The 53368-nt window shown below is 67.6% G+C and carries 44 protein-coding genes and 8 pseudogenes; 30 read left to right on the top strand and 22 right to left on the bottom strand.

Annotated elements, in window-relative coordinates:
- The first annotated feature begins 138 nt into the window (after window positions 1-138).
- Window positions 139-2565 (top strand): GMC oxidoreductase, encoded by a 2427-nt coding sequence (locus tag ABT078_RS33140; protein ID WP_351234384.1) that lies wholly within the window; start codon window positions 139-141, stop codon window positions 2563-2565.
- 6 nt (window positions 2566-2571) lie between these two features.
- On the opposite strand, the gene ABT078_RS33145 is transcribed toward ABT078_RS33140, so the two are convergent.
- The 4 genes and pseudogenes from ABT078_RS33145 to ABT078_RS33160 form a co-directional block, all read right to left on the bottom strand.
- A complete protein-coding gene (locus ABT078_RS33145; protein ID WP_451082309.1) occupies window positions 2572-3057 on the bottom strand; it encodes a carboxymuconolactone decarboxylase family protein in 486 nt (161 codons plus the stop codon).
- A 3-nt stretch (window positions 3058-3060) separates the two neighbouring features.
- Complete coding sequence (locus ABT078_RS33150; RefSeq protein ID WP_351234386.1) at window positions 3061-4137, bottom strand: NAD(P)H-dependent amine dehydrogenase family protein; 1077 nt, start codon at window positions 4135-4137, stop codon at window positions 3061-3063.
- Between the two features lie 931 nt (window positions 4138-5068).
- Window positions 5069-6142: pseudogene (locus ABT078_RS33155) on the bottom strand (recombinase family protein); the annotation flags it as partial.
- A gap of 132 nt (window positions 6143-6274) precedes the next feature.
- Window positions 6275-6622: a hypothetical protein gene (locus tag ABT078_RS33160; protein ID WP_351234388.1), complete on the bottom strand. Its 348-nt coding sequence runs from the start codon at window positions 6620-6622 to the stop codon at window positions 6275-6277.
- A gap of 353 nt (window positions 6623-6975) precedes the next feature.
- Here ABT078_RS33160 and ABT078_RS42925 point away from each other — a divergent pair.
- Window positions 6976-7155: pseudogene (locus ABT078_RS42925) on the top strand (transposase); the annotation flags it as partial.
- Between the two features lie 107 nt (window positions 7156-7262).
- Window positions 7263-7424, top strand: coding sequence for a hypothetical protein (locus ABT078_RS33170; protein ID WP_351234390.1), 162 nt, complete (start codon window positions 7263-7265; stop codon window positions 7422-7424).
- Here ABT078_RS33170 and ABT078_RS33175 read toward each other — a convergent pair.
- Window positions 7421-7960: a GNAT family N-acetyltransferase gene (locus tag ABT078_RS33175; protein WP_351234392.1), complete on the bottom strand. Its 540-nt coding sequence runs from the start codon at window positions 7958-7960 to the stop codon at window positions 7421-7423. The genes ABT078_RS33170 and ABT078_RS33175 overlap by 4 nt on opposite strands.
- Window positions 7957-9189, bottom strand: coding sequence for an NsdA family TPR-like regulatory protein (locus ABT078_RS33180; protein WP_351234394.1), 1233 nt, complete (start codon window positions 9187-9189; stop codon window positions 7957-7959). The genes ABT078_RS33175 and ABT078_RS33180 overlap by 4 nt, the downstream gene beginning before the upstream one ends.
- A gap of 263 nt (window positions 9190-9452) precedes the next feature.
- Here ABT078_RS33180 and ABT078_RS33185 point away from each other — a divergent pair, with 263 nt between their 5' ends.
- The 8 genes and pseudogenes from ABT078_RS33185 to ABT078_RS33220 all read left to right on the top strand — a co-directional run bounded on the left by ABT078_RS33185 (window position 9453) and on the right by ABT078_RS33220 (window position 15771).
- Window positions 9453-9914: a hypothetical protein gene (locus tag ABT078_RS33185; protein ID WP_351234396.1), complete on the top strand. Its 462-nt coding sequence runs from the start codon at window positions 9453-9455 to the stop codon at window positions 9912-9914.
- Window positions 9915-10098: 184 nt separating this feature from the next.
- Window positions 10099-10686 carry a class I SAM-dependent methyltransferase gene (locus tag ABT078_RS33190; protein ID WP_351234398.1) on the top strand — a complete coding sequence of 196 codons (588 nt, stop codon included), beginning with the start codon at window positions 10099-10101 and terminating at the stop codon, window positions 10684-10686.
- Between the two features lie 290 nt (window positions 10687-10976).
- On the top strand, window positions 10977-11996 hold the full coding sequence (locus tag ABT078_RS33195; protein WP_351234400.1) for a thymidylate synthase: 1020 nt from the start codon (window positions 10977-10979) through the stop codon (window positions 11994-11996).
- 32 nt (window positions 11997-12028) lie between these two features.
- Window positions 12029-12580: a nucleoside-diphosphate kinase gene (locus tag ABT078_RS33200; RefSeq protein WP_351234402.1), complete on the top strand. Its 552-nt coding sequence runs from the start codon at window positions 12029-12031 to the stop codon at window positions 12578-12580.
- Window positions 12581-12608: 28 nt separating this feature from the next.
- A complete protein-coding gene (locus ABT078_RS33205) occupies window positions 12609-13796 on the top strand; it encodes a radical SAM protein (protein ID WP_351234404.1) in 1188 nt (395 codons plus the stop codon).
- Window positions 13793-14398 carry a 3'-5' exonuclease gene (locus ABT078_RS33210; protein WP_351234406.1) on the top strand — a complete coding sequence of 202 codons (606 nt, stop codon included), beginning with the start codon at window positions 13793-13795 and terminating at the stop codon, window positions 14396-14398. The genes ABT078_RS33205 and ABT078_RS33210 overlap by 4 nt, the downstream gene beginning before the upstream one ends.
- Complete coding sequence (locus tag ABT078_RS33215; RefSeq protein ID WP_351234408.1) at window positions 14395-14991, top strand: AAA family ATPase; 597 nt, start codon at window positions 14395-14397, stop codon at window positions 14989-14991. The genes ABT078_RS33210 and ABT078_RS33215 overlap by 4 nt, the downstream gene beginning before the upstream one ends.
- A 68-nt stretch (window positions 14992-15059) precedes the next feature.
- Window positions 15060-15771: pseudogene (locus ABT078_RS33220) on the top strand (aldo/keto reductase).
- Window positions 15772-16706: 935 nt separating this feature from the next.
- Here ABT078_RS33220 and ABT078_RS33225 read toward each other — a convergent pair.
- Window positions 16707-17066: pseudogene (locus ABT078_RS33225) on the bottom strand (transposase); the annotation flags it as partial.
- A 431-nt stretch (window positions 17067-17497) separates the two neighbouring features.
- On the opposite strand from ABT078_RS33225, the gene ABT078_RS33230 reads away from it, so the two are divergent.
- A complete protein-coding gene (locus ABT078_RS33230) occupies window positions 17498-17878 on the top strand; it encodes a Het-E N-terminal domain-containing protein (protein ID WP_351234410.1) in 381 nt (126 codons plus the stop codon).
- A gap of 15 nt (window positions 17879-17893) precedes the next feature.
- Complete coding sequence (locus ABT078_RS33235) at window positions 17894-21601, top strand: hypothetical protein (RefSeq protein WP_351234412.1); 3708 nt, start codon at window positions 17894-17896, stop codon at window positions 21599-21601.
- Between the two features lie 1619 nt (window positions 21602-23220).
- Here the strand turns inward: ABT078_RS33235 and ABT078_RS33245 are convergent.
- The 5 genes and pseudogenes from ABT078_RS33245 to ABT078_RS33270 form a co-directional block, all read right to left on the bottom strand.
- Window positions 23221-24146: pseudogene (locus tag ABT078_RS33245) on the bottom strand (RHS repeat-associated core domain-containing protein); the annotation flags it as partial.
- A gap of 84 nt (window positions 24147-24230) precedes the next feature.
- Window positions 24231-24758 (bottom strand): hypothetical protein, encoded by a 528-nt coding sequence (locus ABT078_RS33250; protein WP_351234414.1) that lies wholly within the window; start codon window positions 24756-24758, stop codon window positions 24231-24233.
- A 37-nt stretch (window positions 24759-24795) separates the two neighbouring features.
- Complete coding sequence (locus ABT078_RS33255; protein ID WP_502981428.1) at window positions 24796-25398, bottom strand: hypothetical protein; 603 nt, start codon at window positions 25396-25398, stop codon at window positions 24796-24798.
- Between the two features lie 125 nt (window positions 25399-25523).
- Entirely contained in the window at window positions 25524-25913 is a 390-nt protein-coding gene (locus ABT078_RS33265; protein ID WP_351234416.1) for a hypothetical protein, read from the bottom strand.
- Window positions 25914-26062: 149 nt separating this feature from the next.
- Window positions 26063-33691, bottom strand: a complete 7629-nt coding sequence (locus tag ABT078_RS33270; RefSeq protein ID WP_502981431.1) for a golvesin C-terminal-like domain-containing protein — start codon at window positions 33689-33691, stop codon at window positions 26063-26065.
- A 1349-nt stretch (window positions 33692-35040) separates the two neighbouring features.
- Here ABT078_RS33270 and ABT078_RS33275 point away from each other — a divergent pair.
- The 6 genes and pseudogenes from ABT078_RS33275 to ABT078_RS42945 all read left to right on the top strand — a co-directional run bounded on the left by ABT078_RS33275 (window position 35041) and on the right by ABT078_RS42945 (window position 39525).
- Window positions 35041-35565, top strand: a complete 525-nt coding sequence (locus ABT078_RS33275; RefSeq protein WP_351234418.1) for a hypothetical protein — start codon at window positions 35041-35043, stop codon at window positions 35563-35565.
- An 869-nt stretch (window positions 35566-36434) separates the two neighbouring features.
- Complete coding sequence (locus tag ABT078_RS33285; protein ID WP_351234419.1) at window positions 36435-36953, top strand: hypothetical protein; 519 nt, start codon at window positions 36435-36437, stop codon at window positions 36951-36953.
- Between the two features lie 37 nt (window positions 36954-36990).
- Window positions 36991-37488, top strand: a pseudogene (locus ABT078_RS42930) (DEAD/DEAH box helicase family protein); the annotation flags it as partial.
- Window positions 37489-37708: 220 nt separating this feature from the next.
- A complete protein-coding gene (locus tag ABT078_RS42935; RefSeq protein ID WP_502981429.1) occupies window positions 37709-38644 on the top strand; it encodes a helicase-related protein in 936 nt (311 codons plus the stop codon).
- Between the two features lie 36 nt (window positions 38645-38680).
- A pseudogene (locus ABT078_RS42940) lies at window positions 38681-38974 on the top strand (helicase associated domain-containing protein); the annotation flags it as partial.
- A gap of 239 nt (window positions 38975-39213) precedes the next feature.
- Entirely contained in the window at window positions 39214-39525 is a 312-nt protein-coding gene (locus tag ABT078_RS42945; protein ID WP_502981430.1) for a helicase associated domain-containing protein, read from the top strand.
- Window positions 39526-39645: 120 nt separating this feature from the next.
- On the opposite strand, the gene ABT078_RS33295 is transcribed toward ABT078_RS42945, so the two are convergent.
- Together ABT078_RS33295 and ABT078_RS33300 are read right to left on the bottom strand one after the other, a co-directional pair.
- On the bottom strand, window positions 39646-39930 hold the full coding sequence (locus ABT078_RS33295) for an MmyB family transcriptional regulator (protein WP_351234467.1): 285 nt from the start codon (window positions 39928-39930) through the stop codon (window positions 39646-39648).
- A gap of 227 nt (window positions 39931-40157) precedes the next feature.
- Window positions 40158-41522 (bottom strand): IS4 family transposase, encoded by a 1365-nt coding sequence (locus tag ABT078_RS33300; RefSeq protein WP_351234469.1) that lies wholly within the window; start codon window positions 41520-41522, stop codon window positions 40158-40160.
- A 29-nt stretch (window positions 41523-41551) separates the two neighbouring features.
- On the opposite strand from ABT078_RS33300, the gene ABT078_RS33305 reads away from it, so the two are divergent.
- A complete protein-coding gene (locus ABT078_RS33305; protein ID WP_351234421.1) occupies window positions 41552-42646 on the top strand; it encodes an ISL3 family transposase in 1095 nt (364 codons plus the stop codon).
- A gap of 68 nt (window positions 42647-42714) precedes the next feature.
- On the opposite strand, the gene ABT078_RS33310 is transcribed toward ABT078_RS33305, so the two are convergent.
- A complete protein-coding gene (locus tag ABT078_RS33310) occupies window positions 42715-43230 on the bottom strand; it encodes an SMI1/KNR4 family protein (protein WP_351234423.1) in 516 nt (171 codons plus the stop codon).
- Between ABT078_RS33310 and ABT078_RS33315 the strand changes: the two genes are divergently transcribed.
- The gene (locus tag ABT078_RS33315) at window positions 43221-43427 is read left to right on the top strand and encodes a DUF1877 family protein (protein ID WP_351234425.1); all 207 of its coding nucleotides are present in this window, start codon (window positions 43221-43223) and stop codon (window positions 43425-43427) included. The genes ABT078_RS33310 and ABT078_RS33315 overlap by 10 nt on opposite strands.
- Before the next feature lie 227 nt (window positions 43428-43654).
- Here the strand turns inward: ABT078_RS33315 and ABT078_RS33320 are convergent, their stop codons facing one another.
- The 4 genes from ABT078_RS33320 to ABT078_RS33335 form a co-directional block, all read right to left on the bottom strand.
- The gene (locus ABT078_RS33320) at window positions 43655-43999 is read right to left on the bottom strand and encodes a hypothetical protein (protein ID WP_351234427.1); all 345 of its coding nucleotides are present in this window, start codon (window positions 43997-43999) and stop codon (window positions 43655-43657) included.
- Between the two features lie 28 nt (window positions 44000-44027).
- A complete protein-coding gene (locus ABT078_RS33325; protein WP_351234429.1) occupies window positions 44028-44327 on the bottom strand; it encodes a hypothetical protein in 300 nt (99 codons plus the stop codon).
- Window positions 44328-44563: 236 nt separating this feature from the next.
- On the bottom strand, window positions 44564-45121 hold the full coding sequence (locus tag ABT078_RS33330; RefSeq protein WP_351234431.1) for a hypothetical protein: 558 nt from the start codon (window positions 45119-45121) through the stop codon (window positions 44564-44566).
- A gap of 302 nt (window positions 45122-45423) precedes the next feature.
- Window positions 45424-46005, bottom strand: coding sequence for a hypothetical protein (locus tag ABT078_RS33335; RefSeq protein ID WP_351234433.1), 582 nt, complete (start codon window positions 46003-46005; stop codon window positions 45424-45426).
- 258 nt (window positions 46006-46263) lie between these two features.
- Between ABT078_RS33335 and ABT078_RS33340 the strand changes: the two genes are divergently transcribed.
- The 3 genes from ABT078_RS33340 (at window position 46264) to ABT078_RS33350 (ending at window position 47377) form a co-directional block, all read left to right on the top strand.
- A complete protein-coding gene (locus tag ABT078_RS33340) occupies window positions 46264-46719 on the top strand; it encodes a DUF6292 family protein (protein ID WP_351234435.1) in 456 nt (151 codons plus the stop codon).
- A gap of 84 nt (window positions 46720-46803) precedes the next feature.
- Entirely contained in the window at window positions 46804-47004 is a 201-nt protein-coding gene (locus ABT078_RS33345; protein WP_351234437.1) for a hypothetical protein, read from the top strand.
- Between the two features lie 142 nt (window positions 47005-47146).
- Entirely contained in the window at window positions 47147-47377 is a 231-nt protein-coding gene (locus ABT078_RS33350; RefSeq protein ID WP_351234439.1) for a hypothetical protein, read from the top strand.
- Between the two features lie 81 nt (window positions 47378-47458).
- On the opposite strand, the gene ABT078_RS33355 is transcribed toward ABT078_RS33350, so the two are convergent.
- The 3 genes from ABT078_RS33355 to cynR all read right to left on the bottom strand — a co-directional run bounded on the left by ABT078_RS33355 (window position 47459) and on the right by cynR (window position 49797).
- Window positions 47459-48070, bottom strand: coding sequence for a hypothetical protein (locus tag ABT078_RS33355; RefSeq protein ID WP_351234441.1), 612 nt, complete (start codon window positions 48068-48070; stop codon window positions 47459-47461).
- Between the two features lie 482 nt (window positions 48071-48552).
- Window positions 48553-48885, bottom strand: a complete 333-nt coding sequence (locus tag ABT078_RS33360) for a DsbA family protein (RefSeq protein ID WP_351234443.1) — start codon at window positions 48883-48885, stop codon at window positions 48553-48555.
- Window positions 48886-48891: 6 nt separating this feature from the next.
- A complete protein-coding gene (gene cynR, locus ABT078_RS33365) occupies window positions 48892-49797 on the bottom strand; it encodes a transcriptional regulator CynR (RefSeq protein ID WP_351234445.1) in 906 nt (301 codons plus the stop codon).
- Between the two features lie 124 nt (window positions 49798-49921).
- On the opposite strand from cynR, the gene ABT078_RS33370 reads away from it, so the two are divergent.
- From ABT078_RS33370 to ABT078_RS33395, 6 genes and pseudogenes are all read left to right on the top strand, one after another.
- On the top strand, window positions 49922-50521 hold the full coding sequence (locus ABT078_RS33370) for a carbonic anhydrase (RefSeq protein WP_351234447.1): 600 nt from the start codon (window positions 49922-49924) through the stop codon (window positions 50519-50521).
- Window positions 50522-50760: 239 nt separating this feature from the next.
- Window positions 50761-51369 carry a TetR/AcrR family transcriptional regulator gene (locus ABT078_RS33375; RefSeq protein ID WP_351234449.1) on the top strand — a complete coding sequence of 203 codons (609 nt, stop codon included), beginning with the start codon at window positions 50761-50763 and terminating at the stop codon, window positions 51367-51369.
- A 152-nt stretch (window positions 51370-51521) separates the two neighbouring features.
- A complete protein-coding gene (locus tag ABT078_RS33380) occupies window positions 51522-52235 on the top strand; it encodes a cysteine hydrolase family protein (protein WP_351234451.1) in 714 nt (237 codons plus the stop codon).
- 32 nt (window positions 52236-52267) lie between these two features.
- Complete coding sequence (gene cynS / locus ABT078_RS33385) at window positions 52268-52711, top strand: cyanase (protein WP_351234453.1); 444 nt, start codon at window positions 52268-52270, stop codon at window positions 52709-52711.
- A 128-nt stretch (window positions 52712-52839) separates the two neighbouring features.
- Window positions 52840-52926, top strand: a pseudogene (locus ABT078_RS33390) (IS5/IS1182 family transposase); the annotation flags it as partial.
- A gap of 62 nt (window positions 52927-52988) precedes the next feature.
- Window positions 52989-53368: cation:proton antiporter domain-containing protein (locus ABT078_RS33395; protein WP_351234455.1), on the top strand; the 380-nt coding region annotated here is incomplete at its 3' end.

Here is a 53368-nt window from a genome sequence, read left to right on the forward strand (position 1 = left end):
CTTGCCCTTTTTGTCCAACGTCTCGTACTCCGCGAGGATCCTCGCCTTGTACTCCGCGGTATACCGGCGCGGACCGGTCGAACGGGCTTCCACCTACACTCCGAGCAGCAAGGCGCGCCGGGCGAGCTGGTGGCGAGCATGGACGACTCCCCCGACTCCCCCCTCGGCAGCAGGTGCTTCACCCTGACGCTCTCGACGGCCATCAACCGGGGCATCTGCGCCCCCTACCTGGTCGTGTGCGTGGACATCACCGACACGCAGTTCCAGGCCGCGCAGCTGCTCGGCGCGGATGCACGGTCGGATGCCGTGCGGGGAGCGCGGCTCGCCGCCCTGCAGACCGCCCTGATAAAGGCATCCTCGGAGGAAGGGTTCAGGCGCACCCTCGTCTTCCACCACGTCGTCAAGGAGGCCGAGGCGTTCGCGGCCGGCCTCACGGCCCTCGCTCAGCGGCTGCACGCGAGCGATCCCGAGCTGTACCCGGCCACGATCTGGGCCGACTGGCTGTGCGGCGAACACAGGCCACTCCACCGACGCCGCGTCCTCACCGAGTTCACCGACGGCATCGCCACCGACGGCACCGTCATGGAGAAGAACTACCTGGGCTCTGTGAAGGTCCTCGGAGAAGGCGTTGATACGTCCCGGTGTGACTCCGTGTACTTCGCTGACGTACGCGGCTCCATGCCCGACCTCGTCCAAGCCGTCGGCCGGGCGCTACGGATCCATCCGGGCGAAGGCAAGACCGCGTCGCTGGTCGTACCGGTGCTGCTCGGGCCCGGCGAGACCCCTTCCGTCAAGGCGCAAGGAAAGAAGGGGCGTCGGCCGGGAGGCGGTGCACGAAAAGTTACCAATAGGTATGTCGTGACTTCGTACGCCAACGGCAGTAGAACCCGTTTCGATTCACTCGAAATCGAGGAGTGTCGTATGAGCGCTGACCTCCAGAACAGACCCCCACTAAGCGGAATCTCCCGCCGCCGATTCATCGCTGGAACAGGTTTCATTTCTGGCGCCGTGATACTCGGCGGCCACAACTCGCCGGCTCTGGCGGATCCGCAGCCGAACGCCGCCGTGATCGAACCGGGTGTGCGCATCCCGGTCCTGGTGATCGGCACCGGCTACGGCGGCTCGGTCGCCGCCCTCCGGCTCGCACAGGCCGGTGTCGACGTGCACATGGTCGAAATGGGAATGGCCTGGGACACCCCGGGCCCCGACGGAAAGATCTTCGCCAACACCACAAGTCCCGATTACCGTTCGTTCTGGCTGCGCACCAGAACCAAACAACCCCTCAGCAACTTCCTAGGTTTCCCGCTCGACAAGAACGTCCCCCGCTACACCGGCATTCTCGACGCCGAGGAAATGGGCGGGATCACGGTCTATCAGGGCCGTGGTGTCGGCGGAGGATCACTGGTGAACGGCGGCATGGCCGTCACACCGAGGCGCGAGAACTTCGGCGGCGTCCTGCCGTCCGTCGACCCCGACAAGATGTACGACGTCTACTATCCGCGTGCCAACGCGGAACTGGGCGTCGGCACGATCGACCTGGCCTGGTTCGAGACCGCGGCCTGCTACCAGTACGCCCGGGTGGGCCGGAAGCACGCGCAGCGGTCGGGTTTCCCCTTCGTCTTCGTCCCCGACGTCTACGACTGGGAGTACATGAAGCAGGAGGCCGCCGGGACGGTCCCGAAGTCGGCGCTGGCCGGTGAGATCCTCTACGGCAACAACCACGGCAAGAAGAGCCTCCAGCAGACCTATCTGGCCCGGGCACGGGCCACCGGAAAGGTCACCATCTCCCCGCTCCACAGAGTCACGTCCGTCACCCCCGAGTCCTCGGGCGGATACACCGTCGCCATCGAGCAGCTCGACACCGCCGGTGCCGTCACGGCCACGAAGACGGTCACGGCGGCCCGGGTGTTCTTCGCCGCCGGCAGCGTCGGCACCAGCAAGCTGCTGGTCCGGCTCAAGGCCCAGGGTGCGCTGCCCGGCCTGAACGGCGAGATCGGCAAGGGCTGGGGCGAGAACGGCAACGTCATGTGCGGGCGGGCCAACCACATGTGGGACCCCACGGGTGCCCTGCAGTCGTCGATTCCCACCGCGGGAATCGACAACTGGGCCGAGGGCGGCGCCTTTGCCGAAGTCGCACCACTGCCCACCGGAATCGAGACGTACGCCTCCTTCTATCTGTCAATCACCAAGAATCCGCACCGCGCCGAGTTCACCTGGAACGCGGCGAGCGGACAGGTGGAACTCAACTGGCAGACGGCCTGGAAGCAGCCGTCGATCACCATGGCGAAGTCGATATTCGACCGGATCAACGCGAAGGAGGGAACGATCTACCGCACCGACCTGTTCGGTTTATACAAGATCTGGGGCGACCACCTCACCTACCATCCCCTAGGAGGTGCGGTGCTGGACAAGGCGACTGACAACTACGGCCGCCTGCACGGCTATTCCGGCCTCTACGTCGTCGACGGGTCGCTGATCCCTGGCAATGTCAGCGTGAACCCCTTCGTCACCATCACGGCACTCGCCGAACGGAACATCGAGGAGATCATCGCCACCGACCTCTGACCCGCCTCAACGCTGGGGCAGGACGCAGACGCGGTCCAGCCCCAGCACATGGTTGAGCCGGCCGAACGCCAGCCAGGACCCGATGCTCATGCTGAGCTCCACGATCTCCGGCTGACTGTAGTGGGCCGTCATCCGGCGCCAGAAGTCCTCGTCCAGGCCGTGGTGGTCCAGGGCGTAGCGCTCGGCGTACTCGGCGGCCAGACGGGTGCGCGCGTCGAAGTCGCCCGTGGTCCGCCAGGCGGTGACCGCCTCCGCGAAGCCCTCGTCCACCTTCTCCCCGTCGCGTTCGGTGCGCCAGTCCAGGCAGAAGACGCAGCCGTTGATCTGCGCGATGCGCAGCCGCGCCGCCTCGAACTCGCGCAGGCCCAGGCTGGTGTGGGCGTATACGGCCAGCGAGAAGTTCGACGCCGCCATGCCTATCTCCGGAACCATGTCGCCCCACACGTAGGGGATCGGGTCCGCTCCCTCGGGGATGTCGATGCGCAGGGTCATCGGTCAGGTCCTTCCCAGTCGGCCGGCCGCGGGACGCAGCGGGACCTCGAGCGCGTCGTAGAGGCCGGGCTTGGTCTCGGTGAGCCAGTCGATGGCGTTGACCAGCCGGCCGACCGCGGTGGCGTTGCCGCCCGCCGACCGGTTGCCGCCCTCGTCGCTCGCCTCGACGGTGACCTCGATGCGGGGGCGGCCCTCGACGACCACCCGGTGGGCTCCGGCGCCGCCGTCCGGGGGCTGCGGCCAGTCGGGGGCACAGGAGGCGTGGATGCGGGTGACGTGCTCGACGACGATGCGGGGCTCCCCGCCGACCAGGCCCAGCACCTCGAAGCGCACGGCCCCCTGGGTGCCCGCCGCGAACTCGCCCATGGTGGACGTGGTGACGGTGGCCTCCAGCGGGCGCCGCTGGAGTGTCTCGCGGATCTCGTCGAGTTCGACACCCAGGGCGCGGGCCATCATCCGCAACTGCCCGCCCCACACCATCGTCGGTACGCCCTCGAAGAGCATCGGCGGCTGGTAGCCCATCGCCTGCCCCATGCCGACCAGGTTCCGTACCGCGTCCTCCTGGTCGTACGTGGAGTAGTCGAAGATCTCCTGGCAGCGGACCGCGTCGATGCGCGAGCCGAGGCCGGTGACCAGCAGGGGCAGGATGTCGTTCGCCCAGCCCGGGTCCACACCGGAGACGAACAGGGACCCGCCGCCGGCGGCGACGGCCTCCACCAGCGGCTCCCGGATCTCGGGCGGCGCGCCGCGGTGGTCGTACAGGCCGTAGACGGACGGTGTGACGACGACCGCCCCGGCCCGCACGGCCCGTTCGAGGTCCCGAAGGGCCTCGTCGGGCCGGATGTCCCCGGAGGCCGCGTACACGACCGCGCGCGGACCGGCCGCGAGGACCGCGGAGACGTCGTCGGTGGCCACCACTCCCAACCGGCGGCCCAGGTCGCTCAGTTCGCCCGCGTCCCGGCCCACCTTGGCCGGATCGGCGACCAGGACGGCCACCAGATCCAGCGACGGATGCGCGTCGACGGCGCGGATGGCCGCGCGGCCGACATTGCCCGTACCCCACACAACCGTGGAAATCATGGGCGGAGGGTACCGAGGCACGGCAAAGCTTCCCAGAGCCGTGCAGGGAGATCTTTCCGACGCGAAAGGGATCTTTACGCCCCGCACGGCGCGGGACGTCCGGCCCGTGCGGCGCGGGTGTCAGGACCGCGGCGGCTTCATCGCCAGGTCCGGGTCTGTGTAGCGAACGGCCCTGTCTCACATTCGGTGGTGACGGAGAGTCGTGAGGGTCGTTGACTTGCATGTGAAGGATGTCAATGAGCTTGTGCGGACGGTGTTTTCGGGTCTGTCCCCGCTGGTCATGGAGGATGTGGCCGACGAGGGTGAGCGGATCGTGGTGCGGGCGCGGACTCCGCAGGAGGCCGCGCTCACGTCTCCAACGCAATGGGTAACTCGGGCATGAGTCACCCTCCGTAGCGTCTTGATCTTGATGCTGGTTGTCGGCGGTGCGCTCACGCACGGGTATGCGGTGCCGGATGGTGATCTTCTCAGGGCCGACGAGGACGTCCTTGACGAGGAGCCGCAGGACGCGCTGGCGCTCGGGGACCTCGGCTGTCCCAGCGTTCTCGCGGAGCTGGGCGAGGAAGCCTTCGAGGTCGTCAGCGAGTTTGAGGTAAGCGTCGCGGTCGGCGAGCTGGGCTTCCAGCGCGTCGAGTTGACCGCGCAGGTTGCTCTCCCGGGCCCGCAAGCCGGGCATCCGGGCCCGCAGTTCATCGATGGTGACCAGCTGTTCCTGGAACGCTTCGATCATGCGCGTGATCGCTGCGGTGGCCTTGGCCAGGGCCAGTTCGAGACGGCTGCGCCGGCGGGTGGCGGGGTCGGAGGTGCGGGCACGGTCCAGCCGCTTGTCGATCTCGGACCGGATCAGGTGTGGGTCGGCGATCATGCCGATGATGTGGTCCCAGACGACGGTGTCGAGGTAGTCGGCGCGGACGGGCTTGTTGGTGCAGACCCGGCCGCCCGCGTAGCGGTAGTCGTCGGAGCCCAGGCACCGGTAGTAGTAGATCTTCTTGCCGGAGGAGGTAGTGGTCGAGGTGCGGTAGTAGCCGTATCCGCAGCTGACGCAGGCCGACAGCCCCTGAAGCAGGGAGGGGACCTTGCTGTTGCGCGAAGCGAAGCGCTTGTTGTCGGCGCGCCGCTGGGCGGCGCGATCGAAGGTGGCCGGGGTGACGAGCGCGGGAACGGGGATGGTGATCCACTCCTCGCGGGGGCGGTCGGCGGTCTTGACGGCGCGCGGAGTGCTGCGGCCCTCCAGGCGGGCCCGGCGGTTGAGACCCGGGGACTCGTGGACGGTCTGGGTCTTGCCGAAGGCTGCCTGCCCTGCGTAGGCGGGGTTGCGGAGCATGCCCCAGACCACGCTGCGGTCCCAGCGGGTCTTGCCGGTGCGGGTGGGAGTGCCGCTGTCGGTGAGCCAGCGGGTCAGGTCTGCGATGGAGGCCCCGTCGTCGGTGTAGCGGCGGAACAGCTCGACCACCAGCGCTGCCTCGGACTCGACGATCTCGTAAGTGGCCCCGCACTCGGGGGTCTTGCGTAGATAGCGGTAGCCGAACGGGGCTCCGCCCAGCACGTTCACCGCCCCCGAGCGGGCCCGGTAGGTCTTCCCGCGCCGGTAGCGTTCCATCAGCTGGGCCTTCTCGTACTCGGCGAACATGCCCTGGAACTGGACCATCAGCTGGTCCTCGGGGCTGTCGCCGCGTGGGCCGCGGACGAACTCCACCCGGGTGCCGGCCCGGGCGAACTCCTCGACCAGCAGGGCCTGGTAAGCGAACTTGCGGGCGAGGCGGTCGGGCGCATAGCACAGCACCACATCCACGCCGACCTGGGCGACCAGGTCGCGCAGCCGCTCCAGCGCGGGCCGCACCAGGGTCGCCCCGGAGTGCCCCTCGTCCTCGAACACCCACTCCTCGGGCAGCTCAAGATGCGCGGTTGCGGCGTGCGCGCGCAGGGCCGCGGTCTGCGAGCCGATCGTCTGGTCCTTCTTCTGCCGGGCCGAGGACACCCGGGCGTAGATCGCCACGCTGGTCATCGCTCACTCCTGCCTGCTCCAGGCGATCCCGTATCCGGGCTCGCCGCTGCGGAACCAACGCCGCGTAGGCCGCGGACAAGTCCGCCGCCGCATGACGGTCGAAGACCGCCTCCACCACCACCGGCCGGCCGCTCACCTGCCCGGCCGCCCCTCCGGGGCACCCCGCTCAAGAAATTCGGCCAGAGCCTGGGCCACCACCGCGGAGATCGCCCGGTCGCTCTCGTGGGCACGGGCGCGGATCTGTCCAGCCAGCGATTCCGGAAGCTTGACAGTGAACACCACGCTCGACTCAGGGACTTCGCGCCGTCCAGCAGCCATGGCCTGCTCCAGATACCGGCGTGCCTGACGCACCGACACCCCGTACCTACTCGCCAACGTGCGGGCGGCTGCGGCCACGGGCACACCCGCCCCGACCAGATCCGCAGCGGCGTTGACCCGCCGGGCGTACTCGACGCTATCGACACGATCACCACGCACCATGTCACAAACCTACTACCCATTGTGACGCTCCTTACCCACCGTGCGAGGAAGGAGTTCCAAGCGCCGGTAGCCGAGCGTCACCTCGAAACAGAAGTTGCCCATTGCGTTGGGGGCGTGACGACGCCTCCCTGCGGAGTCCCGGTGTGGGTGTCCTGGAGCTCTCCGAGTTCCGTGAGGACCCCGGCTTTCAGGAATGCCTTCACCAGGGCCAGGACCCGTTTGTCCTTGATCCTCGCTCGGACGCGGTCCATCAGGGCGGCATGCTCGATCTCGTCGAAGCACGCCTGGATGTCCGCGTCCAGGACTCAGCGGTATCCGCGGGTCCCGAAGAGGTGGATCTCGGCGATAGCGCCCTGGGCCAGCTGGCGGCCGCCTGCACCGCCGCCGACGAGCTCGCCGAGGCGGTGGAGGAGGCTTTCCCTCAGCACCCGGACGCTGACGTGATCCTGAGCTTCCCCGGGCTCGGCACCCAGCTCGGCGCCCGACTCCTCGCCGAAATCGGGGACGACCCCACCCGCTTCGCCGACGCCCGCGGCCAGGGTGGAGTGCTCAACGAGCGAGTTCAGCATCTCGCCGACCTCGCGGGCATCCCCTACATGGCCGGGAAGCAGGTCACTGCGCGCGGGCCCCGAACACCGACATGATCGCCGCCGAGGTGCCACTGCGGGAGCGCAACCGGCGCGGCCGGTGGGCAGGGGACTCCCACACCGCGGACACCGTGTACGACCGGCCCCACGACGCCGGCCAGCACGACCCCTTGTCGAAGGTCCCGCTGTTCGGCGGGCAGGAGGAGCCTGCTTAGCCGCGCGCCGCCTCGCTTGCCGCTGGTGTGAGACTCCGGAGCATCACCGCATAGACCGGAGAGTCGGGGAACGGCTGCCGCTCGCCGACCTTCCGGTACTCCCACGACTCGTACAGGGCTTGCACGCCCGGGTGCGTGCTGTCCACCAGCAGCACCGCGAGGGCCTCGTCCCGGCTGGTGAGCAGCGCCTCGTGCAGCCGCTCAGCGGTTCCGGTCTTGCGCCACTTGGGCCGCACCATCAGCTCGGACAGCGAGAACGTTGACGGGTTCTCGGGTTCCTCGGCCACGTGCTCGCGCCACCATTCCCTGCCCGGCACAGCGGGCGCGCCGTAGGCGAAGCCAACGGGCTCGCTTCCGTCCCAGCCGATGATGCATGAGAAGTCGGCGCGGCCGCCCCAGTGGTCGACGAACCACGGGAAGCGCTGTACGAACGGGTCGTCCATCTGATCCGCGTAGGCATCGGCGTGGACGTCGATGAGCGTCTGGCGGATCTCGGGCAGGTCGTCGTGACGGTACTGGCTCAGCTGGATAGTCACGGTCGGCTCCACTGGTCGCGGTATCGGTCGCCCCACTCTCGCGCCACGGTGGTGTCCGGTGCGAGGGTGAGGAGGTCGCGGTAGAAGTCGCCGATCAGCGACCTCATGCGGCCCGGCAGAGGAGCGCCGGCCATCAACTCGAAGACCGAGGCGGCCGTGTCGCATGCCTGATCGGCTTCGCCTTGATGAAGCTGTGCCAGCGCGAGCCGTGCGGTGGCCAGGGCGCGGTTCCGGCGGAACTGCGTAGGGAGGACCGCCAACGCGCGGTACGAGGCAGCCTCCGCCTCCGCCGCGAAGCCGAGCCGGTCACGGACGACCGCACCCAAGGCGTACAGCTCGGCGGGGCCGTAGAACGCGATCCACGGCGGCCGAATCGCGTCCGGCTTGGCTTTGCTCAGCATGTCCTCGGCGAAGCCGAAGGACCGCAGGGCGGCCTGCCGGTCCCCTCGGTTCGCGTGCCCGATCGCTGTACGGGCGTGCGCGAGCGACGCGAACAGCGGATCGCGACGGGTGATGCCCGTGGCCTGAGCCGCATAGCCGGCATCGACGGCCTGGCCGTGCTCCTTCCGCTGGTGGGCGAGCATCGCCAACGAGTTCCACACCCGCATCTCGGTGGCGCTGTCGTTGGCCATCCGCGCCAAGTACAGAGCTTCCTTGAGCTGGCCGTCTGCACGATCGAGCTGGCGGGCGTCGACGTTCGACCAAGCGGCGGTGGCGGTGAAGTCGGAGGCAAGTCCGAGGAGTCGCTGACGGACTCGCTGGGAGCTGGCCTTGTCCTGCTTGCTCAGGCACTCGGCCGCACCGGCAAGGGCCGACCGTTCAAGGGCCGAATGCCCTCCGCGCGTGTCATCCAGGCCGGTCAAGCTCTCCAGGCTGGCGCGGAGAGCCGCTACGTCGGATGTGCCGACGCGCCCCGTGTTGGAGGGCGGGAGCGTGAGTGATGCCCCGGCGGCCGTGGTGGTGGCGAGGAAGGTGCGGCGGAGCAATGGGTCCTCCGGTGGGACAAAGCCGAGTTCGACGGCCGGACAACCGAATAGTGCCTCCAAGGCCTCCCGTTGTCGCCGCTGGGGCCAGCGAGATTTTCCGGTCAGCCAGTAGCGCACCGTCCTGTCACCGACCGTGCCGCGGTGGCCGGCGGCCGTCAGCAAACGGTTCACCGCTTCCACCAACTCGGCCTGTTTGTAGCCAGCTTCCTCCATCGCGGCCCTCAGGCGGGAATTCTCCTCCACACACTCACCGTAGCCGCAGTGTCATTCCCTGTTGAGGCTGATGGCGAAGGCGTCGGCCCAGTATTTCCGGTTGACTGCGGCCAACGCCCGCCCACTATTTCCTGCCCTGACCGTTACTTCGGCAGTTGTATGAGTGACGGCCGCTGTTCATGGCGGCCCTCCCCTGGGGCGGACCGCTGACGTGGCGGCGGTCCGCCCGCTCCCCCAGAGCGACGGAGACGACGATGCAAGGCACGCCAAGGGCGGCACGGGATACGTCGTGGATGGACCGTGACAACGAGTTCACGCGCCTGTTCGGTGGCCCCGCCGCACCCCGCGTCCAGATCGCGCTCGGCCCGCGGTTGAAGCGGCTACGGGACGAGCTCAACGCGCCGGTATTCGCCCACCGCCCCAGGACCCGCACCCAGCGGCGCGTCGTCGCCTACGTCCGCACCCTCAACGGAGTCGATCCCGCGCCAGTGTTCCAAGTCCTGGAGCAGGAGACGACCAAGCGCGGTTGGCAGGTGGGCCATCGACTCCACGACGAGAGGGGACCGCTCGCCCCGCAGCAGTCTCCCGGCTGGCTACTGGCCCGCAGGCTCATGCACGAGGGCTTCGCGGACGGCGTGCTGGTCCTTGACCGCAGCCACATCAGCGAGAACAACGCCGAGTACGAGGAAGAACTGCATTTCGTGGCCGATCGCCACTGCTTCACGGCGCTGGTCGTGCCCGAGGCCGCAACTTGAAGGAACCCGGTCCGGTGGATGGACGAACGTCGGTGGGGCTGGCGGCAGTGGTGCTTACAGATCCTCATCGTCCTCACCACGACCGGGCTGATGGTGGTGCTTGCCCTGTACGGACGATGAGGAGAACCCCCTGATGAACAGCCAGCTCCCCCACAGAGAGCCGGGCGCAGCACTGGACGCCGTCGTGGCCGGCGTGCCGCCGACCCGGCGCCCGGGGTACTGGGACAACGTCTTTGCCATCGGCACGCAGTTTCGGCCCGTTAGTGAGGATGAGCTGGGCCTGTTCCGTGCGCACGTGCGGCCCGAGACCGGCATGACCGCGATCGACGTCGGGTGCGGCCGCGGCGACTTTGCCCACACGATGGCGGAGTGGGGTCTGATCGCCACGGGCTACGACTTCTCGACCTTGGTCGTAAAGGAAGCCGCAGAGGCGTTCCCCCACCCGAACCTGCGGTATCGCGAGCACGACTTCAACTCCGAGCCGATCCCCAACGACCTCGCTCCGGGCAGCGTGGACATCGTCGTGTGCCGCCTGGTGATGGCCTTCCTGGACCGGGCGCGGTTCCTCACCGACGTGCGCCGATGGCTACGCCCCACCGGGGTCCTGCACGTGATGACGCCGGTGTACGAAAAGCAGCCCGAAACGGCGCACCGCGGCATCCGAGAGGAAGTGATCGCCAGGCTCGGCGACGGCTGGGCGGAGACCACCCGCTACAACCTCTGCGACGACGGATGCCTGACCGCCATCGTCCTCCGCGGCCCACAGGGCTGATGCGTGCCGACATGATGCGCGCCGCTTTCCTCTTTGGCGTCCTTCCCGGCTTCGCGCTGGTCGTAGCGATGCACGTGCCAGCCCGCGCGAGGCCTGCGGCAGCCCCAGTGGTGAGGAGGAAGCTGCCGCTCATCCGGCACTGGTTGAAGAGCTGTGCGGGCTTCCCACTCATTTGCCTGCTGCTCATCGGGCTGCACGTGGTCTTCCCCAGACACCTGTCATAGACCCCTCGCGCACCGATCCTCCATCGGCGCGCGAGACGGATCAATCCCCTCGACCAAGGAGAAGCCGTGCTCACCCCACCCGTCTTTGACGACTTCGAGAGTGCCTATCTGGAGGTGATCCGCCACATCACCGACACCTACGACTACCGCAACGCGCCCCGGGGGAACACCGCCCGCGAGTGCATCGGGCTGTCCTTCCAGATCGCCAACCCGCGCGAGCGCCTGCCATACCTCGCCGCCCGGAAGATCAACCCGGTGTTCCACTTCGCCGAAGCGCTCTGGTACATGGCCGGCCGGACTGACCTGGACATGATCGGTCACTACGCCTCACGCATGCGGCTCAGCTCCCGCGACGGGACGACGATCGTCGGCTCGGCGTACGGCTCGCGCATCTTCAACCCTGTCGGAACGGACACCATGTCGCCGTTCGACCGGGTCATATCCCTGCTGCGGAACGAGGCGGACAGCAAGCGCGGCCTCATGCCCATCTTCACCGCGGACGAGCTCGCCTTGGACAACAACCCGGACATGTCCTGTGTGGTCGCGCTGCATCTGCTCGCCCGCAGAGCGCAGCTGCACATGGTCTGCTACATGCGCGCCAACGACTGCGACCGCGGCCTCCTGTCTGACGTGTTCTCCTTCACGATGATCCAGGAGCTCGCGGCCGTGCAGCTCGGCCTCGACGTCGGCACGTACACCCACCACATCGGCTCGGCGCACATCGGCGACCGGGACTACGACCGCGTCCGGCGCATCCTGGCCGAAGCCTCCACCCGGCCCGAGCCCGTGCAGCACGCGTTCCCCGCCATGCCCGCCGACACGTCCCTCGCCACCATCGGCGATCTCCTCATGCACGAGGAGCGGCTGCGGAACAACAAGGCCCAGTACACCCCCGACGACATCGCCGGCCTGGGCTTCGCCCCGTACTGGCAGCAAGTCCTCCTGCTGTTCGAGGCGTACCGGCAGATCCGCTATTGCGAAGCCGACCCGGTCGACAAGCGCGTGCAGAACGCCCTCGCCCCGGGGCTGCGCTGGCTGATGGCCCGCCGCTGGCCCGCCCGCATCTCCGAGGGGAGCACGCAGTGATCGGGACCCAGAAGCCATTCAGGAGCGGAGACGTGGTCGACGGCGTCGACTGGTCGCGCTGGACCGTCATCCTGTGCAAGCCGGACTGTGTCGAGCGCGGCCTGGTCGACCAGGCTCTCGACCGGATCGCCGCCGCCGGCATCACCGTGTCCGGCCGCCTCGATCTGACCGCGCAGGCGTGGCAGGCGCACGTGCACTACTGGGATCTGCTCGTGGACGCGGACTGGTTCGCCGGCCGCGACATGCCTGCAGCCCTGGACGCCCTGTACGTCGGCAAGCCGGTGACCGTCGCCCTGGGCTACGCCGAGCCGACGCAGGAAGAGGACGGCATCCAGCACAGGGTCCGGCGCATCCTCGGGCACTTCGACCCCACACAGGCCCGGCCCGGAACGATCCGCGGAGACCTCGGCGACGACAGCCTTGACGCCGCTCTTGCCGGAAAGCGGCTGGTGAACAACCTCGTGCACACCTCCGACGATCCGCCCTCCGCCCGCCGCGACTTCGGTACCTGGTTCGGCGCGAACCGCCGCACTCTGCTCGCCCCGCAGTCCGCCCCGCGTCAGCGCGCATCCACCCAGAGCTGACGCCCGTCCCCTCGACCTGGAGGCAACCATGAGCGCTCCCACGTTCCAGCGCCGCGCCCTGCCGATCCTCACCCCGGACAAGCTCGGGGAGCTGAAGCCCGCCCTGGCGGACGTCATCGAGTACCGCAAGTCCGGGCTGTCCCTGAACTGGATCGTCGGCTGCCCGCTGGAGTGCGGCTACTGCGTGCGGCACCTGTTCGACAACTTCGCGATGAAGGTCCCGCGGCGCCTCACGAGCGACGAGGACGCCGTGACCGCACTCGTCACCCACCCGTACTTCCGGGCGCACAAGACCCCCATCCAGCTCCTGAACCGAGCCACCGACCCCATGCTGCCCGTCGTCAAGCCGCATCTGTTCAAGGTGCTCCGGCACCTGGACGACCAAGGCCTGACCAACCACGTGCTGGTCATCACCCGGTGGCGCGTCACCCCGGAGGACTGCGCCGTCCTCAACAGCTTCAGGAACCTGCGCCTGACCGTGCTGGTCACCCACTCGGGCATCGACAACGAGAAGATCGAGCCCGTTGACTCCACCATCGCCGCGGAGAGTCTGCGCACCCTGTTCCAGCACGCCGAGCAGTACCGCACCGTCCTGTACTGGCGGCCCATCGTGCCCGGCCTCAACGACAGCGACGAGCACCTGGCGCGCGCCCGCGAGCTGTCCCCCCACGCACACGCCACGGTGTTCACCGGCCTGTTCTTCCGCACGGAGATCGCCGCCTACTACGAGTCGCACGGCCTTCCCATGCCGTACGACGACACGGCCCGGCGCAAGATCATGCCCGAAGTGGCGGAGAAGCGAATCCTGGACTTCTTCCACACGCCCGCGAACACCACCGCCCCGTGGGGTGCTCTGTTCCGCAAGACAAGCTGCGGCGTCGCCTACGCCCACGGAGAGGCCGACTACAACGGCCACTACGGCGTCAGGGAACTGTGCACCATCTGCCCCGAGGAGCAGCTGCTGCTGTGCCAGCGTGCCTGGGTGAAGCCCGATCTCGCAGAAGTCACCGAAGAAGCCCGAGCCCTCGGCGCGACGGGGCCCGTTGAGATCGATGATCGCGCCATCATCGTGGAGGGACTGGACGAGCCGCCGCGCTACTTCCTTCAGCACGGCTACGGCTTCCAGTGCCACGACCGAGCGAAGCCTCACCACCACCGCCAGCACGGCCGCGCCCCCATCGGCTGGAAGGCGGAGAACGGAACACGCACGCCATGAACTTCAGCACCTGGCCCCGACTGCTCGTCGTCGACGTCGAAGGCAACGGCTGCAACCCGCCGGACCTCGTCGAGGTCGCCGCCCTGCCCGTACACGAGGGCCAGCCGGACACGAGCACGGCCGGCGCATGGTTGATCCGCCCGCCCCGTCCCGTCACTCCCTTCGCCGCCCGCATCCACGGCCTGACGAACCAGGTTCTGGAGAGCTCGCCCGCGTGGGAGGAAGTCGCCGACCAGGTGCAAGGCGTCCTCGGCGAGGCGTGGATCTGCGGCCACAACGTGAGCGTCGACTACCGCGTGCTGAAGACTCACCTGCCGAATTGGGAGCCGACCGGAGTCATCGACACCCTGCGCCTCGCCAGGAACGCGTACGAGGGCCTGCCGTCCTACGGGCTCGATGCCCTGATCGAGCACATCAAGCCCGATCTCACGCAGGCCCCCGTCGTGGGACGGCACCGTGCCACCTACGACGCCTACGCCACGGCGCAGCTCCTCATCGCCATGGCCAGCCGCTACGAGACCTGGGACCAGCTCATTGCCGTGGCCGTTCCGCCCGGCATGCCTGGCGCCCCTGAACCAGAGAAGGAAGCAACCCTGTGGTGACAGCACCAGCACCTGTACGTATCGGCGTCCTCGGTACTCACTCCACCGGCAAGACGACGCTGCTGAAGAGGATCGAGATGGAACTGCGGAGCCACGGTGTCACCGTGGCCCGCACCGGCCGCCTCGCCAAGCGCGCCGCCGGTATCGGCCTGCCGAAGATGCAGCATCACACCCAGATGTCCACCGAGTGGATCATCTGCCAGAGCGCCGCGGACGAGTTCGCCGCCGTAGCGCAGGGCGCCCAAGTCGTGCTCGCAGACCGTGCTGTGCACGACGCCTTCGCGTACTACACCGCCGCGCTGGAGTTCCGCGGTGAGCACCCTGACCCCATGGAGAAGGAGCGGCTCCTGCTGCTGGCCGCCACGCAGGCACCGAAGTATGACCTGCTGCTTGCCACCGTCCTCGACCCCGGCATCCCCGTCGACCAGGGCCACGACTACGACGCGCGCTATCGCTCACTGGTCGATCAGCACGTCCACGGCCTCCTTCGTGACGAGCAGTTGGAGCATCTACGGGTCACCAGCGACGCCGACAGCAAGACGAGCGCCATCCAGCTTGCTGTCGAGGCCGGGATGAAGGCGGTCGCGGCATGAGCACCACTCCGCCCGCAGGCTCCATCACCATCGCCGGCAAGGCCGTCTCCCGGCTCGGATTCGGCACCATGCGCCTCACCGGCCCGGGAACGTGGGACGACCCGGCAGAGCGCGAGCTGGCGATCGCTGTGCTTCGCCGAGCCGTCCACACCCACGGCATCAGCCACATCGATACGGCAGACGCGTACGGGCCCCACACCGTGGAAGAGCTCATCCACGAGGCACTGCACCCCTACCCGGACAACGTGCTGATCGCCACGAAGGTCGGCATGGTGCGCCCCGCACCCAACATCTGGGCGCCGCTGGGCCGCCCCGAGTACCTGCGGGCCTGCGTGGAGGGAAGCCTGCGCCGGCTCCGAGTCGAGCGGCTAGAGCTCTGCTACCTCCACCGCATCGACCCCGAAGTGCCGCTCGCGGACCAGATCGGGACGCTCCAAGCCCTCCAGGAGGGGGAAGATCGGCCACATCGGACTGTCCAAGGCCACTTCCGAGAACATCCGCGAAGCCGGGAAGCAGATCCGCGTCGCGGCCGTGCAGAACCTCCTCAACATGAGCGACCGGGACGACCCAGCCCTTGAGCTGTGCCAGGACCTGGGCATCCCGTACGTGCCGTACCGGCCCCTCAACGCCGGTCGCCTGGCACGGGAACTGTCCGTCTCCGCCGCCCTCGACTGGCTGTTCCGGCTCGGCAACCACGTAGCGCCGATCCCTGGGACCAGCAATCCCCGGCATCTGGACGACATCGTCTTCGCAGCCGCCGAGGTCCACGCAACCGTCTGAGCGTCAGTCATCGGTGCTGAGGCCCCCCATCTGTCGGCGGGGGGCTTCAGCGTGTCGGGACACTGACAGCGATCAAGGTGTAACGCTCAGGGTAATCACTCCGTCCAATGGGGTGCTGCGCTACCGGTGGAACGGGGTGGACTGCATCGCCGTACCACAGCAGCAGGTCGCGACTGTTCTCCACAGTCTGCTGTCCCAGGCGCGGCCCGACGTCGTGTTCACTTCGCAGGAAGGGGTGGCCGACCTCGCCGCCTGGGCCCGACCCACCTCTCTCGTCGCGGGCATCCTGCACTCCGTGTCCAAGACGGGACTCGGTGTCCTCGTCGGCCGTCCGCACCACGGGCTGGCCGTCTCCGAGTTCGTCCTTCGGCAAGCACCTCGGACCGACAGAACCCGGCTCTCTGTCCCCTACCCGCCATTCGCACCGCCCCAGCCAGGACACCGCGTACCGCGAACCGAGTCAGTACTCATGGTCAACCCGGTCCCCGCGAATGGCGCTGGCCTTCTGCACCAGCTCAGGCGGCTCGGGCGTATCGAGAGGTCGCCGTGTAGTGGGCTCGCACCACCATGACCAACGAGTGGTCGAGGCGAAGGGTGTTGACGCTCGAAGGCGCCGGGCGTCGCCGCTCTGCACGGAGGCATCGTGGCCAGGTAGAGCACAGGCATCCGCCCGGCGCCCACGAGCGCCAGCCCCTCGCTTGCTCGGTGGTGGCCACCCACGATGGCGCGCCACGCCGCCACTCTGTTGTTGAGACGTCGAGGTCCGGGCCTCCTGAGGCGTACGTTCGGCGCCCACGTGACCACCACCGAGTACGAGCCCGCGCGTCGCTCTCACATAGAGGCCTCGTGAGCCAGGTTCCAGATAGACGCCGCAAGCCCGCCTCGAACAGTCCGGCGATCCTCGAGAAGCGCCACCGGACCTGTTACCAACGAATTAGGTAGAGCAGGGGCAGCACCTCGGCGATCTTCAGGGATTTGCGGCACCACGGCGGCAGGATCGCCGAAGAGAACCGCCTGCGCTCACCCGTGGTCTCGTCCACGCGCTTGTCGTTGACCCGCGGGGCCCTCACCTCCACCGCGCCGGCCGACGTGGTGACCTTCCTCGGCTGGTGGTGGCCGTTGCGAACCACCAGGCGTCGCCCCTGCTCATCGCGCCGGTCGGCCAACCCGGCGATATAGGCGTCGACTTCGGCTTCCAGCGCGGCTGCCAGCATGCGCCGCGCGCCCTCACGGACGATCTCGTCCAGCAGGGAGTTATCTCGCGTCGAACTGTCCTCGGTGACTACGGTAAGCACGGGCGTACCTTCCCGACCGACGCGCTAACGTCAGCATGCTCGAGACCCATCGATCCCTCGGGAAGGTACGCCCCTCCTTCAGGCCGATCCACAGGTCTCGATCATTGCTCTGTCCCGACTTCGGCAGAGGTGAGTTCACCGTTGAGCGCCTTGTGCCACAACGGCCCTACCTCGGCGATGAGTTCACCCATCACATCCGGCGACAGCCCCGTGACCCGGCACTCCGCCACGATCAACTCACGCCCCAACCCCCACCATGATCAGTGCAACGAGCCACCTGGGCGCCGAGCCACGGCCAACCACGCACGAGATCGTTAGCTCGACATGAAGCGGCGGACACCTGCCGACTGGTGGCCAGTGATTCTGTGCGGTTCACGCTCCCGCACCGGGCACCCGGTGCGACAATCGAGTCCAGGGCGAAGGGGGCGGCGATGACCGGGGTGGAGTTGGTGCTTGCAGCACTGGCGGCCGGAGCGGCCGGCGGCATCACGGAGGCGACGAGCAGCAGCATCCGTGAGGGGTACGCAACGTTGCGGGACCTGCTCCGGCGCAAGCTCTCCAGCCAGGGCGGCGAAGCTGCCGAGGTGCTGGAGGCGCAGGAGACCGAACCCGGGGTGTTCGAAGCGCGGATGCGTGAGTACGTCGTGGGATCCGGCGCGGATCAGGACGAGGCGATCCTGGAAGCGGCCAGGCGTGTGCTGGCCCTGCTGGACCCGTCCGGCAACGAGCAGGGGAAGTACACGGTCGACGTCGGCGATGCCAAGGGTGTGCAGATCGGCGACCACAACACCCAGACCAACACGTTCTCCTGACGGACGCGGGTCCGGATGAGCGTGCACCAGTCCGGTGCCGGGCGAACGGATGACGGCCCCGCCGCCCATGACCGCATCGATCTGCGCGGCGCCCTCGGCATTCAGATCGGCGACCACAACGTCCAGAACAATGTCACCGTCGTCCAGGCTCCCGCGGTCCGCTCCGCCTACCTCCACCAGGTCCGCCTGATCGCGCCGGAGTCCCTGGAAGGTCGGGAGACCGAGCTGGCGGAGCTGGCCCGGTTCTGTACGCAGGACGGGCCCGGCCGCTACACGTGGTGGCGGGCTGCCGCATGGGCTGGCAAGTCGGCACTCATGTCGTGGTTCGTACTGCACCCGCCGCAAGGTGTGCGGGTGGTCGCGTTCTTCGTGACCGCGCGGTACGCGGGCCAGAGCGACCGGATCGCGTTCGTCGACGTCGTGATGGAGCAGCTCGCCGAACTGCTGGGCCGGCCGATGCCCGCCTACCTCACGGAGGCGACACGCGAGGCGCACTACCGCTCTCTGCTCGACGACGCCGCCGCGCTGTGCGAGAGCAGAGGCGAGAAGCTGGTCCTCCTCGTGGACGGACTCGACGAGGACCAGGGGGTGGTCGTGGGGCCTGATGCCCACAGCATCGCCGCGCTCCTGCCCGATCGGCCGCCCGCGGCGCTGAGGGTCGTCGTCGCGGGCCGTCCCCACCCGCCGGTACCGGCCGACGTATCGGACGATCACCCGCTGCGGGGCGAGGGCGTCGTACGGGAACTGGCCGCTGCCGAGCGGGCCCGAGCAGTCAGGCGGGACGCGGAACGCGAGCTCAAGCGGCTGCTCTACGGGACGTCCACCGAGCAGGATCTGCTCGGCCTGCTCACTGCCTCCGGCGGCGGCCTCAGCGGAGCGGACCTCGCGGCGCTCGCCGATGCGCCGCTCTGGCAGGTGACCGACCAACTGAAGGCCGTGTCTGGGCGTACGTTCGTCCGCCGCACCGCGCCGCGGGCGGGTGACGGCGACCTTGAGGTGTACTTGCTGGGCCACGAGGAGCTACAGCGGATGGCGACCGCCTCGCTGGAGGGCGCCCGGCTGGACGGCTACCGGCAGCGGCTGCGCATCTGGGCCGACGGCTACCGGCGCCGGGGGTGGCCGGCGGACACGCCCGAATACCTCTTCCGGGGCTACTTCCGGATGGTGCGCGCCGTGCATGACGTGCCGGAGACGACGGCCTGCGCGCTGGACCGAGCCCGCCACGACCGGATGCTCGACCACACCGGCGGCGATACCGCCGCGCTTGAGGAGATCACAGCGGCGCAGGACGCGCTGGTGGCAGCCGGCCCGGTCGAACTGCGGACCATGGCCCTCCTCGCGGCCCACCGCGACCATATCGTCGAACGCAACTCGGCCGTGCCCGAGGAACTGCCCGCGGTGTGGGCGGCCCTCGGACACTTCACAAGGGCGGAAGAGCTTGCGTACGCGATGACCGTCGGGTGGGAACGCGACAGGGCCCTGCTCGCGCTGGTGAAGGTGGCCGCGACCGTCCCCGATCCGGTACGGGCGCAGCGGCTGGCCCGCACCGTCGGAGGCGACAGCCGGGCCGAAGCACTCGGCTGCTCCGCCGAGGTGGCCGCCCGCACCGGTGACCGGACGGCGGCAGAAGCCCTGCTCTCCGAGATCGGGGAACTGGCCGCCGCGACGGAGGATCCGGGGCCGCGGGTCCGTACGCTGATCGAGCTGATGAACGCGGCAGCGGCCTGCGACGACCAGACACGAGCCGCGGCGGCCGCGGACGACATGGTCGCATGCGCCGACGGGATCGCCGATCCGCACGAGCGGGTCCGGGAGCTGACGGCCGTGTGCCACGCCCTGGCCCGGCGGGGAGACACCACCAGGGCGACGGCACTCGCCGAGCACGCGCTGTCCGTGGCGCGTGCCGTTCCCGGAGCCGAGGACCGCGACCGCGCCGTCGGATGGGTGGCGGAGAGCCTCGCACGCGTGGGTGAGCATGCGTGGGCGAGGAGCCTGCTCACCGATCTCGCTGCCCCCGACAAACGGGAATGGGTCACGGGGGATCTGGTCCGTCTGATCGCCGAAGCCGGCGACATCGAGCAGGCGGAGGAGCTGGCAGGTTCGCTCCCGCACTCCTCGGGGCGTCGAGGATCGGCATTCGGGGATGTGGCCGAAGCGCTCGCCGCAGCCGGCGACTTCGTACGGGCTGAGGCGCTGGCCGAGTCCTCCCGCAACATCTGGACTCAGTCCCAGGCGTACGCGGCCCTGACGGAGGCCATGACGGGGCGTGGCGACCTGGAGCGGGCCGCGGAGTTCGCGTCGCGTATCTCGGACAACGGCTTCTGGCTGATGTGCGCCTTGAAGACCCTCGTGGGCGCGGCGATCACCCAGGGCGAGCACGAATGGGCTGAACACCTCGTGCGCGCCGCTGTCGAGACCGCGGAGTTCATCGACGAGGACTCCACCCTTCCGGAGGAGCTGAGCGAGATCACGGCTGTCGCGGAGGTCGTGGCCGTCGCAGGGGACTACGTACTGGGCACCAAGCTCGCCGACGACATCGAGAAGGCCGCGCGCGCCCACGTCGACCGCTACCGACGAAGTCATGCGGTGGAGACCCTCACGAATGCGCTCGCCCACTGCACGGACGCGGCTGCCGCCGGGGTCGTCGCGGAGCGTGCGAAGACGTTGGCAGAGAAGATGGACCACTCGGACGACCGCGAACGTGTCCTGGTGTTGCTGGTCAGGTCGGTGGCCGCCATGGAGGGTCACCGCCGGGCGACACCGCTCGTTGACGCCGTTGGCACGCCGCGCGGGCTGGAGGACGCCACCTGCGCCCTGGCGGAGGGGCTCGCCCGGCACGGTGATCTCACTCGGGCCGAAGCAGCTGCCCGCTCGATCGACGAGACCTTTGTGCGACAACGCGCCCTGGTGGCTGTGGCACGGGCGGCGGCCGACGGCAGCGATCCCGCCACGGCCGAGGCTCTGCTGGCGGATCTGACCGATCCCGGCGATCAGGTGCAGGTCATGAGCGCCCTATTCGAGGCCGCGGTGGGCGCCGGTGATGAGGCCCGCGCCGCCGCATGGGCCGACCAGGCACAGGACGTGGCGACCACCCTCACCGAGCCGGGCGACATGGCATGGGCACTCGCTCGACTGGCCGACGCCCTCACCCGTCACGGGCTTCACGCCCGCGCCGGGTCCCTCGCCCAGTCCATCGGTCTCCTGGGGCTCCGTGTCGGTGTGCTGAGTCGGGCAGCACAGGGCGCGGCGGCATCGGGAGACCTCCGCCGGGCCGCAGACCTGACCGAGAGCGCCGCGGAGGCGCTGCAAGAGATGGAGGACGGTCTCTGGCAGGAGGAGGCGCTGGCCGCGCTGACAGCCGCCACGGCCGCGAGCGGCGACTATGACGGGGCGACCGCCCTCGTACGTGCTGCGGAGCAGTTGCCGAACGGGACGCGGTGGGCGCTGCCAGCCCTGGTGATCGCCTTGGCCCGGGCCGGGCGGCTGCATGCGGCGGAATCCTGTGCCCGCGCCGACGCCCGCCCGGACAACCAGGCGCGTGCGCTCGCCGCATTGGCGCGGGAGGTTGGCCCGGTCGATGGCCGCGGGTTCGTCGCCGAGGCGCTCCGGCTAGCCGAGTGGACGTTGTCGGCCGACGCACTGGCCGAGTGCGCCCCCGAGGCGCTGGCGGACATCGCCAGCTTCCTGGTTGAACTGTCGGAGGAGCGGCCCTCCTTCCTGTGAGCGCCGCTACGGCCGCTGCCCGCCCCGCAGCTCAGCGTGGTCGACCATCGTGGCCTGCGTCGCCCCGTCGTGGCACAGTCGCGGCGCGCTGTGAGCGTCCGCTGCCGGCGGCCGGGCCGCCGGCAGCGGGGTCGAACTCGTAGGCGCGTTCGCCGGGCCGGATGGACAGGGACCACCAGGGCGCGGCCGGGTCGGCTGTTCGTCCAATGCCGCATTCGTGCCGGCATGGTGGCGAGCCATGGAGCAGCTACACGGCGGCGACCACTGTGTATCCCGCCGCGAGTGTCCCCGGAGGGTACCCCCGACGGTTCGGCGTCGGGGGTACCCGGGGCGCAGACCGGCTTTACGTGCTTGGTCCAGGCCCTTGGGTACGCCTGTTACAGAGTGGCGTCATTCCAGGGATCCCGGCCTGACTGGCGGATGCGTCTCTCCTCCGCGTGCGTCAGGAAACGGAGAGTCGCATCGACCTCAGGCCCACTGAACGAGAGTGGGTATTCGTCGAACTCGGCTTGGAACAGCCTACGGAGGAATCCGGTCATACCGCATTGGTAGACGAACCAGGCGTCCCTGCTCCGGGAGTAGATCACCACCGGCCACGCATCCGGGTCGTCGCCCTCTGTCAGCCAGCACAGCAGGTCGGCCGCGGAATCCACCCCCCATGCGACCACGTGCTCCGCCCCAAGGGTGACACCCTCCGGCTTGTCCGCGAAGTCCTCTGCCCAGTCGTGGCGGGCGGTCTTCGTCTCTTCGTCCATGCTCCCATCGGGCTGACCATCGGGGGAGACCTCAGGCACCATCACACCGAGAAAGTCGCCGACCTTGGCGGCCCCGATCGAGCCCGCTCCATAGACGGAGACGAACTCCTTGTAGTCGGCTGGAAACCCGATTCCCCACGCCTGTTGGGCCCGAGACCAGTCGATGATCCCGCCGGCTCCCTCATGCGGCGGCATGAGGCGTACCAGCACTTCCACGTCCGGATGCATATCCTTCTTTCTGCCGTCGTCATGGTGTAGCCCCTGTGGGGACTTCCTGGAGGTTGGCATCCCACTGAATTCCCAGGTTGAACTTTCCCCCATACGCAATATCGAGGTCGTTGAGGACCCACTCGTTGTTGGAGAGGAGCATCTCCATGGGGGTCCCGTCTTTGTGCCATCCCTCGGCGTACACCTCATACCTCGCGGGAACGGTGCGTCCCCCCTCGTGCCATCGCCGCCGAGAGCGGAGGCGAACAGGTGGCAGGAGTTGATCTTGTCCTTGGGGACGTACCCGTTGGCCAGCGCAAAATCTCTGGCCCACTGGTAGCCCTTCGTGATGCTCGTGTCAGCGGGTTCACCCGGGGCGTTCTGCGAGAGGTACGCCTTGTCCACGCACATGCTGATACCGGTCGGGCGGCCCTCCGCATCCAGCGTGCCGTAGTTCTCGGTCTGTCCGCCGTTCTTCGCCTGGCAGGGAGTGTTCTGCCGGGTGGTCGTACCGCCACCGCCTCCACCGGATGCCTCCTCAAGGAGCTCCAATGCACCCTGAGCTATTCCGAGGATGCCGCCGCGCAGGCTACCGCCCGTTCGAGGCGCGACGTACAGGCTGCTGCTGCCACACACGTCTCGGACGCCCTCGGCGCAGGGGAGGTGTCCGTCGAGTTCGATGAAGCTGGTGGGGTTTCCGCCGGTGAAGGCATAGCGGTTGCCGGTCATGGGGTCGGTGCCGAACCCATGTCGGCGAGGGCGCCGTTGTACATGTCCCGGGTGGTGAAGCGGTTGAGGCCGGGGTTGTAGTCGCGAAAGCCCATGTCGTAGGTGCCGGCCTGGGCGTCCCACCGCTTGGCGTTGAAGCGATAGGAGTTGTAGACCTCCTTCGTGGGGTCGGCGGCGTCAGGCTTGTCGATACCGGTGAACTCGAACGTGTCGTCACTGCCGTAGGCGGTGTAGCCGTAGGTGGCCTTCGTGTCGCCATCCTTGGTGGTCAGGGTTTCGACGTCGGTGTGGCTGTTGTAGCCGTAGTAGGCGTCCTCGCTTGTGCCGTCGGTGTTGTGCTTGACCTGGGAGAGCCGCTCTCCCCATGGGCTGTACTGATAGGACTTGGTCAGCTGGTCGGCCACCTCTTCATTGAGAACCTCACCGAACAGGCCGAGGTAGGTGAAGTCGGTGGTCTTGCCTTCGGCGGTCTTGGAGGCGGTGCGGTCGAGCGGGTCGAAGGTGTACTTCGTGGTCTTCATGGCCCCGCCGTCGAGCTTTCCGCTCTCGACGACGTGGTCGAAGCCGTCGTACACGCTCCGCTCGACGATCTGCCCGCCGCTGGTCACGGACTCCAGTCGGCCGAAGGGGTCGTAGGTGTAGCTGGCCGAGACGCCCGAAGTGGTGGCGCTCAGCAGCTTGTTGCGGTCGTAGGTGTACGTGGTGGACGTGCCCTTCACCGTCTGGCTGATGACGTTGGCGTTGTCCTCATGGGTGTACGTCTCGGTGCCGGCGCCGTTGCCGGTCTTGACCGACTTGGCGAGCCGGTCGACCGGGTCGTAGGTGTAGTCGGTGGTGGAGCCGAGATACGCCGCGTCCGACGCTACGTAGCGTGGGCCCCACCGGTCGATCCAGTGGGGCCCACTATTGCTCGGTCCTGACTCTGTCGTCGAAACGACTTAGGAGGGAATGACGATGGAGCGGAGGTACACCGTGTAGGCGCTGCCCTCGGTCACATCTACCGACACCGTATACGTGGGAGCCGGTCCCGGTTCACTGGTTCCGTCCGAGGAGCCCTCAAGGTAGGTCCGCCCCGGTCTGCTCGACCAGCCGACCTCGTCGGCGTCCTCGACGTAGAAGCCCTTGCGCATGTCACTGCGCGGAACACCGATGCTGTCCAGGAATTTCTCCATGTCCGTCTTCGGCAACCGGAAAGTGAGGCAGAGGCTGTACGAGGACCATCCGTCGCTGACGAGGGAGGACACGTCCTGCGCACCTGCCGGAACGTTCAGCCGGTGCATGCCCAGGACCTTGGCCGACGGGGCGCCCGACGTCAGACGCCCCTGCTCGTCGGAGACCGTCTGCTTCGGGTCCGTACCGGAGTTCGTGACGGCCCGGCTTTCGCCGGTCCCCTGTCCGCACCCAGTCACCCCCGCGAGGAGGACCGCCAGGAGCAGCGCGCCGACAGCGGACTTCGTTCTCCCCACGGCTACCACCCTCCGATGGTGAAGGCCGTGGTGCCCTTCACGTCGTACTCCTGATATTGGGGCTGGTGCCCGTGTGCGGGACCTTGACCTCGGTCTGCTTGCCCCGCTCGTCATAGCTGATCAGGGTCTCATGGCTCTCGGCGTCCTTGGCGGCGACGACGAGCGAGTCCTTGTCGTAGGTGCGCGAGGTGGTCTTGCCGGCCGCGTCGGTGACTGTGGTGACCCGGTGATTCAGGTCGTAGGCGGTCTTGGTGGTGCAGTCGGTAGCCTCCGGAGTCACGTTCTTCTTCGGATCGACGACCGTGATCAGGTTACCGACGTTGTCGTACTCATAGGAGATCCTGTCACCAGCCGCGTTGACCACGGAGGTGAGCTGGTAGATCGCGTCGTACGTGTTGGTGGTCTTGAAGTCATCCGGGTCGGCTGCGGTCAGCGCACCCTTCGCCGAAGCAAGAGCAACCGCAGCAGGCGGTATACGGAGGAGTTCAAGCGCGACGCGGTCGCGCTGGTCCGGTCCTCCGGGAAGACCGTCACCGAGGTGGCCCGGTAGATCGGGGTCAGCGCCAAGGGACTGCGGAACTGTGTACCACCGTGCAAGCTGAACGTCCGGCAAAGCCGCAGCCAAGGGCGGTGCAGCCATTCTGGAGCGGTACGGGCCGTCGGAAATGGACCTCAACGAGAGGCACCTCGTCGGCGGCCTACTTCACTCGAAGCGGCGGGGACTGGAAACGGAGCGGTAGCCACCACGCCAGTCCCCGACCCTACTCAGTTCCCACAGGGAAACGGACCCCTGTAGTAGGGCCTTCTCTCCTGGACCTCACGCAAAAGCAGTTCACCAGAGTACTCACGGAAGTTCGCCCAGTTCTCGGGGTATCCTAGAAGATGATCCGTGATCCTTAGGCTCGCCAGTTCACGGATCGGGGGCCGTTGACTACCGAGCAGGCACTCGATAAACGTGGCACAGCGTGCTCCGATTTCCGCGTCCATGGGCACCGCGTCCAGGGCAGGTGCCAGAACCCGTCGCACAAAGATCTCGCTTGCCAGCGTGTATGCACCTACCTCCACCAGGCCATCCTCATCCAATTCGGCATACTCCGCCTCTTCCCGCTCCAGCGCGAGGATCTCGTCCCTCTGTTCCGGGAACCACTCCCACAAGAGTTCTCGAATAAAGGCAGAATCCGAGCATCGGAATTCCCCGTGTGCTGCCATGAGCGCCAAACCGCCATTCACTGAACTTACCGAGAAGCGCCTCTCTGGGGATCGGATCCCCAGAGAGGCGCATCAATCCATCAAGCCATTAGCCGCTACGCAACTTCTGGCACGGGGCAGTCGCCCATGACATCACACGGCTGATCACCGCGCAGGAGGGACTCGACTCCATGCCAAATGAAGAGGAGGTCGCCTGCCACACCCAGGCCATTCATTATCCTGGGAAGCTTCGGTTCGCCCTTGAGTCGCGGAACTCCGTGCGGGTTCGATTCGAAGGTCCCGCCCGTGATGGACGCCATGGAGGGTGCCCGCCACGTGATGTTGGCGGCCTTTTTCACCGCGCTGGCTGCCACATCGTTCTCCTTGAGGATTTTGGTGATCGCTCCGTTCTCGTCGACCGTGTTGAGGGCCTTCCACAGTTCGTCAGCCTCACCGAGAGCGATACTCCGGTCCGCTACGGACAGCTGCGTGGGCTTGTCCGGCTTCCGGTCAGCCTCCAGGAGTTTTACCAGGCGGTTAAGCTGGTCAGCTGCGTCGGCGACGTGCCATAGTTTTTTGGTCGGCTTGCCCGTCCTCAACTCATTGAGGAGGGCTGTTCCCACCTTCCCGTTTCCGACTTCTGGAGTCGATCCCGGCTTGATGTAGATGTCGTTTAGGATGCCCCTCAGCGTACCGTTGTCGACCTTCGGAGCCACCGCCCCGATCTGCTGGTTGTGCCACTCCGTGTTGGCCGTGGTGCCACAGCCTCCGGGGCAACCGCCCGTGCTGGGATTGTAGCCGTGGCACTGGGCTTCGCTGCCGCAGTAGTCGGGGATGTGCCCGTCGATCTCGACCAGCGAGACTGGGTTACCTCCGGTGAAGGCATATCGGTTGCCCGTCAGCGGATCGCTGCCGAGTCCCATGTCGGCGAGGGCGCCGTTGTACATGTCCCGGGTGGTGAAACGGTTCAGGCCCGGGTTGTAGTCGCGGAAGCCCATGTCGTAGGTGCCGGACTGGGCATCCCAGCGCTTGGCGTTGAAGCGGTAGGGGTTGTATGCCTCCTTGGTCGGGTCAGCGGCGTCAGGCTTGTCGATGCCGGTGAACTCGGACGTGTCGTCCTTGCCGTAGGCGGTGTAGCCGTAGGTGGCCTTGGTGTCGCCGGTGCTGTCGGTCAGGGTTTCGACGTCGGTGTGGCTGTTGTAGCCGTAGTAGCCGTCCTCCGTCGTGCCGCCGGTGTTGTACTTGACCTGGGAGAGGCGCTCGCCCCACGGGCTGTACTGGTAGGACTTGGTCAGCTGACCGGCAACTTCCTCGTTCAGAACCTCGCCGGACAGGCCGAGGTAGGTGAAGTCGGTGGTCTTGCCGTCCGCGGTCCTGGATGCGGTGCGATCGAGCGGATCGAAGGTGTACGTGGTGGACTTCATCGCGCCGGTGTCGTCCATCTTCTGGGACTCCACGACGTGGTCGAAGCCGTCGTACACGCTTCGTGAGATGACCTGTCCGCCGCTGGTGACCGACTCCTGGCGGCCGAACGGATCGTAGTTGTAAGAGGCCGACACACCCGACGTACTGGCGCTCAGCAGCCGGTTGCGGTCGTAGTTGTACGTCGTGGACGTGCCCTTGACCGTCTGGCTGATGACATTGGCATTGTCGTCGTGGATGTAGGTCTCGGTGCCCGCGCCGTTGCCGGTCTTGACCGATCTGGCGAGCCGGTTTGCCGGGTCGTAGGTGTAGTCGGTGGTGGACTCCAGATATGCCGTGTGGTTGTCGGCGTTCATTTTCTTCGCCTCGTCCTGCGCCTTGTTGCCGTTGGGGTCGTAGGCGTAGGTGTGTGAGGAGACGAGGGTGCCGTTGGGCTTCTTCTCGGCGGTGCTCTTCAGAGCGCCGTCGAGGTAGTAGGTGTAGTCGACGGTGTTGCTGTTGGCCTTGGTCTCCTTCAGCTTCTGGCCGCGGTCGGTGTACGTGTACGAGGTGACCTTCGGTGAGGCGTCCGTGGGTGTCTTGCCGACTGACACGGTCTTGACCAGTTCCCGCAGGTCGTAGGTGTACTTGGAGAACTGGTCGGGGTGGGTGACTGTCTCCGGCTGGCTGTTGGCGTCGTACGTGTACGACGTGGACTTCTTCTCTTGGCCGGCCAGCGCCTCGGTGACCTTCTGGGCCTGGTTCAGGCCGGTATAGGCGATGGTGTAAGCGTCGACCTTCGCGCCGGATGAGGTGTCGTCGATCGAGGTGAGGTTGCTGTTGACGTCGTAGGCGTAGGCGAAGGTGTGCTTCTCGCTGTCCGTGTCGGCCGAGTTGTCGCGCACCAGCTTGACGCCGTCGGCCAGAACGGGGCCTGATTCGTGCTGCTCCAGCGTCAGCTTGGCGTCATTGCCTTGCTTGAAGCTGTATGAGCCGAGTTCGACCCAGGTGCCGCCGTTGAGATTCTGGTTGACCGTCTTCTCTGATGTGCCTGTGGCGTGGGTGACCGTGTACTTGGCTGCGAGGGCGGCGGCGTCCACCCTCGGGTACTTCACGTAGGCGGTGTAGGTGCCGTCCTTGGGGATGTTCAGCGTCCAGGTGAACGTGTCCGTCCCCGCTCCGGCGGGATGGACCTGGAAGTCATACCCTTGCTCCCCGTTGGCGAGGCTGGCCTTGTTCCAGGTCCCGGTGGAGCTGGTGTTCTGGGTGTCGGAGTTGTCGACGAGCGGGACCGCGCTGCCGACCGGCACGCCGTCGTCGAACTTCGACTTCAGCTTGCCGTCCGGGTAGTACGTCCAGCCCATTGTGCGGTCGGACGAACCGCCCGCTGCAGTCTGGGTCCGGGCGGTCTGCTGACCGAGCTCGTTGTGGTCGTAGGTGGTGACGATGTCCCACGGGTCGGTCGACGACTTGGCCCAGCCGTTGTCGTAGTAGCTGTAGGTGGTGTCGTTGCGGACCGTCTGGCCTTCGGACGGCGGCAGGGAGGTCTTGGAGACCCGCCCGACCGAGTCGTAGAACGTCTGGGTGTAGACGTTCGGACTGTTGTAGCGGGCATCTGCTGGGTCGTAGGGCTGGAACTGCTTCACCGGCCGGTTGAGCTTGTCGTACTCGGTGCGCGCCGAGAAGTCATCGGCGTTGGCCGTGTCCACGCCACGCGGGGTGATCACCTTGGTGGTGTTGCCGGCTTGGTCGTACTCGTACTTCGTTGTCCGGTAGGTGATGTTGGGGCTGGTGCCCGTGTGCGGGACCTTGACCTCGGTCTGCTTGCCCCGCTCGTCATAGCTGATCAGGATCTCGTTGTTCTCGGCGTCCTTGGCGGCGACGACGAGGGAGTCCTTGTCGTAGGTGCGCGAGGTGTTCTTGCCGGCCGCGTCGGTGGCCGTGGTGACCCGGTGGTTCAGGTCGTAGGCGGTCTTGGTGGTGTAGTCGAGCGGGTCGGCGGTCGCGTTCTTCTTCGGGTCGATGACCGTGGTGACGTTGCCGACGTTGTCGTACTCGTACGAGAGCTTGTCACCGCTGGCGTTGACCACCGTGGTGAGCTGGTAGATCGCGTCGTAGTGGTTGGTGGTGACGTAGTCGTCCGGGTCCGCCGAAGTCAGGGTGCCCTTGGGCTCCGTCGTCGTCTTCAAGTTGCCGACCTTGTCGTACGTGTAGGTCGACTTCCGCTCGTCCGAGGTGGCCGTGTCCTTTGGCGCGGTGGCCGAAATGACCTGGTCCGCATCGTCGTACACTGCCGTGGAGACGGCACCGTTGGGCGCGGTCGACGTGGTGACGTTGTCGTTCGCGTCGTAGACCGGGGCCGGGGTGGTGATGTCGACACCGGCGGACTTGGGCTGCTTCTGCTCCAGCGGGCGGCCGAACGTGTCGTACGTCTGCGTGGTCGTCTTGCCCAGCGCGTCCGTGACCTCGCGGACCTGGCCTCGCTCGTCGTAGACGAACGAGGTGGACTTGTTCAGCGCGTCCGTGATCGTCTTCGGATAGCCGGTGGGGGCGAAGTCGCTGTTGGTGGTCGGGTTGCCGTTGGCGTCGGTCACCTTGGTCATCTGACCGTAGGCGTCGTAGTCGTACGACGTCGTGTAGTCCCCGGCCGTCGTGGTGGCGACGCCCTTGGGGTCGGTGACCGTCTTCAGGTTGCCGAAGGTGTCGTACCCGAACTGCCAGGTACGGCCTTCTGGCGACTTCTTCTGGAACAGATCGGCGATGTAGCCGTTCAGGCCGGTCGTGTAGGTGAAGGTCGCCGCAGCCGTACCGTTCTTGTTGGCCTCGGCGTTCTTCTGCGTGAGGGGGTAGCCGGTCTTGGGGTCGTACGTGTACGTCGTGACCGCGCCGTTGGCCTCCTCGAGGCTTGTGACGTTGTTGTCCGCGTCCCAGTTCAGCTTGGTGTTCTGGGACTTGGCGTTGGTGGTCGAGGTGGGACGGCCGTAGCCGTCCGTCACATACGTCGACACGTGGTCCTGGGCGTCGGTCACCTTCGTCTCGATTGTCGAGCCGCTGGTGCCGTCCGGGTCCGTGTAGGCGAACTCCGTGTGGCCGCCGAGCCGGTCGGTGATGGTCTTGGCCGACCAGTGGAACTTCGGGTCGTCTCCGGTCTGCGGGTAGTAGTAGGCCAGTGAGGTCTCGTGGTGGCGCGGGTCGGAGACCTTCTCCAGCTTGACGTTCTTGTTCCCCTGCGTGTCGTCGTAGGTGAACGTGAAGACCTTCGGCTGGCTGGATCCGTCACCGTCGGTCAGCTCGCCCAGCAGGCCCTTGTCGCTGTAGACGAACGACACCTTCCGGAGGCCCGAGATGTCGGTCATCGACTTGACGTGGTCGATGATCTTCGGGTTGGTGAGGTTGGTGCCGGTCTGCTTCACACCGGCGTCGTCGATGTACGGGTACGACTGGCCCTTCGTGTAGTACTCGATCGTGAGGGACTGGCGTCCGGCTGGGTCGGTGATGTACTTGAGCAGCTTGGTGCGCTTGTTGCCGGAGGTAAGCTTCTCGTAGGTGTAGGTCTGCGTGTTGCCGTTCTTGTCGACGATCGACGTGATGTAGCCGTTGCAGTCGTACCAGAACACGGTGCGGTCCGGGCGGGTCATCTTCCAGGCCCGCGGATCTTCGTCCTTGTCCGGGGTGCACTGCACACTGGCGATCTGCTCCAGCAGGTAGTGGACTCCGGCCGGGGCCTTCCAGGTTTGGTCTGGCTGCTTGCGGAAGGTGTGCGAGGTGCCGTCACCGTCCGGCATGGTCACTTCGGTCGGGTTCGGGTTCGGGTGGAAGTCGAGCGCCATGCCCAGCCGTAGCGGGGCGGCCGCCTGGCCCGACCAGCCATGGCCCAGCCCGGTGTCGGAGGTGTCGAGGGAGTTGTAGTTGAGCCGGGCGAAAGTTGAGAGGCCACGTCCCGGGTTGCTGAAGACGTTGTACGACCAGACGTTGTTCCCCGCGTGCAGGTTGTTCATCACCGTCGAACCTGCACCGGTGTTCTTGCCTGCGTAGGAGTAGAACTTCTCCAGGCCCAGCTGGTCAGAGGTCGGGTCCTCCACCGCCACCCTCTGCTGAAGGCCGTCGATGCCGGCTGATTGCGAGAGCCACTGGCCTGTCGTCTTGTTGTAGACGTCCCAGGTCAGGATGTACTCGGTCCGCTTACTGCCTGAGTCCGAATTGATCGGCGCCTTCACCTGCGCATCGACTGCGGCCGTCTCACCGACCGACAGGGACGTCTCCTCCGCACCGCCGGGGATCGCCGACTGCAGCTGGTTTCCGCCGTTGGTGACATCCGTGCCGTCCGGCAGCGACCACCGGTAGGACAGCACGTAGTCCGCTACGTTCCAGCGCGCGCCACTGGTGTTGGAGACGTTCACCCGCGTGGTGATGGTGTCACCGGGGACCATCCGGGCCGGTGTCTGAGGCGCGGAGTACGTCGCATTCGTATCAAGGTAGGTCAGCACCAGTTGCGGCCGAAGCTGCGTCTCGGCTGCCTCCGAGGACAGGAACATGGTCTGCTCCTGCGGCCCGGCGGTGGTCTCGTTGTCCAACTTGAGCAGTACGCCCTTGTTGGACGCCGAGTCGTTCAGCCAGCTCTGCGCGAGTGACGTGACGTACCACTCGCGCCAGCCGGACTCATTGGTGGTGAGAAATGCCTGCTCACCCTGCGAGGAGCCGAAGTCGCCGCCTGCGGCTGCCCAGTTGGTTGTGGCATTCGCCTTGGTCCAGGTGGCGGTCGCTTGGTCGAAGTCCTTGTTCAGACCGTGGATGTCAAAGGCCGCACCGGTCGTGCTGCTGGTGGTGGAGGCGCTCCAGAGCTTGACCTGCGCGTTGAGCAGCCTGGCGCTCGACGGCAGGGCCGGGACCGAGAACTTCACGAGGGCACGGGTGACGCCGAGGGTCGTCGAGTTGTTGCCGACGGCAAGCCACTTCTGTGCGGCGCCATTGCTGCTGACCGTGTCGTGGGCCGTGGTCGACTCGGTCGTGGACAGGGTGGTGTCCGTGACACCGGTCTGAATGATCTTGGTGGTCCGGTTGGGGTAGGGCGCGGTGATCCGCTGGGTCGGAGCGGTGATCAGCTGCCCGTCCTGGTTCTTCACCGCAACCATGTAGTAGTAGGTCTTGATCCCGTCCTCCGCGTTCGGGATGCTCGGCTCGGCGGAGGTATCGGTGTATGTCGTCGACGTCTTGGCGACCGGCGCGACGAGCGTCGCCGTCGAAGGGGTGAAGTCCGCCGTCGTTCCGCGGTGCACCTGGTATTCGACGATGTCGTCGCCGGTGCCGGTCGACGGATCGGCATAGGCGGACCAGGACAGCTCCGCACCGGTGTCGTGAATCGTGGTGGGCGCGGCGAGCGTGACGCCGGGGCGGCCGTAGGTGACGGTGAGCTTGGGGAAGACCGTGGGCTCGTCGGTCTGCCCGTTGGAGAGTCCATTGTTGAGCTCGGACGAGACATAGCTCGGCCCGCCCTTGCCCAGCACGGACTCGTCCGCCGCCTTCAGCACAAAGCCGTTGTTGGTGTAGGTGCCGTTGAGCCAGGACTGGACCGTGTCGGTGACCGAGAACGTGTGCCGGACACTGTTCGCGGCGTTCGCGCTCTTGGTTACGGTCGCGGCTTTGGTGAAGCGGACCGCGTCCGCCATGGTCCGCTTGGTGGAGTCCCCGGTGTCCCCGAGGACGACCTTGCCGGCCGTACCGGCGGCGAAGGAGTGCGAACCGAGCTTCGTCCACACGCCGCTGGCGCCGGTTGTCTGGTTGACGGTGTACGGCGCGGTTCCGCCGTTGTGTGTCACCGTGTACGGGGCCACGGTGGTCGCGTCGGCGACGCCGGCATGGTGCACATCCACCGTGTAGGTACCCGACTCAGGCAGCTTGGGCTGCCAGGTGTAGGACTCTCCCGTGGCGGTGTTCTTGTTGTACACGTAGTCGTTGCCGACGTTGATGCTCGTGGTGGGCACCCGAGGCCACTCGCCAACCGCCGCCGTAGTGCCGACGTCGCCGTCGTCCACCGTGACCGAGGTGCCGGAGAGCTCACCGGTGATGCCGTTGGCACTGCTCCATGTCGCGGAGGTCTCGCTCCAGGCGGCCGTGGCCCGGTGGGCCTCGATGGTCACGCTGTTCGCGTTGGTCGTGTGCGTCTTGTCGTAGTACAGACTGAGCTGCGCCGAGTCGATCTTGGTGCCAGCGGGGATCGAGGTCACCGGGAACTGGACCAGGGACCGGATGGTGCCGAACGCGTTGGTGCCGACGTTGAGCGGATAGCGGGTGCCCGCGCCGTCGTTGTCGTTGTAGTTGAACGTCGGAGCCTGCGAGGCGATCATGGTGTCCTGCGCACCGTCCGCTGGGCCCATGACGCGGACGGTCGGGTCGATCGCGACCGGGTACTGCCGCTCCGGAGCGGCCAGCCACTTGGCGTCGGGTACCACGGTCAGCCGCCAGCCCTTGCCCGCCTTGACCAGCTGCTGGCTGACCGCGCTGCTGTGTGCCTTCTTGGCGTCCGTCATGAAGGGCGCCGGGATGGCGAGTACGGGGCGCCTGGAGAACTCCCCGTACAGGTCGATCGCGCCGCTCTTGCGCAGCTTGGGCGTGAGCCCTTCGGTGGTGATCGTGAAGGTGAACTTCTGTGCGGCGGCAGGCCGCTCGGTGAGGACGATGTCCTCCTTCACCTCGCCCGGCCGTACGTTGTAGACGAGGTCGGCCTCACCCATGGCATCCGGGTAGCTGACCGTCTCCCCCTTGGCCTCGGGCTTCAGTTTCCCGGCGCCCTCGGGTCCGCCCACCAGGCCGAAGGTGACGGACTGCCCGGTCTCCGCCTCGAGCCGCATCAGGCGATTCGGGTCCGACCCAAAGTAACTGCGCCCCACATTCGTGGTGTTGGCGTAGTCGAACCCCTTATGGTCCGTCCGCCCGACCGTAGTGTCGATCAGCTTCCAGCCCTTGCCGGCCCGGTACGACGTCACGCGTGCCGAGATCTCGGCCTCGATGCGTCCGTCCGAGAGCTGCCAGTAGCGCGCGCTGGCGGTGCGCTTGCCCGCGAGCTCCTTGACCCGATGAGCCTTGGGCGCCTTCTGCCCCTTGGGGAGGCGCTGCTTCTGCGGGATGTCCGTCTCCGCGGAGTGGCGCTTCTCGTCGTCGCCCTCGTCGTCCGAAAACCAGCCCTTGACTGTGTCGACCAGGCCAGGCCCTCCGTCATCGCCCTCAGCCGCTCCCGCATTCGCGGCGAACGCCGGAGCCGACAGCAAAGGGCCACACAAGGCCCCCACTATGAGGAGCACGCCGGCGCGTCTCCATTTGTTGGCCATACCGAATCTCCGCTCGTCCATGCCTTGATAGGCGCGCGAATTCACGCGCGCCGAATACGCCCCCGACCGGCAGAGCGGTACGCCGGCGAGCCGCACCGGAAACCGCTCAGCACCACAAACGAAAAATGACCAGCCCGCGGTGTACATGCCAGCCCGGTAAGCGGGCGCATCATTAACCCTTGATCGACCGACAGTCAACCGACGGGAGAAGTAGGGGCATTCGACCTAATGAGCGGCACAGTTGATCAATCGACACAGACAACTACCGTCCGATTTAGCCCTCTTATTCCATGGCTGGCGAGAACACGCTCGACTCCTGTATAAACCAGCCGTTTTGCATAGAGCCGAGAGAGACGGAGGGCGCAACCGTGACCATCAGCCCCCAACCACCCGTCGAAGAGTCCGTGGAGACTCCGAGCCAGGACGAGCAAGATCCCGCTACCCCTGCCCGTACCTCCGCCAACCCGGCACGCTGGATCACAAGAGGTCTACTCATAGGCGGCATCGCAGTGCTGGCCGCCGCGGCGGTGGTCATCGGCCTGGATGCCCTCCCCAAGGAGGAGAGGAAGGGGCCCGCGAAGATCCCGACGTACGGCGTCGTCTACTCCGTCACCGGCAAGGACAGCGTCGGTGTCTCGTTCAACGAGGGCGGCGGGCGAAGCGGGAATCTCTCACCGGCCGAGCTGCCCTGGACGAAGAAGGTCGCCATGCCCGCGGACGGCTCACCGCCCACGATGGAGATCACACTCGGCGAGAAGGGCGGCCGCGCCGAGTGCGCACTCGCAGTTCACGGGCGCGTGGTTTCCCGTTCCGTGGCGCAGGGGGAGTTCGGCCGCGCGACCTGCGGCACACAGGCCCCCACGACAGCTCCTCCTGTAACCCCGGACTACTGAGGTTTTCTCCGCTCAGCCTCAGGCGGATGCGGGCTTGGTGGTGCACTTGCGGGCGGGGCGCGGCTTGGGCTGGTCGTCGGCCGGGATGCGGCGCGGTGCCTTGGCGGCGGGCTTGGCCTTCGGCTGGGGCTGGGCGGGACGTTGCTGTCCTGGTCCACGGCCCGCCACGCTTACTGCCGCTCGCCATTGACCTTGAGCCTTTCCCAACCCGGCTGCGAGGGCGGCAAGTTGGCAGTGGCGGACTGTACGAAGTAGTGAAGCTCCTGGTAGACGGGGTCACGGCCAAGATCGCCCGTGCCCTACCAGGAGCTTCGTCGTGCTTGTTCACCCATCCGCGATCGACCTGTTCAGTTCGAGCGTGCAGTTCCTCACGCGGCACCTTCAGGCACGGCGCCGGCAGCAGCGCACACACTGGCGCCCTCTGCTGCCCGGCCGTCGGGCCGTCAGGCCCTCCTGGTCGAGGCCCACCTGCGCTGCGGCGACACCTACGCCCAGCTCGCTGCTGCCTTCTACAAACGCCATCCCGAACGCTTCGCCCGACGGCCGAAACCACCCGAGATACCCAGCCAGGTCTGGATCAACGACCCCGCCAAACGAGCGCCACTGGCACAAGCGCAGCACGGCCCAATGGAACCTTCTGATGCCCGCGCAGCAGTGGCTGCTCGGCGAGGTGCTGGGCATCGAGCCCCGGCCGAGAGCTTGGGCCCCATCTGCCACGCTTCCAGCGAGTGGGCACCCTGTGGATTACTCCCGGAAGTCGATACGCTCGCCAAAGCGAGCAATGACCAGGTCACAGGCTCCAGCCCTGCTCACCTTCAACGGAGTCGCGCCACGTGCACCTCGTAGATCTGCGGAAATGGCATGAGCTCATGGAACTCCTTGCTGCCGAGTTCATGTCCGGCTTCGAGGCGGTCCATGGGTACCCGCCCGGGGAGCACACCGTGTGCCGCGGGACCGAAGAGGGTCCCGTGCTGGCGGAGGCCTTGGCCCGCCAGGGCGTAGCCCGTCCGCTCCTGGAGTACTACGGGCACCTCGGTGCCATGGAGCTGCCCGCCCTCGACAACGGGATCTGGATCGATGACGCCGCCTCTCTCATTGCCAAGGTCGAGGCGGGCAACTATCCGAACCGGCTTACTGGCGCGGTTGATGACACAGTGTCGGTGTTCGCCACAGACGGCGGTGGAGGCATGTACGCCCTCAGCCACACCACAGGGTGCGTCTACCACATCACCGCGGGCGCCCTGGTCGGCAGCACCTACGACCTCGACGAGAGCGGCTACCGAATCGCCGCCGAGGACCTCTGGAGCTTCCTCGAGCAACTGCACGCCCGCCTCGCCGCAGCCGTAGAAGCGCAGCGAGCCGCGCTGGGGAAAGCGCACGGGCAGTAGAGACGGGCACGTGAGATTCCGGAAAAGGGACGCCTCGATGGAAAAGAAGACGCTTCGTCCGCATCAGAGAGAGGCCGTGGATGCGGTTATCCGTGCTCTCGAATTTCCTGCAAGATCACTTGTGCCCGAGCGAGGGCTCCGGACCCAGGTAATCATGGCCACCGGATCCGGCAAGAGCCTCGTCGCCGTGCGCAGCGCGGAAGAGCTCCACGCGGGGCGTGTGCTCGTGCTCGTGCCCAGCTTGGATCTTCTGGCCCAGACCGAGGCTGCGTGGCGCGAGGGAGGCCGCACAGGTCCGATGATCGGGGTCTCCTCCCTGCGCGGGGAGGAGGTGCCCTTCCCCAACACCACAGACGTGGACGAGCTGGTCGACTGGGTGCGGCCGTTCGACAAGGTGACAGTGTTCGCCACCTACGCCTCCCTCGGGCTGGGAACCCTGGAGCGCGCGCACGCCGCCGGCCTTCCAGGGTGGTCGCTGATCGTCGTGGACGAAGCTCACAGGGTCTCGGGCCGGATCGGAAAGCCCTGGGCAGTCGTCCGCGACAACACCCGCATCCCCGCCTTGCGGCGGCTGTACATGACCGCCACACCACGGCTGTGGCAGCTGGACGAGGACGCCGAGCAGGGCGCGCCGGGTGAGCTGGTGGCAAGCATGGACGACTCCCCCGACTCGCCCTTCGGCAGCCGGTGCTTCACCTTGTCGCTCTCGGGTGGCCATCGACCGGGGCATCTGTGCCCCCTACCAGGTGGTGTGCGTGGACGTCACGGACACCCAGCTTCAGGCCGCCCAGCTGCTCGGTGCCGAGGGCCGTACGGACGAGATGCGCGGGACGCGGCTCGCCGCCCTGCAAACCGCCCTGGTAAAGGCGTCCTCAGAGGAAGGGTTCAAGCGCACCCTCGTCTTCCACCACGTCGTAAAGGAAGCCGAAGCGTTCGCAGCCGGCCTCCCGAACGTCGCCAAGCGGCTGCACGACGCCGACCCGGAGCTCTACCCGAAGACGATCTGGGCCGACTGGCTGTGCGGAGAGCACAAGCCCAGCCACCGACGGCGCGCCCTCGCCGAATTCGCCGAGGGCACCGCCACCGACGGCACCGTCGTGGAGAAGAGCTACCTGGGCTCCGTGAAGGTCCTCGGGGAAGGAGTCGACACCCGAAACTGTGACTCCGTGTACTTCGCTGACGTACGCGGCTCCATGCCCGACCTCGTCCAAGCCGTCGGCCGGGCGCTGCGGATCCAGCCCGGTGAAGGCAAGGTCGCTTCCCTCGTGGTACCGGCCCTGCTCGGGCCCGGCGAGACGGCGGACAACATGCTCACCAGCCGGGCGTTCGCCGGGTTGGCCAAGTTCTTGCAAGCGCTCCGAGCGCACGATGCCCGCATCGTGGAGACCCTCGCGGAGCCACAGGCCCAAAGCCGCTCCAAGGGCGTACATACACGTTCCGGAGGCGAGGAGAGCCTGGAAGGCGAGGGCGTGGAAGAGCAGCGTGGGCCGTCGGCGCCGGCCCAGGCACTGCTGAAGTTCAGCACGCCCCGCGACCCGGCCCAGCTTGCCGCGTTCATCAACCTCCGCGTCCTCAACCCCGAACACCAGCACTGGCGATGCGGCATCGAAGCCGCCACCCTCTACCACCGCCTCCACGGCGCCCTGCGCGTGCCATTCACCTACCGAGTGCCCGAGCGTGACGAGGCGTAGAAGGCCGGGTGGCCGGCCTCGCTCGCCGGATTTCCCTTGGGGCAGTGGACCGCCGACGCGAGAAGGTTCTACGCCCGCGGCGACATGGACGCCGACCGCATCGCGCAGCTGGGGAAGCTCGGCATGATCTGGTCCCACTACGACATCGCCTGGGAAGAAGGCCTCACCGCCGCCCGCGGATGGGCCGCCGAGACAGGCAACCTGCTCGCGCCGCTGGACGCCACCCACCAGGGATACCGGGTGGGGACCTTTCTGAAGAGCGCCCGGGCAGCCGCCCGGCGGGCGCAGGAGAACGAGCAACGGCGAGCCGAGTGCCTCCCGGTCCAGCCGCCGGCCGGGACGTTGCCGGAAGAGCGACGCGAGGAGCTTGCCAAGATCGACCCCGCCTGGTGCCCCATCTGGCCAGTCGCCTGGCAACGCTGCTTCCACCTCACCCGCCTGCACCTGGAGGGAGGCGGAAAGCTGCCCACCACGCCGGGCAAGATGCTGGTGCAGTCCGAAGATCTGGGACGCTGGGTCCGAGCCCAGCGCCTCGGCTGGGACACGCTCACAGACGTGCGCAGCAATGGATGCTGGAGCACATCCTCGGCATCCAACCCGCCGACGAGGACGAGAAACCACGCCCACGCACCAGCCAGGCCGACAAATGGGCCATGCATCTCACAGCAGCCCGCCAGTACTACGAACGCGAGGGGCACCTCCGAGTGCCTAGGAAACATACGGAGACGATCACCATCAGCGGCAGGAACAACGACAGCGAGGAGCAGGAGCAGCGGGAGCTGTGGCTGGGTGCATGGGTGAGCAACCAGCGCTCCCGGGCCGCGTCGCTGACCCCGGAGCGAGTGGAACAGCTGTCTCAGATTGGCATGCGGTGGGCGTAGGCCACGACCGGCTGGCCATGAACCATTCCGGCTTTCCGTTGTTCAGCATCTGGTCGATGGTGCGGGCGAGGCCTTTCTCGTCACCGTGCGCGATCCACGGAACGTCATCGAGGACGCCGGTCAGGTGGTGCGGCGTACGGTGCGGGCCTCGTCACGGGCCCACAGGTTGAGCAGGCGCATGGCGTCGTCGAAGGCGGTGCCGGGTTCGGAGCTGAAGGTGAGGATGGTGATGTCGGGGTCGGCGGCGAGGTGCAGATTGTCGTAGGCGAGGTCCATGCGTCCGGCGATGGGGTGATTCACGCGTTTGAGACCGGTCGTGTGCTGGCGAACATTCTGCGATTCCCACCTGGTGATGCCGATCTCGAATTTTGGCTCTGTCCGCAGTTCCGTGAATCCCCAGGTCAGCGGGGGGAACGAGGGATCGTTTCAGCAGTGTGTTTCCTGCCATGGCGAGCAAGACCGTCGAGGCTGTGCTGTTTCCCGGGATCGATGTGCGAGTGGAGCGCGTCAGCGCCTCCACCGACGTCCTTGTGGTGGAGGCGGTGTCCACCGCTCGCCCGGGCCGATGCCCGGACTGTCGGAAGCAGGCGAGGCGTAAACACAGCATGTATCCAAAGCGCAAGGCCATGAAGTTACGGACTGATCGTCGGCGTCAAGATGTTGATGCTGAGGGTGGCCGTGTAGGTGCGTCGGTCGACCTTGAGGCTCTTGTATGCGTATGGGGACAGGGGTCGTTTCACTGTGCGGGGGCTGATGCGGAGGCGGCGGGCGGGCATGAGTTGGTCCAGGACGGCTCGGCCGATCGTCCCGATGAGGTCGATCACGGTGTCGGCGATGATGCCCGCGGCCTGGACGATCTGATCGCGGGCGCATCGGAGCGCGACGCTGAAACTGCCCCGGTCTGGGTCTGCTCCGGGTGTGGTCTCGGTGGCGTCGGCGATTGCGATCCGCAGGACCTGGTAGGCACTGAGCAGGGAGTAGACCTCCTGGGCGATACCGGCCCAGGTCTTCGAGCGCAGGACCCGGCGGCCCAGCATCGACTTCTTGATTGCGAAGTAGGCGGACTCCACTTCCCATCGCTCGTGATACAGGCTGACCAGGTCGGATGCGGGGTATCGGTGGTGGTCAAGGAGGTTGGTGGCCAGTCGGTAGAGCCCGGTCTGACGGCCCTGGCTGGTAGTGATGGTGATCTCGCACTCGATGATGCGGACCTCGATGCCGCCGAAGCGGGAGAGGTAGGAGCCGTCGTCGAAGCGGGCCAGGGCCGGGGGCTTGCGGGCGGCCGAGACGCGGGCCAGGAAGGCGGCGTGGGTGCCGGCGACGGCGGTCAGGAACGGGGTCCCGGAGAAGCCCCGGTCCAGCAGGACGATCATTCCGGCGTGGAGGGAGCGCGTCAGTCGCTTGCCGTAGACGGTCTCGCCGCTGGACCGGGGGCCGAAGGCGGCGTCCAGGACCGCGCGGGTGCCGCAGGCCACCAGCGCGGTCAGGCAGATCTGCGGGTAGCCGGAGGTCGCGTACTGGTTGGTGCTCTTGCCCAGGCGGGCGCGGTGCAGCGGGCTGTCGGGGACGTCGAGGTAGGTGCCGTCGATCGCGACGGTCAGCAAGCCCTTGAAACGGGCGCCGACGGTGCGGACCGCCGTGGCCGGCCCGCGCAACAGGTCGAACAGGGCCCGCATGGGGCGGACACCGAGACGGGTCCGGGCGTCCCAGAGCGCTGTGCCGGTGACCTTCGCGACCGGTATCGCCTCCAGCGCGGCGGTGAGCTTGCGCCAGACGGCAAGGTAGCCGCAGTCCTCGAACAGGGCTGCGGCCAGCAGCAGGTAGACCACCACCCGGGCGGGGATCTTCCGCAGTCGTTGCTGGACGGCACCGGTCTCGGTGAGGGCCGCATCGACCATCTCGAACGGGACGATCTGGGTGAGTTCCCCCAGGTGACCAGGGGCGAACAGGCCCTTGGCTACCGTGATTTCACGCGTGATGACACACTGATCGGACAGCGGAGCCTCCGGTGCTGTGAACGGCTGTCTTGGTCGACTGCCAGTTCTACCGGGGCTCCGCTTCTCACGTCCGAAGCCGCCGCAGATCAGAGCACACTTGCCAACATCCCCGGAGCCGTAACTTCATGGCCTTAATCCAAAGCGCCCTGGATGAAAGGCCGTTGGGCTCTCGCCGGGTCATAGTCCGGCTGAGGGTCCGCCGGTACTTCTGTGACCGGAAGAGTTGTTTCCGCAAGACGTTCGTCGAGCAGGTGCCGGGACTGTCCGAGCGGCACCGCCGCTCCAGCACCGGGCTGACAGGCTGGCTGTGGTCGATCGCGATCGAGCTCGGCGGCCGTCCGGCCGCGCGGTTGTGCCGCCGCCTGCGGCTGGTCGCGGGCCGGACCCGGCTGCTCAGGCTATTGACGGCGCCGACGGTGCCGGACGGTGCGCCGCGGGTGCTGGGGGTGGACGAGTTCGCCTTCCGCAAGGGTTGCACCTACGGCACCGTGCTGGTCGACGTCGAGGCCCGCCGGGTCGTGGACGTTCTGCCCGACCGGACCTCCGAAACGTTCGCGGCTTGGCTCACCGAGCACCCTGGAGCCGAGATCATCTGCCGGGACCGGGCCAGCGCCTACACCAAGGCGGTCAAGGAAGCCGCCCCTCATGCCCTGGAAGTCGCTGATCGCTGGCACCTGTTGCAGAACCTGTCTGCTGCGGTGGAGAAGACCTGCCATCAGCACGGCGACTGCCTGCGCAAACGTGCCGAGGAGGAGACGGTGACCGAGGTGCCGGAGCCACCCCCGATGCTGTTACCGCCCGCGGAACTGCCCCGCACCCAGATCATCGAACGCACCCGCCACCGCTACAAGGACATCCACCGCCTGCTGGAGAAGCGCTGGACGATCAGCGCCATCGCCCGCCGCCTGAACCTCGACCGCAAGACCGTGCGCCGCTTCCGCGACACCGACCTCGATGAGCTGCTGGCCTCCGCCCGCGAGCGCCAGCCCAACGGCGTCCTGGAGCCGTTCAAGGCATACCTCAACGTCCGCTTCACCGAAGCACATGGCCAGGTCAGCGGCACCCAGCTGTTCCTGGAGATCCAGGCTCGCGGCTACCGCGGCAGCCGCGCGGTTTCGTACTGATCTATCACCCAGTACGGGTGCGTCTCGGCCGCCAGGCGTACCTGGCGGCCGAAGCACACGGACCGAGCCTAGAGAAGCTGTTTGTAGAACGGCCCCTCGGGAGCAAAGTTCGCGGATCGCACGATCACGTCCTCGCCCCGCAGATAGGACACCATCCAGTCCGTGAAGGTCATCGCGAACTCGTGGTATGTACCTTCGTCGGATTCATAGACTCCGACGGCCCAGTCATCGGAGCCCGGATGTGGGACCCGGAAGAACATGCTCTCGCCCGACGCCGCGCCGCCCCAGGGGAGTAGTTCACCGGGGGCCGTCCCCACCCGACTCGGAAACTCCTCCTCTGCAATCTCGGACCAAGCAGCGATCGCTTTCCGAACCTTGACTCCGAGATTCGCAAACTCCACGCCTGGATGACCGATGTTCACCTGGTTGTTGATGAGAATCGGACCGTATGCGTCACAGAACCGTCGGAAGTCATCCGGGAATCGCGCCCCGGTCGACTCCTCGAGCTCGATCCAGGCAGTTGGATCGGACCAATGGAATCGCGGCTCTCCGAGCAGGTCAAGTAGCTCTTCGAATGTGGCCATGTACCTTCCTAGCACGTGGTTACGACCAGCTCATCCAGGGCGTCGATCCCTCCGAACTCATCAAGGCCGAGATCTATCCCCGAATCTGGGACTCGCCCGCCTCACTGGAGTGGGCCCGCGACCTGTTCACTCCCCTGACAGAGTTCTTCCGCAACGCCGCGTCCACCGGTCACGCGATGCTGATCTGGATCGATTGACCCCGGGGTGTGAGGGGAATCCCGGCCGGATCGGCTCGGGTGACCCGGGGCTGCGGCAGTACCGGCTCGGTTCTCGCTCGACGATCTCGTCACCCAGTGCGCGCGGCGGTCCCGGCCAGGTGGCCGACAGCGTCCGGACACAGGCAGGGCGGTGGGCGGCACTACCACGAACAGCGGCGAAAGGATCCCGGTGCCCGGCGCACCAGATCGGGCGCCGCGCGCCCGGCTCATGCCTGCCCGACCAGAGCGGTGATCAGGGTGGCCACGCCGCCCTGGACCGCGGCCAGGACGGAATCCCTGGCGCCGCCCGCGATCACGCTGCTCAGCGCCCGCAGCCGGCCCGGTTGGGATTCAACGGCGGCGACCACCGCGCCGGGGTCGGTGACGCTGCCGTCGGCGGCGACCGCCCCGTCCCGGCTGAGCTGAGCGATGAAGGCACGCAGCTCGGCGACCGCGGCGTCCAGCTCGGCTCGGGGGACGCCGGCCGAATTGTTCACCGTGAAGGTGTTGCGGTCGCCGCTCTGGACGTACTTGCTGCCGCCGACCTTGTCTCCGGATACGAAGTCCGGCATCTGACTGCCTTTCTCCCGTGCCGGGGCCCTATCGCCCGGCGTTGATGTGGTTACCACTGCCGGACTGCTGGTACTTGCCCCGGCCGATCTTGTCGCCCATCACGAGGTCGCCCCGGACCTGCACGATCCGCTCCTGCTGCGGCGGGTCCTCGATGGCGCCGACGATCTCGCTCTTGATCCGCTCGATCTCGTCGTACGCAGTGCCGGACAGCGCCGTGTACTGGGTGCCCGCCGGTCGGGAGATGTTCGCCAGCGGATAGACCTCGTGTCCGATCTGCACGGTCCGCTTGCTGATGCGGATCTCACCTACGTACCGCTTTCTCGCCACAGCATGCTCACCCCCGCCTGTTCCCTGTTGTGTTCCTCGGTGCTGCGACCCGCCTGCCCGCTATCCGCCCGCCGCTCCCGGCCCGGACGGAGCGGCGCGCTTGAGCACGGCCACCCCCGGCCCGGCGAGCCGAGGCATCGCGGCGGCGTGGCGACCGGAGACCAGGAGGAGCAGCGCGGCGATCGGCCCCCCGACCTCCAGGCCCGCCCCGGCCGCCCAGTCGACGTCGGTGGCGGTCAGCCGCAGGCCACGCAGCCGCTTCTGGGCATGGAACGGGAAGCCCCGCCGCCAGGTGTGCTCGTGATCAGTTCCGTGGTGGCATCGTCGCGCACCCCTGCATGGGCGAGGATCTCCGGCGGCGGGTAGCCGGCGAACGCGCGCATGTGGACAGCCCAGGCGGCAGCCGCGGCACTCCAGCCGCGTTCGAGGCCCAGAGTGTCGGGCCGCCGGTAGAGCAGCAAGCGGCTCAGCATGGCGCTCAGTTGCGCCCGGTCGGTCCGCGGGTCGCGCAGCAGGTCTGCCGCCAGCTCCCCCGGCGTGTACTCGCGCAGCCCGCCGAGATCGGTGCCGATGATGGCCAGCGCCCGCTGGCCGCCCTCCATCCGGAGCCACGCATCCAGCGCCTCCTGCGGCCCCTGGACGACCCCGTGCAGGGTCAGGCGCCGACGGTCGAAGTCCGGGCGGTCCGCGCCGGTCGGCCCCGCCGTAGGCGCGGCCGGTCGGCCCCGCCGTAGGCGCTTCCTCCGGCCGGAGGGGGGCGCTGCTGGAGGCGACCCGGACCAGTGCGTAGGCATCCGGTCCTCGGTCCGGCAGCCACAGGTGGAGGTCCTCGGGGCGGGGGACGCTCGGCTCGCTCATCGAGGCTCCTTCGGCGGTCGGTGCCGCTTCGGGGGCGTCGACGGCGGCTGGCGGCAGCATGCCCGCAGCGGCGCCGGCGGGGCCGCTGCCGGGCGCAGCGGGTCCGCCTCGTGGGAACATTCGGCGCTTCCTCAACGCCCGCGTCCCGCACGGCGGGACGCGGGAGGCGGACGGGGTCCGCGCCGCGGCTGCGGCGGGTCCAGAGCCGGGCCTCGGGAGCGTGTGGCGGCCGCTGCGGTCAGCGTCCCTGCCCGTTGCCCGGGCGGCGCGGACGGCGGGCCGTGGGCCGGGGCCGGCGGCGCTGAGCAGCACCATCTGCCGGGGCGCCCGGCGAGGAGAACCCGCCCGGTACGGCCGAGCGCGGAGCCGGGACCTGCGCGGGATCCCTCTCGGCTGCGGCAGGCCGGGGCCGGGTGGCACGGGCCACGACCGTGGCGTGGGAGATCAGGGGAGCGCAGGCCGCGCAGACCTCCTCCACGCTCCACACCCGGCCCACCGTCGGGTCGTGGCGCAGGATCATCACCACCACGCCGGCGCAGTGCACTCGCATGTCCGGGTGGGCGGCGCACTGCTGGGCGCGGCAGTGGCAGGAGGCGTTGGGCCGGATCGTGGCCGCCTTGGCGTGGGCGGCGGCGTGCTGGGCGGCGAAGGTGCGCATCGCGGCCAGGTTCTTGGAGCGGGCCGGCATGCGGCACGCGGCCGTGCTGCAGGTGACGGTGGCGGTGCGGTCGCTGTGGCCGGTCAGGCGGACGGTCCAGGACCGCCCGGGGACGCGTTCGGGGATGCCCTCGGTGGTGGATTCGCTGTACGCGGTCGTCACAGGCCGTCCGATCGTGATGCGGGGAAGTGTCCGATCACTATGAACTACCCGCCGTGCCCATGCGCGGCACATATCCGCGCGGTGCCGCACGGTCCCAGACGGTGAGCCGACCGGATGCGGAGATGTCCCAGCGGGCGAGCCGTGTGCCTGCGCGCCAGCCGCTGCAGGTCTTGGGCCAGCCCGGTGAACGGCGCGCTGGCCGTGATACCGGGAGTCCGCGTGCCGTGCCGCCGATCCGGCGTGCTCGTTGTGCAGGACATGAGCGACCTGCCTCTGCCGCACCGTGAGTACATCGACGCTGTCGTCGCAGTGCTCGGCGACCTCGCGGGCGGCGAGGTGACAGTGGAATACGACGGACGGGGCATGGGAGCGCTCATCGCCCTCGCCGACGAGGAGTACGACGAGGAGGAACTGCGGACCCTGCGCACCGTGCTGCACTGGTCGACCGTCAACGGGTGGACGTACGGCTACAGCGGCCCCGACGCGAACGGCAGCGATCTGGAGCAACTGCTCACCGCGCTCGTCCCGCACCCGGCCGAAGTAGCCGACGCCGCCCGCCACGCCTCCCAGGTGCTCACCGAACAACTCCCGCTGCACGCCGCCGAAACGCCCACCCACAACAGGCCGCTCCCGGCCCACCTCGCAGCAGCCGTCGAGACCGGCGGGCTTCCCCCGTCGCTGGCGGCACAACTCGCCCTATACACGCCTGCCTGACCACCCGGAGCGAAAACCTGTGGGATCCCCCCGGCCCCGTCGTCCACGCAGACCCTCTCCGAGCGGATCCCGAGCAACACGTGGGTGAAGTTCCGCGCCCAGGTCACCGACACGTCGGTACACCTGTGCCAGTTCGCCGCCGCGACGCCGACCAACCCGTCGTGGCAGACCACGCTCGTGGACACCGACTTCCGCGGCCAGCACCTGTGGACCCACAAGCACGAGGTCGGCGGCTTTGGCGCGGTGAAGGTCGCCACGTCGTACTGCACCTGCCTGCGTGCCTGAGGACTGGCAGACGGGTCGCAGGGCCCTCGAGCGGCCGGGCCCACCGTCGGCCTTCGGCGAAGAGGATGTTCAGGGGGCCTGCGGCCACTACCGTGGTGCGGAGGGGGGTGGGATGCCGGAAGCCTCAGGAACCCGTCCGGACATGCACGATCTGTCGTATGGGCGGTCCATCGAATCAGTCACCTCAGTCGCGGCGCCGTTGCTGGCTGCTGGAGCCGTGGCGGTGCTCGGCGTCGTGGCTGCCGACGATGACAAGTTCAGGTGGCCGGGCCCGTCGATTCTGCTCCTGGCAATGGCAGCGATCGCACTCGTGGCCTGTGTGCAATTCCTGACGCGTTTCCCGGTGAGCCACCTGCGCCCGTGCTGTAACTGAGCGCTTCAACCGGCCGACGAGTGTGCAATCGACTACGTGAAGCGCCTTGGTTTGCCCGGGCAGGTTGATGGCGACGCTCGCTCACGAGTCCGGCAGAAGGAGCCAGACTTCGGAGAAGGTGAGACCGTGCTCGTCGGTCACCAGCCCGCACGGGCAGCCCAGTGTGATCAGGCGCCAGTCGCAGGCCACTGTCCAAGGGCCGTCCGCACTTGCGCACCCAGGGCAGTGGAAGGTGCCGGCCGTCCACACGTGGGGGGCGGGCCTACCGTAGTGCCGGAATCGACCCGGGTACTGGACCTGCCACGGCACGGCCGGGGGCGTGAGCGCAGCGGTCCCGGACGGGCCCGGGGCGGCCAGGGCGGCGAACAGCGCGGTCAGGTCGGGGAGCAGAGCTTCGCCCGCCTCGGTCGGCGGGACCGGCAAGCCGTCCGCCGTGTCCTGGGGAACCAGGTAGCGCGGAGCCGCCGCAGCGGCCGGCGGGTTCGGGGCGGCGTACCAAGGCAGGAGGGCGCGAGCGACAGCGGCCAGAAGGGCGGCGGCCGGCGCACTGACGGCACCTGCATCGAGGTGATGGACTGTGGTGCGCCAGATCCGCTGGAGCCGTCGGTCCCGGTCCGTGGCCCGCGCCCGTGCGCCGCCGTGCCCGCGGGCGGGCAGTGGGGCGGTCAGGCGGGCCAGGACCCGGGCCGCCACATCGGCATCCGCATCGGTGGGGCGCCATCCCCCGGCAGTCAGGAACTGCCGGGCTCGGCCTGACTCTCGGGTCAAGGCGCGCGTCAGCAGCTGTTGGGCACCGCAGGCCGTCACGGGAGTGTCCTGCCCGCTCGACATGGCGCCCCCGTCCCGCTGTTGTCCCGTCCCCGTATCCATCGCGTTGTGCCTCGGCGCCCGCCCTGCGACAGGAGACATCACATCACACGATCGTGCGGGCGCCGACGAATACGGGGCGGCTTCCAGCCTGGCTGGTCTCACTCAGCGCATTCCGTCACCTCGAGAACGGCATTGCGTCGGTTCCCCTCAAGCGCGAAGCGGGGTTCTGGGGCACCGTTCCCACGCCCTTCACAGAGCGCTCCGCCTCGGCCGCCTCCACAGACCGCACCCTCTGAACGGGCAGCCTCCCCCCGGCGCAGCGACGGCCGGGCGGTGGGCTGGTTCAAGGCCGCCGCCCTGGGTTGTCAGAAGCCGGTTTCCCAGAGGTCCTGGGGATCGTGCTCGATTTTGACCAGGAGGCGGGTGAACTCCTGGTTGTCGAAGAGAACGTCGAACATCATTGGGGGTACTTGCGTGCCGTTGATGACGGCCGTGGGGGTGCCCGGACCGGTGGCATCGGGCCCGTCGGCGAGTTCGTACGCCTTCTCGGACCGGGTGACGAAGTCGCGGTACTTCATCGTCTCAACGGCCGCGTCGAAGGCCGGGCTTCGCAGGCCGTCGACCTTGCCCGCCAGCTTCAGGAGGTAGGCGGTGGTGTAACCGTCGACCTCAGCTTCAGGCTGATGGCGCAGGAGCACGTCCTGTCAGCCGAGGTCGAAGCCGTGGGCATGTGCCCAGTCGGTGGCCCGGCAGGTGAAGGCGCGAGCGGCAGCGCTTTGGTAGGTGCTTTCACGGTGCAGGAGTGTGACGGTGCGGGAGGGGAGGGCCGGGGAGAGGGGGATGGGGGTCAGGTGGGGGTGGTCGCAGGTGATGGCATCGGGCAGGACGGTCGCGAGCGGAGTGCGAGTCACGATTTCGGTGAGGGCGCTGATGGAGTTGGCCTCCACCGCGATCCGCGGCTGCACCTGGTGTTCGGCGAGGTGCTGGTCGATGTACCGGCGGGTGGCGAAATCGCCGCTGAGCATTGCGAGATGGCGTTCGCGGAGGTCGGTGACGGGCAGGGGGCCGCGGTTGTGGGTGTCGGGATGTTGAGAGCCGACGACAAGGCTGAGGGTCTCGGTGAACAGTGCGGCTGCCTCGATGCCCGGGAGATGGGCGCCTGTGAAGGCGATGCCGAGGTCGAGCCGGTCGCTGAGCAGATCAGCTTCGATGCGGTCCTGGGTCATCTCGCGCACGTCCAGGGTGACGCCGGGATGGCGGGTGTAGAAGTCGGCAACAAGGGGGCCCGTGAGGTAGGCCGTGAAGGTGGGGGTGACGGCGAGGCGGAGGTGCCCGCGGGAGAGGTCCTGCACGTCCAGCACCGCCCGCTCGCCGGCCGCGAGGTCCTGTAGCGCACGCTGGGCGTAATGGGCGTAGGCGGTCCCGGCGTCGGTGAGGCGTACGGTGCGGCCGGTGCGGTCCAGCAACTGGACACCCAGGGCCTTCTCCAGTTGCCTGATCTGCTGGGACAGGGTGGGCTGGGCGATGTGCAGTTCCTCGGCGGCACGGGTGAAGCTTGCGTGCTCGCCGACTGCGAGCAGGTAGCGCAGATGACGCAGCTCCGGCTTCATGACCGCAACCATAGATGCGGTCGATTGCAGCCAGTGCTATTGAGTCTTGGACGCTGCATATACAGGTCGTGCACTGTGAATGGGGTCAGCCCCAGCGGCAATCCGATCAAGGAAAGTACGGGCCATGCGTCATCTCGCCCAGGGGGTAGACCGCTTCCAGCGGAAGGTTTTCCCCGCCAAGGCCGGGCTCTTCACCCACCTGGCCACCACCCACCAGCCCGGCACGATGTTCATCAGCTGCTCTGACGCCCGCGTCGTCCCCGAGCTGATCACCCAGGCCGACCCCGGCGAGCTGTTCGTCGTCCGCACTGCTGGCAACCTCGTCCCCGCCTACACCTCCAGTGCCGACGGCGTCACCGCCAGCATTGAGTACGCGATTGTCGTCCTGGGCGTGAAGGACATCATCGTCTGCGGGCACTCCGCGTGCGGCGCCATGACCGCTCTCGCCGAAGGCCACGACCTGACCAGCACCCCGGCCATTGCTGGCTGGCTGCGCCACGCGACTGCCGCCCAGGACCTTACCGAACCTGCCGAGAGCGGACAGAAGGTCGCCACGCTGGTACGGGAGAATGTCGCCGCCCAGCTGGCGAACCTAGCCACCCACCCCTCGGCGGCCCGCGCGCTGGCTGAGGACGGCCTGCGGATGCACGGCTGGATCTTCGACATCCCCACTGGAACCGTCGAAGAACTCGACACCGGCACGCACCCCGCCCTCGCGGCCTGACCCATCCCTTCGCCCCCCGGTCATCCCGGACGCCCGTGTCCCGCTCGGTGCGACCGCTGTCGCCGAGCATGTCCGCGCGGACGGCCTGTGGATCTCGCCGGTCCGGCGGCCGGCCGCGGTACTGTCGGCGAGGTCGCTGCGGCATGTACCGGTCCGCGAGCGACCTGTCCCGGTGAGCGGAGAGGGGCTCATCGACAACCTGACGGATCATCACGCAAGGCCGGCGGTACAATGGGCCCGTGTCCCGACCTGCGAATCCCCTCGTCCGTGAGAACCTCCTCAACGCGGGGTTGACCCTTTTCCACTCCCAGGGATTCAACGCGGTAGGCCTCAAAGAGATCACGGACATGGCCGGTGTGCCCAAGGGCTCGTTCTACAGCTACTACAGCAGCAAGAACGCCTTCGCCGCTGCCGTCCTCAGGCAGTACTGGGCTGCGATCGTCCGCAATCACGCGCCCATACTCAGCGACGAGTCCACTCCGCCGGTACAACGCGTCGCCCGGTTCTTCGAGGCCATGACCCGGGACCATGCCGAGCAGGACTTCGCCTTGGGATGCCTCATCGGCAATATGACCCTCGAACTGTCCGACAGCAATCAAGAGGCGCGCGAGGAACTGGCCGCCATCATGGACCACTGGTCCCGCCTGGTCGCAGCCTGCCTCGCGGAAAGCGGAAGCGGGCAGAACGCCGCAGCTTCCCCCGAGACGACCGAGCTGGCGTCCATGCTCATCGAATCCTGGGAGGGCGCGGCCATGCGGGGCCGCCTCGACCGGAGCAGCGCCCCTTACGACCGCTTTCTCGCTACAGCCCTGCCACGGCTCCTCGGCACGCAGACGACCTCCGTCTGAGGGCCGACACTCCGCAGCGCCCATGCGTGCGGGCACAAGTCGATGACTCTCGGTTATCGGATCCACACGAATCGCTTATGGATTCATAGACGACTGGACAGTTATGATGCAGTTGCTCTTACACCTTCGAGCTACCCATCAGGAGTGCACTCATGGCGTCCAACCAGACCAACCCCTACGCAGAGCCCTCCGCGCCCGGGCTTCCGGACAGCGGCTTCCGTCTCGACCTGTCACGCGCGGCTCTCGTCGTCACCGACCCGCAGATCGACTTCCTCAGCCCGGCCGGTGCCACATGGGAGGTCTTCGGTGACAGCGTCACCGACAACGACACCGTTCTCCATATCGGGCAACTGCTCGAAGCCGCCAAGGCCGCTGACATCACCGTGGCGATCTCGCCGCACTACTACTACCCGTCCGACGATGGCTGGCAGTTCGGCGGCCCGCTGGAGCAGTACATGCACGCTGTGGGCATGTTCAACCGCCAGGGCTCTCTCACTCTCGACGGCTTCGCGGACTCCGGGGCCGACTTCCTGCCCGCCTACCGGGAGCACATCCTCGACGGCAGGACCATCGTCACCTCGCCGCACAAGATCTTTGGGCCCGAGTCGAACGACCTCGTCCTTCAACTGCGCAAGCGCGGAGTCTCGCAGGTCATCCTGGCCGGCATGGCCGCCAACCTGTGTGTCGAGAGCCATTTGCGTGAACTCATCGAGCAGGGCTTCGAAGTGGTCGTCGTGCGTGACGCCACAGCCGGAGCCCGGCTTCCCGAAGGCGACGGGTACCTCGCCGCGCTCATCAACTACCGCTATCTGGCCAGCGCGACATGGACGACGGCGGAAGCCGTTGCGGCGCTGCGCGAACACTGACCACCGCATCCGACGACCGAAGGACGTCCATCGTGAACCGAGCCGAAGTCACCGAGCAGATCATCGAGGCGAAGATCAGGAAAGGAATCAGGTGGGCCGACGTCGCCGACGAGCTCGGCGCGAGCAAGGAATGGGTGACCACGGCCTGCCTCGGCCAGATGACCTTGTCAGCCGATCAGGCGAAGAAGATCGCCCGTATCTTCGACCTGCCCCGCACGGCCGTCGCAGTCCTCCAGACTCCTCCCGTCCGAGGGCAGAGCGAGGCCGCCATGGCCTCGGACCCGCTGATCTACCGCCTCCGTGAGATCGTCGCCGTCTACGGCCCGACGATCAAGGAGCTGATCCACGAGGAATTCGGGGACGGCATCATGAGCGCCATCGATTTCCAGCTGACCCTGAACCGCCGAGAAGATCCCAAGGGCGATCGGGTCGAGATCGTCCTGAACGGCAAGTACCTTCCATTCCCGGGAGCCTGACCGCAGTTGGATGTGGTTCCGATTAAGAGGCCGCGTCAGATAGGCGTGGTGGTGGTACCCCGGCAGCAGCGCAGGCACGGGTCTTGGCAATCATGGAGTTGCGACGCTCTGTGATCACCAGGGGACCCGTGCCTGCACCTCCGTCATGGCTGACCGCACCACTCTGGAGCCACTTCGCTGCTCTGCTGCCCGAGCGACCGGCCTACGCGCCGACGGCGTTGTCAACCAGCCACCTCCTCAACAACCTGACAACGCCCTCCTCGCCACTGGAGTCCCCATGAGCTACGACAACCTTCTGATCGTGCTGGCCATAGCGGCCGCTGTGCCGCTTCTGCTCGCCACCGTCCCCCGGCTTCCCCTGCCCGGCGCGGTACTCGAAATCCTGGCGGGCATCATCCTCGGCCCGGCCGTGCTGCACGTCGTCGAGGCGGACACCGCCGTCGACTTGTTGTCGGTCATCGGCCTGGGCTTCCTGCTGTTCCTCGCCGGCCTGGAGATCGACATCCAGCAGCTCCGCGGGCCCCGCGCGCGGCTGATCGGCACCGGCTTTCTCGCCTCGGCCGCCCTTGCGGCTGCGGTCGGCTGGCTCATGCACATCGCCGGACTCGTCGAGAATCCCCTGCTGGTCGGCACTGCTCTCATGGCGACGGCGCTGGG

It is taken from the genome of Streptomyces sp. NPDC002133, from assembly GCF_040296405.1.
Taxonomy (GTDB): Bacteria; Actinomycetota; Actinomycetes; order Streptomycetales; family Streptomycetaceae; genus Streptomyces.

Bases quoted from the DNA above. Each gene is read 5' to 3' on its own strand.
- ABT078_RS33140 (WP_351234384.1), top strand. From the start codon at position 139: ATGGACGACTCCCCCGACTCCCCCCTCGGCAGCAGGTGCTTCACCCTG.
- ABT078_RS33145 (WP_451082309.1), bottom strand. From the start codon at position 3,057: ATGACCCTGCGCATCGACATCCCCGAGGGAGCGGACCCGATCCCCTAC.
- ABT078_RS33150 (WP_351234386.1), bottom strand. From the start codon at position 4,137: ATGATTTCCACGGTTGTGTGGGGTACGGGCAATGTCGGCCGCGCGGCC.
- ABT078_RS33160 (WP_351234388.1), bottom strand. From the start codon at position 6,622: ATGGTGCGTGGTGATCGTGTCGATAGCGTCGAGTACGCCCGGCGGGTC.
- ABT078_RS33170 (WP_351234390.1), top strand. From the start codon at position 7,263: ATGATCGCCGCCGAGGTGCCACTGCGGGAGCGCAACCGGCGCGGCCGG.
- ABT078_RS33185 (WP_351234396.1), top strand. From the start codon at position 9,453: ATGGACCGTGACAACGAGTTCACGCGCCTGTTCGGTGGCCCCGCCGCA.
- ABT078_RS33205 (WP_351234404.1), top strand. From the start codon at position 12,609: ATGAGCGCTCCCACGTTCCAGCGCCGCGCCCTGCCGATCCTCACCCCG.
- ABT078_RS33210 (WP_351234406.1), top strand. From the start codon at position 13,793: ATGAACTTCAGCACCTGGCCCCGACTGCTCGTCGTCGACGTCGAAGGC.
- ABT078_RS33230 (WP_351234410.1), top strand. From the start codon at position 17,498: ATGACCGGGGTGGAGTTGGTGCTTGCAGCACTGGCGGCCGGAGCGGCC.
- ABT078_RS33235 (WP_351234412.1), top strand. From the start codon at position 17,894: ATGAGCGTGCACCAGTCCGGTGCCGGGCGAACGGATGACGGCCCCGCC.
- ABT078_RS33255 (WP_502981428.1), bottom strand. From the start codon at position 25,398: ATGGCTGCACCGCCCTTGGCTGCGGCTTTGCCGGACGTTCAGCTTGCA.
- ABT078_RS33270 (WP_502981431.1), bottom strand. From the start codon at position 33,691: ATGATCGCCTCGCAGGCTCCGACGTTCAACTACAACGACAACGACGGC.
- ABT078_RS33285 (WP_351234419.1), top strand. From the start codon at position 36,435: ATGGAACTCCTTGCTGCCGAGTTCATGTCCGGCTTCGAGGCGGTCCAT.
- ABT078_RS42945 (WP_502981430.1), top strand. From the start codon at position 39,214: ATGCTGGAGCACATCCTCGGCATCCAACCCGCCGACGAGGACGAGAAA.
- ABT078_RS33315 (WP_351234425.1), top strand. From the start codon at position 43,221: ATGTGGCCATGTACCTTCCTAGCACGTGGTTACGACCAGCTCATCCAG.
- ABT078_RS33310 (WP_351234423.1), bottom strand. From the start codon at position 43,230: ATGGCCACATTCGAAGAGCTACTTGACCTGCTCGGAGAGCCGCGATTC.
- ABT078_RS33320 (WP_351234427.1), bottom strand. From the start codon at position 43,999: ATGCCGGACTTCGTATCCGGAGACAAGGTCGGCGGCAGCAAGTACGTC.
- ABT078_RS33330 (WP_351234431.1), bottom strand. From the start codon at position 45,121: ATGCCTACGCACTGGTCCGGGTCGCCTCCAGCAGCGCCCCCCTCCGGC.
- ABT078_RS33340 (WP_351234435.1), top strand. From the start codon at position 46,264: ATGAGCGACCTGCCTCTGCCGCACCGTGAGTACATCGACGCTGTCGTC.
- ABT078_RS33350 (WP_351234439.1), top strand. From the start codon at position 47,147: ATGCACGATCTGTCGTATGGGCGGTCCATCGAATCAGTCACCTCAGTC.
- cynR (WP_351234445.1), bottom strand. From the start codon at position 49,797: ATGAAGCCGGAGCTGCGTCATCTGCGCTACCTGCTCGCAGTCGGCGAG.
- ABT078_RS33370 (WP_351234447.1), top strand. From the start codon at position 49,922: ATGCGTCATCTCGCCCAGGGGGTAGACCGCTTCCAGCGGAAGGTTTTC.
- ABT078_RS33380 (WP_351234451.1), top strand. From the start codon at position 51,522: ATGGCGTCCAACCAGACCAACCCCTACGCAGAGCCCTCCGCGCCCGGG.